Below are 57,501 nucleotides of genomic sequence, written 5' to 3' on the forward strand. Positions count from 1 at the left end.
CTATGGAGAAAGCAAAGCCTGTGCCAATAAATAAGCTATTGATTAATAAAGGAATACTAAGAGTTATTTAAAAAAAGTGTTCATTTTGACGACATGTCTATACTCACATGTCAAAAACCTGAACACGGTGGCGAGCAGTGAACCCACAGCCAATGGCTTTCAGCGTGCAAGACCTCGATTACCTCACCGCGCTTGGGCCAGCATCGTTGAGCGAAGGGCCGATCGCGGCTTTGGAGAATGCCTGGCTGGCGTGCCTGGGCGGGTGTACCGATCGACCAGTCGGGGTGCGCCAGGTGATTTGGGACTCTTGGAGGCGTAGCGTCAGCGCTGGGCTCGACCCTCAAGACGGGGAGTATCGCGTCGTTGCTCCGGCCGATCTGGCGGCAACGCTGGCCGCCAATCGAGTGTTGATCGCCGCAGCGGCAGAGGTCATGCGTGGTTTGTTGGCCTATAACCCCAGGGGCCATATCAATCTGACCGATACCGAAGGCACCACGCTGTATTTCTGTGGCCTCGATCTGACGCCCGTCGGCAGCCGTCTGCTGGAGTCAGTACAAGGCACTAATTGCACCGGCTTGGCATTGGCCGAAGACCGATTGGTCTATGTGTTGGCCGAGGAAAACTTCGGTAGCGACCTACGTCGGCGGCGCATGCATTGCGCTGCCGCACCGATCCGCGACGCTCAAGGCCGCACGCTGGCCATGCTCACTTTGACCGCTGAGCCCGGCTGGTTTCATTTCCACACGCTAGGTACTGTGCAGGCCGCTGCCGAAGCGGTGTCGCGGCAGATGGCATTGCAGGCGTTGCTGGAAGAACAGCAGACCGTACTTGAAGTGCTCAACGAGGGGTTGGTGGTGCTGGATGAGCACGGCTGCATCAAGGCCCTCAACCGCTATGCCCGGCAATTGTTTTGCGTAGGCCGCGACCTGTTGGGCGCTCCGTTCCAGCGTTTGGGCCAGAGCGAACTCACCGATGAGATTCTGCTGCACGGCGGGGAAGGTCTGCGGGATCTAGATTGCACGTTTGAGCTCCACGATCGCAGCCACCTGCCATGCCTGGTCTCGGTGTGTTCATTGGAGCAAGGCGGGCGCATTGTTTCGCTGCGCGAGAACCGCCGTATACGAGAAATCACCCGGCGAATCATCGGTACCCAGGCCAGCTACACCTTTGACACCATTCAGGGCAGCTCCCGGGCAATTCAGGATGCTATGCACCTGGGGCGGATCGCCAGTCGCAGTGATTCCACCACACTGATCCTGGGTGAGAGCGGTACCGGCAAAGAATTGTTCGCCCAGGCGATTCATAACGCCAGTGACCGTTGTAACGGGCCATTCGTAGCAGTCAATTGCGGGGCCATTCCGCGAGATCTGGTGCAGAGCGAATTGTTCGGCCATGTCGAAGGTGCGTTCACCGGATCGGCCCGTGGCGGTTCGGCCGGTAAGTTCGAGTTGGCCGATGGCGGTACGATCTTTCTCGACGAAATCGGTGACATGTCTTTTGACGCCCAGGTCAGCCTGTTGCGCGTCTTGCAAGAAGGCGAGGTGACGCGGGTGGGGGCAAAACAGTCCCGGCAAGTGAATGTCCGCATCATCGCGGCGACTCACCGCAACCTGAGCCAGGCGGTGGCTGATGGGGCGTTCCGTGAGGACCTTTACTATCGGCTCAACGTACTGAATTTAACGGTTCCGCCGCTCAGAATGCGCCGCGAAGATGTTCCGCTACTGGCGCAGCATTTCCTCGGGCGTTGCGCTCGCTCGCTGCGCAAGTCGGTGCAAGGCATTTCGCCGCAGGCACTGGATGTTCTCTGCGCTTACCACTGGCCCGGCAATGTTCGCGAGCTGGAAAACATCATTGAGCGCGCAACCAATCTGGCCGTGACTGAGCGGATAGAACTTGTGGATCTACCGCTCGAAATCGAGCAAAGGCTGCGACCCTCGACGCCAGGACGCCTGCCTGAACTCCAGGCAGCGCCGGACCTTGGTACGCAAGAAATGAACGCGATTATCACCGCACTGAAAGCGACCCACGGCAACATCCGCCTGGCCGCCAAGCAATTGCATGTGTCCCGTGGCGGGCTATATAACAAGATGAACCGGTTTGGATTGAGCGCCGACGCGTTTCGCTCGGGCCCTGAGCTTTGAGGGGATAAACATGCCGGGCAGCATAGAAAAAGCCCGGTGCCGAGCTTCTGCCGCATAAGTGGAATCCTATCGAAGCGCCTATTTTCCAAGTGTCTAATTTTTAGGAGAGAACCATAAAGGCTTTATCAATTGTACGGCCCAGTGGACGCCGAATCGCTTCTGGCGAGAAAACCCTCGAAGTCCGTCGTTGGCATCCAGACTTAGATCCTTGCGAGGATCTACTGATTGTGGAAAACGGGCGTTTTCTCCACAACGATGGGGACGAAGACGATAACGGTACTGCCGTTGCTATTGTGCGCGTGAAAGCCGTGCGCCCCTTCATCCTCGCTGACATGCAAGCGGCTTGTGCAAGCTATTTTGAGGATGGCTGGCTCGCATGGGAGTTGAATGACGTAAGGCCAGTCAAACACCCTGTGACCATCCGTGCGGCACGGGGTATCTACGAGGTAGATTTCCTACTCCCAAGTAAAAGCTGAACACTGAGCAAGATGTGTTGGGCAGATGGTTTATCGGGTGGTGGAGGAGGGTGATGGCCTGTCGATGAGGCTTTGAAAGGCTTGCTGATTGGGGTGAAATCCCCTGGAAGTCCCGGAAAAACTACCTGAAAGATGGAGCGGGTGGAGGGAACAGCACTTCGCGCCCAACCCATTGTAATTAAGGAAATTTATCCCGTATGGTCTACAGGATTAGACCGCATTATGTACCGAGGCCCTGTTCTCGACAAGCCAACTGTATCCACTCAGCGCCGCTGAGCTCCAAGAACAGCTATCAAGGCTACGACGGTATGGCTCTGTTGCCGAAGGTGTTGGCTATGGGCATGTCGTAGTTGACGATGATCTTATCAGCACCCCTTTCACGCGCTCTGACGCGTGTCAGTGCGCTTCGCCATGCCGTATGGTGCGCACCCGACCATGCCCAAGACGCCGCCTGCCGAACCCGACCGACCGCGGCCATTTCTTCATGCGACCAGTATGTGCCCCGTGCCACATCATCCCTCTTGCTTGTCACAAGGTTAACGGGCATGGAGTGTAGGAACAGTCTTGGCGGCGACAGGGCATTGGCACTCGGTGTGGCTGGTGCGAGACTGATAAAAGGCTCTGGCGGCCGAAAGTGCTTGAGCGGTTAGGTGCCAACGGTGCTTCGAGCCGACACGCGGGCTGATGCTGCATAAGAGGCGACCTTAGAAGTGCAAGTAAGACTGTGGGTAAGGCCATCTGCGGACTTCGCCAAGGCCTTTCTGACTCAGTTATTTGCTCAGCCAGCGCGATCGCTGGTGGGACAGCCGCATCAACGCACGCTTCCCCGGTAGCCATCGAGGAAGAAGTCCACACGGGCGCAGACCTGACTTCGGTCGGCGTTCGCCAAGCCACAGGGAACCTTCGCAAGCACGGCCGCCCGCACCGCCGGAGCCACAACCAGATCCCAGAGATGCCCGGCCGACACGATGGCTGGGTCTTCAGCGGCACGCTTTTTGCGAGACGTCCGGGCCTTGCCTTCACGGCCTCGTTCGAGAATGCCTCCGAGATAGCGCAGCGCCTGCCCGCGCGCGGCTTCGACGCTGGCCACCAGTTCCGGGAAGCGCACCGATTCAGCCACGATCACGCGCTCAAGCGCGATGACGTCGGTGGCGAGCACGACCTCCAGGACCCGCAGGCAGCCATCGAGGATGCGATCCTTGAGCGGGCTCGCATCCTCGGCCATATCCGGCAGGTGCCCCAGCGTCTGGTCCGAATACGTGCGCACGACGACCCGGAACAGCGTCTCCTTCGTGGGGAAGCGGGCGTAGAGGCTGCGCTTGGCCACGCCGGCCGATACGGCGATCTGCTCCATGCCGGTGTCGGCATAACCCTTATCTAGGAAGGCGCGGGTCGCGACCTGGACGATACGCGTGGTTATCTCCGCAGCGGACTCCGCGGTGGGGCGTCCACCTCTCCTCATACTGTCTTTCTCTTGTCTCAAATCGCTGTCTCTCTCGCTGTTCATATGCCTGAGCCGCAGGGTGGGCGACTTGCTCGGGTGCGCCAATAATGCAACACTTGCGTTGCATTATTGGCGCACCGTTCCCCGCAGCCAGCGGCGTCGCCCCGTGCTTGCCTCCGTTGGTTGCCGAAGCAGGAGAACCCCATGCCGCAACTTTACACGCCGCTGTCCTTCGACGTCTCCAAGCCGCATATCCGCTCGCCACAGGAGGAGTGGCGACCCCACGCCCGCATGAGCGAGAAGTCGTACGAGTGGTGGTACGTGACGCTCCATGCCTTCGATGCCTCGGGGCGGCGCTACTTTTTGTTCTTCGACATCGTGCACTATCCCGGCGACGGCTGGCACACGCGTTTCGGCGTGCCGTTCGAGGAGGGCAAGCGCTTCGCCCACCTGGTCGGCATGGTGAGCGATTACGAGCGGCAGGACTACCGGACCCTGCGCACGGAAGGACTCATCTCCGACCAGCAGATATGGGACGCGGATCGCCGCGCAGTCCTGACACGGCTCGGGGAAAGCTCGGCCGACTGGTCGTACACGGACCAGGGCATGCAATTGAGAGCAGAGGTCGGCGATACCCGCCTCGATCTGCGCTTCTCCGAAACCGACGAGGTGATCTGGCATCAGGACAAGCTCGGCGTGAAAGGCCTGATCCAGCAGGGTGCCGAGGACGACTTCAGCTTCTACTTCTCGATCATGCGCGCCGCCGCCCATGGCACGTTTTCGCTCAAGGATGCCGACGGCAGCTGGCGCACGTTGCAGATCGCCGGGCAGGCCTGGATCGATCGCCAGTGGGGGGACTTCTTCACTCTGACCTGGGAATGGTCGTCCTTCCGTTTCGACAACGGTGCGCGCTTCCATCTTTACAACTTCTACAACGGCCACCAGGAGGCGGTCTACGTGACCGCCGACGGCGAGGTCCGCTATCTCGATGGCGTGGTGGTGAAACAGAACGGCTACGCCAAGGCGCCCGATGTCGGCACGTGGGTGTCCTGGGGCTGGAGCTACGAGTTGCCGGTCGAGGTGGAAGGCTCGCGCCGGTTCCGGGTGGAGCCGCTGTCCTCCAGGGAGTTCCTGGAAATCCCGGAAATCCGGTATGCGCTCTACGAAGGCGGCGCTCGCCTGATCGACGAAACGAGCGGACGACAGGTCGGCGTATCCGTCAACGAGTCGGCCGACATCCGGATTATGCAGAACGCTCCCTACGCCAGCCGCCAGCGCTGAAAGCCCTCGCCCCTCGGGCGCGGCCATGCCGCTCCCGACCCCATTCCACCGACAGACGAAAGGATAATCACATGGCCGACAAGAACGGCAGGCTCCTGGACGACCAGGCCAGTTTCGACCGGCTCGGCATCGATCGCGACCACCCCCAGACATGGGAGGACGCGTTGCGGTTAAAGCAGCCGTTCAAGCCCGGCGAATGGGAATGGTGGTATGCCGACGCCCATTTCTCCGATGGCCTCTATTGCGTGGTCTCGTTCCATATCCAGGTGGATGCGGAGGGCAGGAACACGCCATTCATCAATCTCAACATCGCCCGCGATGGAACCAAGCTCGCCGACATCACGACGCCCTTCGACGACGGCCGCTTCGAGGTCTCCGACACCCAATGCGACGTCAGAATCGGCAAGTCGTTTTTCCGCGGCCTCGATGGCCTGGAGCGCTACCACATCCACGTCGATCCGGACGAAAACCAAGGTCACGGGTTGGACCTGGTGCTTGAGCGTACGGTGCGCCCCTACCGCCCGGGCACCGGCCGCTGGGAAAACGCCGACGGGCATTTCTCCTGGTTCAGTGCGGTGCCCGGTGCGCGCACCAAGGGCAGCCTGTTCGTCGCCGGGAAGGCCATCGAGGTCGAAGGCAATGGCTACCACGACCACAACTGGGGTGATGTCCCGATGGATCATTTGCTCAGCGACTGGCTGTGGGGACGGGCGGAAGTGGAGGGCGTCACCGTGGTGGCGTCCTCCGTCCGCTTCCGCACCGAGGCCGGTGGGCTGGAAACTCCCCTGCTGTACGTTGCGCGGGGCGAGCAGGTCCACGCGGACGTGATCAACGATCAATTGATCTGCCTGGAGGGCGTGAAAGTCCCGGTGCCGCAGACAGGCAAGAAGGTCAGTAGCGATTGCGTCTACATCGTCGATCTGGATGGACTCAAGGGAAACGTGCGCTTCGATGGCCAGCGCACGATCGTCGCGTCCTTCCCGTTCACCAATTCCTCGCCCGACTGGGAGACCTGGCATGCCAAGTTCGTCGCGAAGGTGAGCGTGGACCTCGCGACGGACGAGGAGCACCTGCAGGTGAGCGGGGTCGGCTCGTTGGAAAACATGGATTTTCTCGGACGCCGTCGCCAATTGCAGTAACTACGCTCGCGATGCAATGTGGAGCCTCCCGGCAACGCCGCGGAGGCTGGAGGCCCGGCAGGGTGAGAAAGCCGGATACCGTTGAGTTGATACGCCCAGGGTTTCCTAGACATCTCAAGGCCATGGAAAATGGCTGATTCGGAGGTGTCCATGAGCAGTAAGCGGTATACGGATGAGTTCAAGATCGAGGCGGTCCGGCAAGTGACTGATCGTGGGTTCAAGGTGGCAGAAGTCGCCGAGCGCCTGGGTGTCACCACGCACAGCCTCTACGCCTGGCTGCGCAAGTTCGGCAAGCCTGGCGTGGTGCAGCGCGCCGAGGTGGACCAGAGCGCCGAGGTTCGGCGGCTGAAGGCAGAGTTGCGTCGAGTGACCGAGGAGCGCGACATCCTAAAAAAGGCCGCCGCGTACTTTGCCAAGGGGTAAAGGCAAAGTACGCCTTCATGCAAGCCCACTGCGGGGAATTCAGGGTGTGTGCGATGTGCCGGGTGTTGCGGGTCAACCGGGCGGGTTATTACGCCTGGTTACGCTCGCCCGACAGTGCGCGCGCAAAGGAAGACCAACGCCTGCTGGGATTGATCAAGCACCACTGGCTGGCCAGCGGCAGTGTCTATGGGCATCGCAAGATTACGAAGGATCTGCGCGATCTGGGTGAGCGTTGCAGTCGCCATCGGATGCATCGGCTGATGCGCACCGAGGGACTGCGTGCCCAGGTGGGCTATGGTCGCAAACCGCGCTTCCATGGAGGAATGCAGTGCAAGGCGACGGCCAACCTGCTTGACCGACAGTTCGACGTGACTGAGCCGGACACGGCCTGGGCGAGCGATTTCACCTTCATCCGCACGCATGCAGGCTGGATGTACCTGGCTGTCGTGATCGATCTGTTTTCCAGGCAGGTCGTCGGCTGGGCGATGCGCGATCGGGCCGATACCGAGTTGGTCGTGCAGGCCTTGTTGTCTGCGGTGTGGCGGCGCAAACCCAACGCTGGTTGCTTGGTTCACTCGGACCAAGGGTCGGTCTACACCAGCGATGACTGGCGCAGTTTCCTGGCGTCCCATGGCTTGGTGTGCAGCATGAGTTAGCGTGGCAACTGCCACGACAACGCACCCGTGGAGAGCTTCTTCGGCCTGCTCAAACGCGAGCGGATCAGGCGGCGGATCTATCCCACCAAGGACGCCGCTCGCGCCGAGGTATTCGACTACATCGAGATGTTCTACAACCCCAACCGCCGCCACGGTTCAACTGGCGACCTGTCCCCTGTAGAGTTTGAACGGCGCTACGCGCAACGAGGGTCTTGAGTGTCTACGGAACCCTGGGCGTATCAATCTGCCCTGGGTCAATTTTCAATCGGCAGGGTGGGTCAGTTTTGAATCAGCGCCGACACATGGGCGTACTTCTATTAGAGACATGCCCATGCCCAGCACGCGGATAGTCAAAGGCGCGGTAGAACCTCTCGAATGTGATCCTCGAAGGCGCTCACCAGTGCGGATGGCTTTTTGCTGTCGAGCTTCACAGTGATTGATACGTCAGGAAGTTGAGGAAGCCCATACTCGGCAGGTAGGATTTGTAGGTCATTGGGAACAGCGGTCTGCGTAAGAACGGCAATGGCTTGGCCTGACCGCACCACGGCTGTTAGTCCAGACACGCTATGACTTGCGTAGGCAAGCCGATATGGGCGGCCTGCATTGGTGAGCACTGATATGGCTGCAATGTGATCTAGCGTATCGGGATCAGAGAGCGCAAGTTGCAGCGGTTCCATCTGGGCAGCGTCACCTCCTTTAGCTCCTACCCACACTAACGGCTCTAGCCTAATGACGGCCTCTTCGATGGTATTACCTGGCAGTGAGATCATCGCTATGTCCAGAGTATGGTTTTCCAATCGCTCCAGCAGACGAGGCGTGGGTGCGCAGTAAACCTCGACTAAAACTTGGGGATGTTGACTAGCAAAGTCGCGCAGCAATAGTGGCAAGAACACCACTGCGTAGTCGTCAGGACATCCGAAGCGGATTGTTCCCGAAAGGCCGGCGCCCGATAGCTCAGCCAAGGCCTCATCGTGAGCTCGCAGGATTTTTTGGGCATGTAGGAGTAAGCGCTCACCGTGGCCCGTTAAAAGAACACCTCGCCCGGTGCGCTTGAGCAAAGGCTGATTGACTATCTCCTCCAGTCGTTTCACCTGCATGCTGATGGCAGCCTGAGAGCGCCCGACTCGATCAGCTGCTCTATTCAGTGCTCGAGTTTCCGCAATCATCGTAAAGGTGCGAAGCAGATCCAGATCCAGATAGCGGGCCAAGATATAAGTCCTGTTGAAGATTCGTATAACATTTATTAGTTTTTATTGACTCAGTCAACTCCCTAGACTCATCCCATTACACGGTGTGCCGGGCATGGCGTCGGGCAGCCGCCATTTGGGGGAGTCTAAATGTCGAACAATCAAGATCCAGTTTTCTGGCAACACGCTCAGAATCATCTGATCCGGTATGGGGGAACGTTTGAGAAGCGCATTATCGAGCGGGCTCAGGGCAGCTTTGTGTACGATGCCGATCAGACTGCAATCCTGGATTTCACATCTGGGCAAATGAGTTCTTTGCTCGGCCATGGCCATCCCGAGATCAGCGCGGTTGTTGCTGAACACGCAAACAATCTGGATCACCTCTTCAGCGGCATGCTATCCAGGCCCGTTGTCGATCTAGCGCGCAAGCTTGCCGAGACATTGCCTTCTGGACTTGACCGTAGCCTCTTGCTGAGTACCGGCGGTGAAGCCAACGAGGCCGCCATCAAGATGGCAAAATTGGTCACTGGCAAGTATGAGGTCGTGAGTTTTGCACAGTCCTGGCATGGCATGACAGGTGGGGCCGCATCAGCTACCTATAGCGCTGGACGTAAGGGGTATGGGCCAGCAGCAGTAGGATCCTACGCCATTCCTGCTCCATATCCATACCGCCCGCGTTTTGAACACAACGGTCAATTTGACTGGCAAGCAGAGCTTGATTACGCGTTTGCCCTCATTGATCGTCAGTCGAGCGGAAGTCTGGCCGCGTTCATTGCGGAACCTATCCTGAGCTCAGGCGGTTTGATCGATTTGCCACTCGGGTATCTCGCCGCCCTCAAACAAAAGTGTCAAGAGCGCGGGATGCTGCTCATCCTGGACGAAGCGCAAACCGGTGTGGGCCGAACAGGAATGATGTATGCGTTCGAGCGCGATGGCGTCGTCCCGGACATCCTGACACTGTCTAAAACGCTAGGCGCAGGGCTTCCGCTTTCTGCTGTTGTGACATCGACGGCTATTGAAGAGCTCTGCTACGAGCGCGGTTTTCTTTTTTACACCACTCACGTCTCGGATCCGCTGCCCGCAGCAGTCGGGCTCAAAGTTCTGGAAGTTGTGGAGCGCGACGGTCTGGTCGAGCGCGCTCGCGTAGCCGGTGCTCGCTTGGAACACGGTCTGCGTGCTCTTCAGGAGCGGTTTGATTGCATCGGTGATGTTCGGGGCCGTGGACTTCTCTTGGGCATGGAGATCGTCAAGGATCGGGCAAGTAAAGAGCCTGCCTCCGAACTGGGTGCGGCGATAACCCGGGAGTGTATGAATTTGGGGCTAAGCATGAACATCGTGCAGTTGCCAGGTATGGGGGGGGTGTTCCGCATGGCGCCGCCACTGACCGTAAGCGACAGCGAGATTGACCTCGGTTTGGAGCTTATAGGTAAAGCAATTCAAAGCGCTGTTTAGAGTTAGAGTTTAAGCGCGTCACGCCCTCGAAAGCTCACCCCAAAGAACATAGCGATTCTTGCCACGCCTGGGCGGTTTCCAGGCGTGATCTAGATGGGTGAATTTCATGAATTTTGACCTATGAGCCTGCCATCACTTTCCTGCACATACGTGGAGCATTCATGAAGATGACGTCAATACCGCTTTCGAAAATGGTGGTGGCACTTATTGCAGTCAGCGCAGCAAGCCATACCTTTGCAGCCGATACCTTAAAAATCGGTATTGCGGGCCCGATTACGGGGCCGGTGGCTCAGTACGGTGAGATGGTCAGTTCAGGAGCCAAGATGGCCATCGAGCAGATCAATAGCTCAGGTGGCGTTCTAGGGAAACCCATTGAAGCGGTGTTATACGACGATGCGTGTGATCCAAAACAGGCGGTCGCAGTGGCTAACCGAGTGGTGAACGACGGGGTTAAATTTGTCATCGGTCACGTTTGCTCCAGTTCTACGCAACCCGCAAGCGATGTCTATGAAGACGAAAACATTGTCATGATTTCTGCAGCATCAACTGCGCCAGGCATCACCTCCCGCGGGTACCAAATGGTATTTCGTACCATTGGCACCGATAGCATGCAGGCGCCCGTTGCACTCAGCTTTATCGCTGACAAATTGAAGCCTAAAACCGTTGCAGTCGTTCACGACAAACAACAGTACGGGGAGGGGATTGCAACGGCGGTGATGAAAGGCCTGCAAGCCAAGGGTATGAAAGTTTCCCTGTTTGAAGGGATCAATGCAGGGGATAGAGACTATTCATCGTTGATAGCCAAGCTGAAGCAAGCCGATGTAGACTTCGTTTACTACGGGGGGTATCACCCAGAACTCGGACTGATTCTTCGTCAAGCGTCGGAGAAGGGGCTCAAGGCGCGCTTTATGGGGCCTGAGGGTGTTGGCAATTCGGAGATTTCGGCTAGTGCTGGTAGTGCCTCGGAAAACTTACTTGTAACCCTTCCCAAGTTGTTTGACGAAGATCCTGAGAATAAAACGTTGGCTGAGTCATTCAAGGCCAGGAATCAGGATCCCAGCGGTGCATACGTATTGCCCGGCTACTCCGCCGTACAGGTTATTTCCCAAGCGATCACGAAAACTGGCTCCACAGATCCTAAGGTGGTTGCTGCAGCAATGCATGCGGGGATGTTCAACACGCCTATTGGCAACATTGGCTTTGATTCCAAAGGTGACCTCACAAATTTCGAGTTCGTGATTTATCAGTGGCATTCAGACGGTACCAAAACCGCTGTTCGCTGATTGAATGCGATTTGCGAACTATCCCGGAAAGGGGTGGTTCGCACAGTGCCCGAGCCTAAGTGGCCTTGTTCGGGCAAATGCGAATTTTTGGAGACCCTGATGCTCGATCTCTTCCATACGTCTCAACAACTTGTGAACGGACTTTCCGTCGGCAGCACCTATGCCTTGATCGCCATCGGTTACACGATGGTCTACGGCATCATCGGCATGATCAACTTCGCCCACGGCGAGGTGTACATGATCGGTTCCTACGTCGCGTTCATCGCCCTCGCCGGCCTGACAATGATGGGGCTCGATAGCCTGCCATTGGTGATCACTGCAGCTTTTGTCGCCAGTATCGTGGTGACCAGCGCGTACGGTTACTCCATTGAACGCGTGGCCTATCGACCGTTGCGCGGCAGCAACCGCCTGATCCCGCTGATTTCTGCCATCGGGATGTCGATTTTCTTACAGAACTCGGTGCTGTTGTCCCAGGATTCCAAGGACAAATCGATTCCAAACCTGATTCCCGGCAACTTCGTGTTTGGCTCGGCCAGCACTCATGAAGTCGTCATTTCCTACATGCAGGTGCTGATCTTCGTCGTGACCCTGATCGCGATGCTCGGCCTGACCTGGTTCATCTCCCGCTCTCGCCTGGGCCGCGCCTGCCGCGCCTGTGCGGAAGACATCAAGATGGCCAACCTGCTCGGTATCAATACCAACAACATCATTGCCCTGACCTTCGTCATCGGTGCTGCGCTGGCGGCCGTCGCTGCAGTATTGCTGAGCATGCAATACGGCGTGATCAACCCCAACGCCGGCTTCCTGGTTGGCATCAAAGCCTTCACCGCCGCTGTACTGGGTGGTATCGGCAGTATCCCGGGCGCGATGCTCGGCGGTCTGGTGCTGGGCGTGGCTGAAGCCTTGGGCGCCGACGTCTTCGGCGACCAATACAAGGATGTGGTGGCGTTCGGTCTTCTCGTATTGGTGCTGTTGTTCCGGCCGACCGGCCTGCTGGGCCGCCCGGAGGTTGAAAAAGTATGACCAGGAATCTCAAATCGGCGTTTTTCAGCGCCTTGCTGGTGCTGGCCGTCGCCTACCCGGTTTTCGGCCTGAAGCTGGAAATCGTCGGCGTCAAACTGGCCGTCATTGGCGCCAGCACCACCACCGTCAGCGTGATCATCGCGGGCGCCATCGCGATGTTCCTGCGCGTGCTGTTCAATGAGCAGATCACTGCGGCATGGCGCTCCTCACCGAACATGCCACTGGTGCCAGCCAAGGCCAGCAACTTCCTGAGCCTGCCGTCCACTCAGCGCTGGATCATTCTCGGCCTGGTACTGGTCGCACTGGTCTGGCCGTTCTTCGGCTCTCGAGGTGCGGTGGATATCGCCACGCTGATCCTCATCTACGTGATGCTCGGCCTGGGCCTGAACATCGTGGTTGGCCTGGCCGGTCTGCTGGACCTGGGCTATGTCGGCTTCTATGCCGTCGGCGCCTACAGCTACGCCCTGCTCTCTCACTACTTCGGCCTGGGTTTCTGGATCTGCCTGCCGATTGCGGGAATGATGGCGGCGCTGTTCGGCTTCCTGCTGGGCTTCCCGGTATTGCGGCTGCGCGGCGACTATCTGGCCATCGTGACCCTGGGCTTCGGTGAAATCATTCGCTTGCTGCTGCGGAACATGACCGATATCACCGGCGGCCCGAACGGCATCAGCAACATCGAAAAACCGACCCTGTTCGGCCTGTCGTTCGAGCGTAAAGCAGCTGAAGGCATGCAGACCTTCCACGAGTATTTCGGGCTGCCATACAACTCCATCAACAAGGTGATCTTCCTGTATCTGGTTGCCCTGTTGCTGGCGCTGGCTGCGCTGTTCGTGATCAATCGCCTGCTGCGCATGCCCATTGGTCGTGCCTGGGAAGCATTGCGTGAAGACGAAATCGCCTGCCGTGCACTGGGCCTGAATCCGACCATCATCAAGCTGTCGGCCTTTACTCTGGGTGCAGCATTTGCCGGTTTCGCGGGCAGCTTCTTCGCCGCTCGCCAAGGGCTGATCACGCCGGAGTCGTTCACCTTCATCGAGTCGGCAATCATTCTGGCCATCGTCGTATTGGGTGGTATGGGCTCGCAACTGGGCGTCATCCTCGCAGCCATCGTGATGATCCTGCTGCCTGAGCTGATGCGTGAGTTCAGCGAGTATCGCATGTTGATGTTCGGCGCCATGATGGTGCTGATGATGATCTGGCGTCCTCAAGGTCTGCTGCCCATGCAACGTCCACACATGGAGCTGCGCAAATGAGCCGCCCAATCCTCGAAGTGAGTGGCCTGAGCATGCGCTTTGGCGGTCTGCTGGCGGTCAACGGCGTAGGCCTGACCGTCAATGAGAAACAAGTCGTGTCGATGATCGGCCCCAACGGTGCTGGCAAGACCACGGTGTTCAACTGCCTGACCGGTTTCTACAAGCCCACAGCGGGCACCATCCTGCTCGACGGCGAGCCGATTCAAGGCCTTGCAGGTCACCAGATCGCCCGTAAAGGCGTGGTGCGGACGTTCCAGAACGTGCGCCTGTTCAAGGAAATGACAGCCCTGGAAAACCTGTTGGTTGCTCAGCATCGTCACCTGAACACCAACTTCCTGTCGGGCCTGTTCCGTACTCCGGCGTTCCGTCGCAGTGAGCAAGAGGCCATGGAATATGCCGCGCACTGGCTGGAAGCGGTCAACCTCAAGGAGTTCGCCAACCGGACTGCGGGGACCTTGGCCTACGGTCAGCAACGCCGTCTGGAAATCGCCCGCTGCATGATGACCCGTCCGCGCATTCTGATGCTCGACGAGCCTGCTGCCGGTCTGAACCCGAAGGAAACCGAAGACCTCAAGGCCTTGATCGGCGTACTGCGTAACGATCACAACGCGACTGTTCTGTTGATCGAACACGACATGAAGCTGGTCATGAGCATTTCCGACCACATCGTAGTGATCAACCAAGGCACACCGTTGGCCGACGGTACACCGGAACAGATCCGCGACAATCCTGACGTGATCAAAGCCTACCTGGGGGAAGCGTAAATGCTGCAATTCGAAAACGTTTCCACCTTCTACGGCAAGATCCAGGCCTTGCACGGCGTCAACGTTGACGTGCGTCAGGGCGAGATCGTGACGCTGATCGGCGCCAACGGTGCGGGTAAATCCACACTACTGATGACCTTGTGCGGTTCGCCTCGGGCCCACAGCGGCAGCATCCGTTACATGGGTGAAGAACTGGTCGGTCTGGAATCCTCCGTGATCATGCGTAAAAGCATCGCCGTGGTTCCGGAAGGTCGTCGCGTGTTTGCCCGTCTGACCGTGGAAGAGAACCTCGCCATGGGCGGCTTCTTCACGGAAAAAGACGATTATCAGGAGCAGATGGACAAAGTGCTGCACCTGTTCCCGCGCCTGAAAGAACGCTTCAACCAGCGCGGCGGCACCATGTCCGGTGGCGAACAGCAAATGCTCGCGATCGGCCGTGCGCTGATGAGCAAGCCCAAGCTGCTGTTGCTGGACGAGCCGTCACTGGGTTTGGCGCCGATCATCATTCAGCAGATTTTCGAGATCGTCGAACAGCTGCGTCGCGACGGAGTGACCGTGTTCCTGGTCGAGCAAAACGCCAACCAGGCCTTGAAAATCGCCGACCGAGCCTACGTGCTGGAAAACGGCCGCGTGGTGATGCAAGGCACTGGCGAAGAGTTGCTGGTCGACCCGAAAGTGCGCGATGCGTATTTGGGTGGATGAGTAAGATTTAGTATTCAGCGGCCTGGCTTTGTGAATAGACAACGATGTGGGAGGTATATGTGGAATTGATTGACTGGGCCGACTTTGCGAAGGTGCAATTTTGCGTGGGCCGCGTAGTGTCAGCGGAAACATTCACAAAGGCTCGCAAGGCCGCTTATATCTTGCACGTTGATTTCGGGGAAGAGATTGGGATTAAGAAATCAAGCGCTCAAATCACGGTGCACTACCAACCGGAGGATCTGGTTGGCAAGCTTGTGCTGGCGGTCGTTAACTTTCCCGTGAAGCAAATAGGGCCGATCCAATCTGAATGCCTTGTCACGGGCTTTCATGATGAGCACGGTGCAGTGGCGCTGTGCGTACCAGACAAAGATGTGCCTCTGGGCACTCGTCTCCTTTGAAAAATTTCTAGAGAGGTCACGTTATGAAATGGGTCAAGGCAATCACTTTTGATTTTTGGGGAACCCTGGTCGATATCGACACCAGCGGTACAGCTGCTATGAGTCACGTGCTGCAAAAACTATCTATTACAGATCAGGATCCATTAGCGCTTTACTTGGCGTGGGACTACGCCACTGTGCGCCGCTACCGCTCGGACGTATGGCGTCCCTACGTCCAATGGAGCGCCTTGGGGCTTGCCGACACACTTCAGCCGTTAGGTGTCGAATTGAGCGAAAGCGAATGGGCGGATCTAGCCGATGTCTTTGTCACGATCATGACCTCTCAGGCAGCACCTCATCCTGAGTCTCAAGAGGTCATCGAGTTTCTGAAACAGAAGCTCCCGCTTATGCCGATTACCAACATGGACGAGCATTACTTCAGCCTGAATCCTTTCCGTTCGCAGTTCGATCAGTGGTTAACGGCGGAAGAGGCGGGCGCGTTCAAACCTTCGGCTCTGATCTTCAATAAGGCGATCAGTAAAATCGGATCAAAACCTGGCGAAATACTGCACGCGTCATTGGCTCAGTTTGCCGATTTAGAAGGCGCAATGCCAGTTGGTATGAAGGTCGCGTGGATCAATCGCGGCCAAGAGAAACTGGGCGCTTTTACACCAAAGCCGCTGTACGAGTTTCCTACCTTACGAGGTCTCAAGGCGCTGTTTGAGTAAATTTATCTTCTCGGTGCAGGTTGTCCTGCACTGCGTTCATTTGAATGAATAAAGAGGTAATCATGGTTTCCATCCCGACTAATCGTTTTGATACCCCTGAGATCAGGGGAGCCCGTGAGGACTTGGCCGCTGCATTTCGGTGGTCAGCCAAGCTGGGTATGCACGAAGGCACCTGTAATCACTTCAGTGTGCTGGTTCCTGGTTTGTCAGATCATTACCTAATCAATCCCTTCGGATTGCACTTCTCTGAGATTCGAGCGAGCGATTTGTTAATCCTCGACGGTTCGGGCTCCATCGTTGATGGTCAAGGAACAGTGGAAGCGAGTGCGTTCCATATCCACTCAAGCGTGCATCGCGCCAACGCTAACGCTGTCTGTGTTCTGCATACGCATATGCCCTATGCCTGCGCGATCTTGGGAACCAAAGACGGCCGCCTTGAGCTTTGTCATCAGAACGCAGCACGTTTTTATGGTCGTATCGCCTACGACTATGAAACTGGTGGTTTCCAAGGTTTGGCCCTCGATAATCAGGAGGGCTCAAGGATGGCCCGGGATCTGGGAGACAAGACCATTCTGATGATGGAGTGTCATGGCCCATTGGTGACCGGCGCATCAGTAGCGCAGGCGTTCGACAATCTCTATTACCTTGAGCGTGCAGCCCAAGTTCAAGTGTTGGCCATGTCTATGAATCGTCCTTTGGCGTTAATTTCGGATGAAATGGCACAGCTTGTCGGGGGCGAGTTCGTGAGCCAGGCAGAGGAGTACGCTGACGCTCATTTTGGTTCTATAAAAAGAATGCTTGATCGCGAGGATATGACTTGGCGGGACTGATGCAGGTACACGCCCATGCTACTGATGAACCAAATTGCCCGGTCGTTGAGCTTCTGAGCCATGGCCGCAGCTGGCGGCTGACGCGTGAACTGGGAATTCAAGTTTATTGATTGCTGAAATAAGAAATATTAGTTTTGCTATATTATAGAGAATTGTTAGGATGTATTCAGCATAATAAGCCGAGCATTGAAGGGTGAGAGCGCGGAATAATTTGGTGCCTCACCTTTGTGCTTGTTAAGTTGGAAAACTCCCTAGGAGATAATTGGATTCTTATTTTGATAAGCAGCACAGCTGTTTTGTAATTTTGTCTTTTCTGCGAAGGCCATCGAAGATGATCGCGTTTTGTTGTTATTTGATGAGGTATCTGCCGGCCAATCATGGAGTCATTACGATGCTTGATAACCTCATTGCAAATCCGGCTGCGCGCGCGTTAGACAAAAATCTAAACTAAAATCGGCTATTGCTGCCTTGATGTTCAGTCTTCCTATATTCACTGCGGCGCTACATGCCGCAACATTGCAATAGATTAACTCTCGAGGGTTTATCAATACTGCCAGCGAAGACGATTTTCGACCTTTTGTCTTCGTACAAGATGGCAAGCCGAAAGGCTTTGAACACGAAATGCTGGATGAGCTCGGCAAATATACCGCCTTCAAGGTTAATCGCGACATCATCCCTTGGACAGGCATGCTCGCCGCGCTTTCTGCAGGCAAATATGATGCTGCTGTCACAGGTACGATCATGACGGAAGACCGCCTTAAGGCTTACGATTTTGTAACCCCTATAGCATCTGCCACTCACTATTACGTCAAACGTGCCAATGACGACAGCATCAAATCTGTTTCTGATCTCAACGGAAAAACTGTTGGCGTCCAAGCTGGAAGCGCCCAGCTCGCTCGACTGCCGGAGCTCAAGGCGATGCTTGCTCAGACGGGTGGAGCGCTTGGAAAGGTTGAGTATCCGTCTACCCCCGAGATCTACGCAGACCTTTTTATATTAGTGAGAGCTCCGCAATATTTTGAGCAGTACGCTCAACGGCTTTTCGGTTAAGGAATTTTAATGAGCGCCTGGGAAGTTCTTTGGGGGCAGCGCCGCATTCTGCTAACTGGATTTCAAACCACTGTGGAGCTCTTTGTGGTTTGTTCGATATGCGCATTCTTGATGGGATGCGTTCTGCAGCTGGCTTTGTAAAAAGGAAAAGGGCCTCTCACAACGGCTGTACGCTTGGCGATGGATGCCATGCGAATTATGCCGTTTCTGGTGTTGGTCTACCTACTCTATTACGGGCTGCTAGTGGCTGGAGTCATATTAGATGCGCTTTTCGTGAGCTATGTAGCGCTCATTGCTTACCATGGCCTGTATTTCACCGAGATATTACGTGGCGCTCGCTCATTATTTCCACGAGGACAGGGTGAGTCTGCAAAGGCTCGTGGATATAAGACATCGGTGATGTACCGGAGGATTTTGCTTCCCCAACTGATTAGGTGCAGTGCGCCGATGCTGGGGAATCAACTGATAATTTTTCTGAAAGACACCGCCTTCCTCAGCATTATTACCGTGCAAGATCTAACGGGTGCCGCCACGGCGATCCACTCTGTGTACTTCATTCCAATACAGGCCTTTGTCGTCGCGATTGGGTCTTACTGATTGGTTAGCTTGGCCATTGAGGCGCTCGTTCGAAAGGTCGGTGATCTGGCACGGAATAGAGGTTTGGTTAAATGAGCGTAAACAAAATTGCAGTCGAAATTAGCCATCTGTCCAAAAGCTTTGACGGTGTAGAGGTATTAAGTGATGTGGATTTGCGCTTAGATACAGGAACTGCCCCGAGCGAAAAGCATGCTCACAATTAGCGCTCCCCAGCTCATCTCCCATACAAATATCTGTACAAAAAAACACAAATACTTGTACAAAAAAGTAGCAATGCGCATGTTTACAGCGCTCGCAGGATTCTATCGACCCAAAGATTACCTTGGGCTGTATCGCCGCCAAATAGTATTCAGCCTGGTAGCCAGATCTCTAATTTCAAGCGTTCGCCAGAAACCGGAGGTTACTGACCGTTCATCGGGATTGGGTGATGTTGTTTCGACATCATATCAATATAGTTGTACAAGACTTGTGAAAATATCAAATTTTGTACAAGATTTAATTGGCCAGGAAATAACGCCGCTACTCGTTGTCGGCGGACAAACGAATGCATGAGCAGGATGCGGGCCAAGGGCGAATACATACCCTTGCAGGTGTCCCTAAAATGCTCCTCTAATCACGCAGGTATATCATGCCATCGCAAACTCCCCGCCTCTCTACACGGACCTGTCTTTATGCCGGCTATGCCAGCCTGCTAGCGTTTATGTTGCTGATCGCCGCTATCTCTCTGCACACTCTGGCTAAAAGCAGTAAGGACTTTTTTCTCTACGTTAATGGAGTTGATGCTCGGGCCCGCCTAGCCAACACACTGAACGACGCCGCCGCCCAGCGCGCTATTGCCCTTCGTAACATCGCCTTAAACAGCAATGTCACCGCGAGATTACAGCAGCGGGGCGCGATTACAGCAAACGACCAAAAGGTGGCCAGCAGCCTCGCCGCGCTACGCAAGGCAATTGATAATGATGATGTGTCGCCCAAAGCACGAGACCTGTTCTCAACCATCGAGCAGGTCGAGAGCCGCTACAAACCGGTAGCGCACACCATTGCCGTACACCTATTTAAGGGTGAAGACGACGAGGCCCTGCGAATGGTCAGCGAGCAGTGCACACCATTATTGGCCGAGCTGACCCAGGCAATTGGCGAGTACCTGCGCTACACCAACCAGAAGGCTGACCTGCAGGTCAGCGAAAATGACGCAAACTATCTGTCACAACGCGACTTGCTGCTCGCCATTACTGCGTTGGCCGTCTTACTAGCAGTGGTCATGGGCTACGTCATCAGCCGCAACCTACTGCGCGCGCTGGGTGCCGAACCGAGTGAGCTCAACCAGCTCGCCCAACGGGTTGCGCAGGGCGATTTGTGCGCTAGCGAGCGCACGATTGAGCCACCACAAGCTAGCATAATGGCCGCCCTGCTGAGCATGCAGGAGAACTTGCGGGACATGACCAAAGGCATAAATCTGTCCTCACAGACCGTGGCCGAGTCCAGCCAGGAGCTTAGCCAATCGAGCCTGAGAAACGCCGAAAGCGTTGCCATGGCACAGTGCGAGGTCGAGCAGATCGTCACCGCCGTTCACCAAATGGCCGCCACCGTGCATGATGTCGCGCGCAATGCCGAATCCGCCGCTAGTGCCGCCAGCGAGGCCGATAGCGCGGCCCTGTACAGCCAGCAGAAGGCCAAAGATGCCGTCAACATGATCGACGAGCTGGCCGAGACAATCGAACAGTCCAACATGGCCATGGGCCGGCTGAAGAATGAAACCGGCAATATCGGCGGCGTGCTTGAAGTGATCAAGTCGGTGGCCGACCAGACCAACCTCCTAGCCCTCAATGCAGCTATCGAAGCTGCTCGTGCTGGCGAGGCCGGACGCGGCTTCGCGGTGGTAGCCGACGAGGTGCGCAGCCTGGCACAGCGTACCCAGAAGGCCACTTCAGAGATTGAGGGGCTGATCGCCAGTCTGCAGAAAATTGCCGACGAGACATCGCAGCATATGCAACGCTGCAAGAGCTCCAGTGCGCAATCGGTATCCGGCGTTTCCGAGGCCGGTGACGCGGTAAGCACGATCGTAACCATGATCGAGCGGATCAACAGCATGAACCACCAAATAGCCGCTGCCGCCGAGCAGCAGAGTACCGTTGCCGAGCAGATCAGCCGGGGCATCATTACCGTCAGCGAAAGCGCCGAGCAATCCGCTGCAGCCTTCCGCAGCGCTCAGCAGGAAAGCGAAGGACTGGCACGCACCAGCGTTACATTGCGAGAGAACATCTCGCGCTTTCAGCTCTAGGGTCTGGTGCCGTTTCATCGCGAGCCGCGTTGCTGCGAGAAGTGGCCCCCAATCAGCCGCAGGACGCAGGTATCTTTAGTCATTCTGGTAACCCGTGGTCACTAGACGTGGTGCATGCGCTGGGTGTGAGTAGCCCCTTCCGTCACGCGGAGTTACGTCGCCGATTGCACGGCGTCACACAACGCATGCTCACTCACACACTGCGTCAGTTGGAGCGCGACGGCGTGATCTCTCGACGCGATTTTGGCGAGAAGCTCTTGCGTGTGGAATATGCTCTGACCGAGCTGGGAATGGGATTATTGGTGCAGATGATTTCGCTATGGACGTGGGTGGTCGAGCAGTCAGAGGTGGTAATCAGGCCCACAAGCGCTATGACGAGCGTTAAGGCTGGGCTAATGCACTGCATCCTATGTTCGACATGACGTAGGTGGTTTCGCGGGACGTTTACGATGCATCAGCATCGCGTGAAGACAGGTGAGGGCTTTTGTCTACCGATGGCTGCCAGAAAAATGTTGCAGGGGAAGGAGTTTTTATATTTACAGTACGGCCTTCCGCTGACATCATTGCAATTATATTAGCCTTAAAGTCCATTATAAGCACGGAGAAAAAGCTTGATGATCGGGCGCTCGCGCTCTCTTTTCATGGCAAGCGTGCTTGGTGACACTGCGTCTTCCCACAAGGTACGCACAGATAACGGTGGTGATTTTTTGGTGGCAGTTCATAGTCCCAGCGAACCCAAGCATGACAAGCGCCAAACTGATCTGCGGTGGATGCGTACGCACCAGCGCGTGTTAGAGGCTGGCTTCGAACTAGTTGGGGAGGGGGGCGCTGAAGGCGTCAGTATTGATGCCATTGTGGCGCGGGCCGGCATCTCTAAACAAACTTTTTACAACCACTTCAGCGACCGCGACCAATTGACCGAAGCCCTCTATCTGGAATCGCGATGCGTAATGAGGCAGGCGATTACGGCAATTAATTTGGGTGTGAATGATCCTGCGCAGCGCCTGGCGCGTGGTGTTGCCGCCTACGCCAGAAAGGCGATTGACAACCCCGCCCTCGCACAATTTATCGCCCGTACAACCATCAGTCGCCGGATGCACGATCAGAGTAATCGGGGGCTGGAGTTGGATATCGCCGCCGGCGTTGCGCAGCGCTGCTTGCAAGTCGATAACCCCGCTACAGCGGCCATGTTCGTTATAGGGATCACCGCGACAATGATCGTGCAAATTACCTCCAGTCCTAACGTATCCAGCGCAGAAGTGCTGTGCCGTGAGGCGCTGACAATGTTGCTAAGGGCGCTGGGGCGCAACGGCGAAGACGGTTTTCTAATTGCCGCACGTGCGGCAGAGGATGTTGTTGCTGTGCGCGCTACTGACCCTTAATCCAAATTTGATGTGAAGACGACTATGATGGGGGCTCAAGTGTTTAACTCAGACTCTGCCGCAACACTATTTGCTGCATGTGTGATCACCTGCCTGGCCGGCTGCACCTCTCAGCCGAGTGACCTATCAGTCGCTGGTCATCAGCGCGACGTGGCAGTTTCCACCCCGCTCAGGCTCGATCATGTCACTGTGGTTGATACCCTGACCGGTGTTGCGACGCCTGATATGAGCATCCTCATGCAGAGGGGTCGTATCAGCGCGATTGAGCCGACTGCAGCTGTCACCGGGAACGCCTCGATTCACACCCTCAATGCGCGCGGCAAGTTTGTCGTCCCCGGCTATAACGATATGCATACGCATGCGCTGACCGCTCCGAACGCCACGGCTGTGCTGGCGCTGCTACTGGCAGACGGGGTGACCGGTGTGCGACAGATGGATGGTTCTCCAGAACTGCTCGCTGCCCGCGCAGCTCGCACGCTGCCGTTGAGCAATGACACGCCAGCATTATTGGTGGCACCCGGCAATCTGATCCTCCCTTTCGATGCCACCTCAGTCGATGGTGCCCGAGTCGAGGTCCGCCAGCAAAAGCAGCAAGGGGCCGACTTCATAAAAATCGCGTCAACCACACCGCCAGTCTTCTTAGCTGCTGTTGGAGAAGCTAGCCGGGTTGGATTACCTGCGGTGGGACACGTGCAAGGGGGGGTGAGCCCGGCCGACGCGGCGCGAGCTGGCATGCGTTCTATCGAGCATTTGGGGCCTGGCAGCGCTCTATGGATTGGTTGTTCGACTCAGGAGGCAACCCTGCTCGCCGAAGCCGCCGCAAATCCGCGGCCACCAGTTGCGCCGTTCAAAATTCCGGGATTCGTACAGAAGTTGTTGGCCGGGACAATCAGCAAAATGCTCGTTAACCCGGCGGCCTTCGAAACACCGGATAGCGCAGCCATTCTGCAGCGCACCTTCGATACCTACAGCGAGGCAAAATGTCAGAATCTAGCGGCGATCTTCGCGTCTCACCAGACTTGGCAGGTGCCTACCCTAGTGCGGTTACGTACTGAGTATCTGGCCGATCTTCCCGAGTATGCGCATGATCCGGCGCTACCGTATATGTCCCCGGCCGCGTTACGGGAGTGGCGGGCGGTCACTCAGCGGTACCAACACCTGCCAACTGCCATGCTGGCGACGTTTCATGACGCCTACCGGCGCTCCTTGTTGTTGACCAAACTATTTGCCGATTACGACGTGCCTATGATGACGGGGACTGACAACGGCGGCCAAGTCCCTGGTCAGTCGCTGCATCAGGAGTTCGACGAACTTGCCAAAGCAGGCCTTTCACCGCTGAAAATCCTGCAGATGACGACGCTTGATCCCGCGCGATTCCTGGGGCGCAGGGAGACCATGGGGAGCGTTGAGGTAGGTCATAATGCCGACTTGGTCCTGCTTGATGGCGATCCCGTTTCAAGTGTCCAGAACCTACACCGCATCGCCGGGGTTGTTCGCGCCGGACGCTACTATTCGCCAGCAGACCTTGATGCACTGAGGCTGCGGGTAAAAGCCGGTCAAGGATACCTGCCTTAAACTCATAGGTCTTGAACTTGTTGGTGCAACAGATTATGAAGACATACACACTTGGCGTAGTTTCAATACCGTGCTTAGGGGAAGTCTGAAGTAAGCAGCCGTTTTAACTGCCTCGCTGTCTGAGGTTCAAAAAACACCGATTTAACCGAAAATCAGACCTTTCCTTCTGTCAGCTCACTGTTTTTTGCGGAAGAGCACCTTTTCAGGGCTCATTGTCCACATCACAGGCGCACATCGCCTGCATTCAATAGTCGTTTTCGCATCATCCAAGGGTTCGATAAGTTAAACAGTGTGGTCTGCTGCGCGGTGTTTTTCACCAAGCCTCGGAAGCGGACTTTCGTAAAACTGGCGCTTGAACACCCGGAGTGGATGCTCAACCTTGGCCCGGACTTGAGCGTTGGCGTATTCGATTTTACTGCGCATGCAACCGATCAGGCTTTTTTTCGCATGCTTCTTATAGCTGCTGGGTCGCGCTGCGATCGACCAGATCATCTGGCGATGTTTTTGCTCCGCACGTTTCTCCACGCCGGTGTAACCGGCATCGCCAGAGACGTAAGTTTCCTTGCCATGCAGCAACTGATCGACCTGAGTCACGTCCGCCACATTCGCCGCCGTACCCACTACGCTATGCACCAAACCGGACTCAGCATCGACACCGATGTGCGATTTCATCCCGAGATAGTACTGATTTTTTTCTTTGCCTGGTGCATTTCGGGATCGCGTTTACCGTCCTTGTTCTTGGTCGAGCTGGGCGCATGAATGATCGTCGCATCGACCACAGTTCCTTGACGTAGTAGTAAACCTCGGTCGCCCAAATAGCCGTTGATGACCTGTAAAATCCTACCGGCCAGCTCATGTTTTTCCAACAGCTGGCGGAAGTTGAGGATCGTGGTTTCATCCGGAATCCGATCCAAATGCAGACCGGAAAACTGGCGCAGTATCGTGGTTTCGTAGAGGGACTCTACCATCGCCGGATCGCTGTAGCAGAACCAGTTTTGCATCAGATGAACCCGCAGCATGGCCATCAACTGATACGCCGGACGCCCGCCTTCACCCTTCGGATAATGCGGCTCGATCAACGCAATCAGGTCTTTCCAGGGCATGACCTGATCTATCTCAATCAGGAAACGCTCACGGCGGGTCTGCTCACGTTTACCTGCATACTCCGCATCAGCGAAAGACATTTGCTTCATCGGGGCTCAACGGTTCAGTCGTGGGACAGGCGTATTTCACCAGATTTGGAAGTCTTTTTCAGAGTTTCCTTAGGCATGACATCGACAGGGTGACTGCAGGTCGAGATCGATCACAAAACCCTGTGGATCACGTTTCTAGAAAGAAGGCCAGAGCGGGGCTTAATAGCCGTTTATTTCGGGTATACGAAAAGAGCTACGGCGACATATTTTCTCATAAATCAGTAGCATAAAATTTTTACATAATCGTTTCAGCTGTTCAAAAACCCGACATTCCACTTTGCTTGCTTTAAGTAATGAATTAATCGCCCCTGGTTTCCTAGACGCCTCCAAGCCTCATAATGAGGCCCGAATACGAGGTGCCATGAGTCGTCAGCGTTACCCCGAAGAATTCAAGATCGAAGCGGTCAAGCAAGTGACCGAGAAAGGCAAACCTGTCGCCGATGTTGCCCATCGCCTGGGCATGTCCGTTCACAGCCTCTACGCTTGGATCAAGCTCTACAGCAAACCACAAGAGCAGCGTGAGCAAGACGATGACCAGCAAGCCGAGCTGCGTCAGCTTCGCGCCGAACTCAAGCGTGTGACTGAAGAGCAAGACATCTTAAAAAGGCCGCCGCGTACTTTGCCAAAGAGTGCGGCTGAAGTACGCCTTCATCAAGAAACACTCAACTGATTACCCGGTACGGCGCCTTTGCCAAACTCTCAAGGTACATCCCAGCGGCTACTACGCTTGGCTGGGCGAGCCTCAATCTGCCCGAGCAAAAGAAGATCAACACCTGCTTGGCTTGATCAAACATGCTTGGCTGGAGAGCGGAGGTGTATACGGCTATCGCAAAATTCACGATGACCTACGTGAGCTGGGAGAGGCATGCGGGCGAAATCGGGTCGGGCGCTTGATGCAGGCGGAGGGGCTGCGTTCGCAAACGGGCTATCGGCGGCGTCTAGGGTTTTACGGCGGAAAACCAACAGTGGCCTCGCCCAACCACCTCGCGCGGCAGTTCAAGGTCAGTGAGCAGAACAAGGTCTGGGTGACAGATATCACTTACATCCGCACCTATGAAGGATGGCTCTACCTGGCAGTAGTGCTGGATCTGTTCTCACGCCAAGTAATTGGTTGGTCAACGAAGCCAAGGATGTGCAGCGACTTGGCTATCGATGCGATGTTGATGGCTGTGTGGCGACGCAAACCACAGCAGCAAGTAATGATCCACTCAGACCAAGGCAGTCAGTTCAGTAGTTCAGACTGGCACAGCTTCTTGAAGGCCAACAATGTAATCAGCAGCATGAGTCGGCGAGGAAACTGCCACGACAATGCCGTAGCCGAGAGCTTTTTGCAGCTTTTTGCAGCTTTTTGCAGCTTTTGAAGCGGGAGCGAATCCGACGAAAGATCTACACAACGCGTGAAGACGCCCGAAGTGATATTTTCGATTACATCGAAATATTCTATAACCCTAAACGCCGGCACAGCAGTGCTATGCAGCTGTCTCCAGTAGAGTATGAGAAACGTTATTTCCTGAGCTTGGAGAGTGTCTAGGAAACCAGGGGCGATTCACTATCTAGAAATAAACCAAATTTAATTCTGCGCCTGTCTCTAAAAAATTGCATTGACGCGACTTTAGTCATTTGGTTATAGCATTTTATACTTGGCGTCGGAGCTGGCGTCATAAGACCTTCAAAGGGGGAATACATGTCGAACTGGACTGATTTAACGATTTTGCACGGTAACGAGGAGGGGGCTCGTGCTGCATTCGAGCGTGCTTGTGAAATGGTTATTAGGGCGAAATATCCGCACCAGACAGTCAGAGGCATACGAGTAAACCAGGGAGATGCTGGGATCGACGTTTATGTTGGCAAACTCGGAGTATCCCCTATTGAAGTTTATCAGTGTAAGTATTCCACCGATGGCATTGGAGATTCTCAGAAAAACAAATCAGGAACTCATATGACCCTGCGACTAACTCCGCGCACTTTGATGAAAAAAACTGGTATCTTTGCTTGCCAATTGACTTGTCTGTTCAAGAAACCTTATGGTTTTCAGGATGGTCTCAAAAATGCGACACACCGGTTGATTTGTTGTCTCCGTCAGAAATGATGTTTTGGGCAGAGAGTACTGGTCTAGCGTCTTCGATATTTAAAAGAGATGACTCCCTTAAGCTGGATTGGATTGTCAGCGATTTGAAAAAACATAGCCGCGATCCCTGGATGGCTTTAGTTGAGCAGACTGAAACGGACTGCTACAAGATTCTTCTGACTCTACTTCGAAAGTATCACCAGTGCATTAGCGGCAGCCATCCTAATCTTAATGTTCTCTATTTACGGGCGGAAGCAGGAGATAGGCTTGATGCGTGCGAATATGTCAAAGCTGTATTATCCGGCCCTTCACCCGATAATCATTAGGTTTGGATATTTAACATGCTGAGCGACTTTACAATGGAGCCCATAGCTTTCCGCTTTATTCGTCGTTATGACGCTCTCTTCGCTAAGGCTAAGGACTTCAATCGCATGGAAGAGCTTTCCACGAGCGAGTTCTACACGGTCTGGGGAATGCTGCGCTCTCCTTTGCTTCAGAACTTTCGAGATCAGGCTTGTTGGAAAGTAAAATTCCAGTAGGTTAATTCCACACTGAGTCTTGCTATAGACCAAATGCTGTTTCTATGAATAGCCGCCATTGGGTTTCGCAGCTAAGCCCGATAGCGGCAGCACTAAGATGTAATATGCCACCGCTTTGTATAACTCAGTATTAATCGTATCTTATAGTTAATATCAATCAATAGCTAATGCATAACTAATATGCTTAATGGCTAGGCATCTTTTCTACAAGTTTGATTGGCCGACCCTTTGAGGCAACTACTTTCGTGCTCCAAGTGCCTATGGATTCAAGAGTGTTATTTCAACGCCGCGCGAAGATTTGGGTGTTTTAGAGGTCGCTACACTGCATTGCAGTAGTCTTTATAGATCTATCACTATGCTTCAGGAGTCTCACTGGGTGTAAGAAATTTGCAATACAACCACAAGGACTACGCTGAGACGTAATACCTAGACACTGTGCAGATCAGCTGATACTCAATAGGTCTTGATAGGGCCTCAACCAGAATAAAAGCTCACTATGGCACCCGTGATGGACGAATGGGGATTTTGATCAATCCTGCACCAAAATACTTCGCCATTCACTCCCATCGGATTAGATAGGATACGTCAGTAATTTATTCTAGACGCATATATCAAAATCGTCGCTGGTGCTGCGCTGTGGAGTAATGCTTACACGGTCCAAGACTCGCTTAGCATGTCTGCCCTGCGCCACCTTAGCGGAAGGCATCCTTGGATTTTGAATATAGCAATTGCGTTTAGGAGATGGAGCAATGCACGAAGGTGTACCCATTTCAAAGGTTTTCTATCGTCCGATTGAAGCAGCTATACGCTGGGCGGGCTTACTCAAGCATCAACGTGCCATTCTGACCCTGATCACATCGCCCAGGAGTCTCCCGCACACACTCGATTTCCCACGTTGGACAGAGCTCCGTCTTTATACCGAGCGTCTCTACGATGCCATTTTCCACTATGAACTACCTTACGGCATCAACGGCATTACGGTGGAGGACGAAGACCTATGGGACTCACCGGAGTTGACTATCCGACATGTCGACCTCAAGCAGTGGATGCGACATCACTACCCGGAACACAGACCTGCTTTTCTCTTCAGCCGAAGCGAACGTATAGCGCATCCAACCATCACGCTTGAAACTGGCCACGCCTTGTTGATCGAGCGTCAGGCGATAAAAGCAGAGCTGCAACATTACAAACGTCAGCTCCAAATTCTGCAGGAGCAATACGACGAGGTACTCAGCCATAGCGCACGGGAATGCATCTGCAGCCAATGCTCCATCACGGATAGGGCTGAGTCCACGTATCAGAATATTATCGGGGGCATGCTGGACGTGATGCTCTCTCGATCGCCAGCAGGCAAGCCGTACTCCAGCTTCAGAACCCAAGAGGCCATTGTTTCTGCTCTGGTTGCCCACCACGGCGGTTTGATGGGCATCACGGAGCGAACCCTGAACGGTAAGTTTGCTCAAGCACGTCGCAAGATCCGAAGTGCAGAGACACCGGGGGGCCGCACTTCGTTTGTGGCAGACGTAGCGAGCGTTTAGCAGTCCAACCATCAGCTTGCAAGCTTGTATGTGCAAGATCAAAAACTGCATTTGCAATGTCTTTTGCTAGCCATGTGTATTGAATAGGGGCACACCAACGAACGCCACTGAGCGCTAAGGAGTGTCCACGATGTTGCAAGTGCCTGCCCTGCCACAGGGGGAGCGCCGCATTCTGCGGCTCGACGAAGTTGAAGCGAAATCGGGATTCAAGCGTGCCCACATCTACGCATTGATGAAAAAGGGCGAATTCCCACAAGCCCTGCGATTGGGCGTTCGTGCGGTCGGCTGGGATTCCGTAGAAGTAGACCTCTGGATCAGCGAACGCCTAAATAACCGGGTGCAGCAACCCGCTCTCCCACGTAACGTCTAGGGAGAGCAACGATGCAGATCGTATCCATTATTTCCACGAAGGGTGGCGTCGGTAAGACGACTACCGCAGCGAACCTAGGTGGCTTGGCCGCTGACGCGGGAATCCGCGTACTGCTGCTCGATTTGGATGTCCAGCCCACTTTGTCGTCGTACTTCGAGCTGACGCACAGGGCTGCAGGTGGCATCTATGAGCTACTAGCGTTCAATGAACAGCGCACAGATCAACTGATATCTCGGACCGTGATCCAAGGGCTGGATCTTGTGCTGTCTAACGACGATCGAGGCGATCTAAATACTTTGCTCCTGCATGCCCCTGACGGGCGTCTGCGCTTACGCCACCTGCTACCTATCTTTGCGCCAGATTACGACCTCGTATTGATCGACACGCAGGGTGCTCGCAGTGTACTCCTTGAGATGGCCGTTCTTGCCTCGGACATGGCCCTATCCCCGGTTACACCAGAGATACTGGCCGCGCGTGAGCTGCGTCGCGGTACGTTACAGCTGCTGGAGGACATCGCTCCTTATCGTCACCTCGGTATAGAGCCTCCAACGCTACATCTATTTATCAACCGAGTGCATCCGGTCTCATCCAACGCTCGACTCATCCAACAAGCCCTGCGTGATGTATTCGATGCACATCCAGGCGTCTACGTGCTGAATACTGATGTTCCGGCGATCGAAGCCTACCCGCGCGCCTCAACGCGGGGCCTGCCGGTTCACCGGATTGAACACCGCCAGCCCTCTGGCCGAGTCGCCCCCGCAGCATTAGAGACGATGCAGTCACTGGCCGGAGAGTTGTTCCCGAACTGGCGTGAACGCTTTGCGTTGGTGAAGGGCAAGCCCACTGATTCCTCCGGAGCCCGCCATGGCGAACGTGCATGAACTGGCCCGCGGCAACAAGCGTCTGAGAACGCTGATCGAATTTGCTCTCGCCGAAGGATGGCACATCCAGCGAACACAAGGCGGGCACTTGAAGTTCACCAAAGTGGGCTGCGCCCCGATCTACACCAGCTCGACGGCAAGTGACCATCGCGCCAGCCTCAATGCGCGAGCTCAGCTCCGGCGAGCTGAACGTGAGGCGGAAGACGCTGTGGCGATTTCGGTGGAGAGGAAACGTCATGGCTGAGATCACGCCTCAAGACATGGCCGGAAAGTTACTCGCCGCCGGATTCCAGCGTAACGGGGAGTCCGCCTCGGCCCTTAGCGACCCAATTGCCGACACGCCGATGGTCGTGACATTGGACCAGTTGCGTCCTTATGAGCACGACCCGCGCGTCAAGCGTAACCCTGCTTATGAAGAGATCAAGGCGTCTATTCGTGAGCGTGGTCTTGATGCGCCTCCCTCTATCACACGACGGCCGGGTGAGGAGCACTTCATTATCCGCAGCGGCGGTAACACCCGTCTCGCCATCCTGCGTGACTTGTGGTCGGAGACGAAGCAGGAACGCTTCTATCGTATTTCCTGCTTGTTCCGTCCTTGGCCTGAGCGCGGTGAGATTGTGGCGCTGACCGGTCACCTCGCTGAGAACGAGCTGCGCGGCGGTCTGACCTTCATCGAACGCGCCCTCGGAGTCGAGAAAGTACGAGAACTCTATGAGAAGGAGAAGGGAAGTGCGTTGAGCCAGTCTGAACTTGCCCGGCGTCTGTCAGCGGACGGATACCCCATCCAGCAGTCACATATCAGCCGAATGCAGGATGCTGTTCAACATCTCTTGCCCGCCATCCCTACCTTGCTCTATGGCGGGCTGGGCCGACACCAGGTCGAGCGCATTGCCGTGTTGCGTAAGGCATGCGACCGGATTTGGCAACGGTATTCAGCCGACCGAACTCTGACTGTGGACTTCAGGGAGTTCTTCCAGGAAGTTCTGGCACAGTTTGATGCACAACCTGACGCCTTCAACATACAGCGCGTTCAAGACGAGCTGGTGGGCCAGATGGCAGATCTGTTAGGCGTTGACTATGACACGCTTACTCTGGATCTCAACGATAGCGAAAGCCGCCAACGTGCTTTGGCTACCGAGCCAGCCGCCAGTTCGATTTCCGTCCCCCACCCTGCCTTGTCTTCGGCTCCCCAGTCCAATTTCACGTCCGTCACAACACCGGAAGGCAACGTCGAGAGCCTCAGTACCACACCATCGCCATCGCGAGAGAACTCAGCGCCCGCAAAAAAAATTATACCGGCCGATCTCACCCCGGCTACAAGCAAGCTACCGTCGGTCTCTGATGCGTCGGCTGATCAGGAGGTTGGCGATCTCGTGCAAGAGCACATCGTATCCCCTGCACAGACGACCGAACGGTTGCAGTCGATCCAACGCCTGATTGCAAACGAACTCGGGGATACGTTGCCACCCGACTTCGAAGGCAACGTTCTTCAGGCAATTCCTGTACAGGCGGGTGGGCTCTATCCCATTACTGACGTCTGGTACATCGAGCCCGGTCTCGACATCCCCGACCGGCTACGGGTGCACATCGCGCAATTTGCTAACGAAATTGCGGAGGCGGCGTCGCTTGCTGGTTGCGTCGTTCCCTGCAACGACGGCATTGGGTTCAAGTGCAAACCTGAGCAGGAAGGGACATCCGACATCGGCGGCGATGTGGTAATGCTTTTGGCCGCGCTCAGCGGCCAAGGTTCGATTGTCGATATGGACCGATTTGGCGGTGTCTTGCCCAGGCTGTTGCATGGTGCAGGTGATCCTGCCAAACGCCTGAGTGACACGGCGCTGGTCAAGCTTTTCCGGCTTCTACGGTTGGCTCGACGTCTCGTCGACCTTGAAATCAACGGCACCGGCCACGGATCTTGAGCGAGGTAGTCTATCCATGTCGTCACCGCATCCGCTCAATCAAGCAGTCATCGCGCAGGCTTTACATGATCTACGCAATGGTCAACTGCGTCGTTGCAAAGCCATGGGGTTTGGGGAAGATGAGCTAGATGCTCTTAAGCATCCAGCTCAGGTCAGCGTGCTGCTCAATGCATCCGTATCATGGTGTTCTGTGACCATCAATCGAGATGTTCTGCGTCGGCTGCTGATGCAAGCGCAGGATGTTGAGAAAGAGATTGCGACAGTCGATCGCATGCTGCGACTTGGAGCCAGCACAGAGATGGTCAGCCGATTCTATGGTTTGACTCACCAGGAAGTAGCGCTGCGACGTGAAATTTTGGGTATGCCAAAACGCAAGGGACGCCACCCGGTACTGGATGAGTCTCAAGATACGGAGCTGTGGCGTAGATGGAAAGTTCTCGCCGCTCAGCAGAACCCATCTACCAACGATGAGGCATCGCTTCTGCGCATCGCAATGGATCTGTCCGAGAGCATGGCGCTGCCACTGTCTGTGGTTTGGTCCACGATCAAGTCCTGGATCGACCAGGGACTGGTTTAGGCCATGGCATTGGACGATCCAAGCCGGGGCCGCGGTCCAATAGCGTTGTCGGATCTCTTCGATAAAGCGCTAAATCATCTCGCTGCAACGCCCACCCAAAAGACCATCTCACCCCCATCTTCTGCTCCAAGCGATGGCTTTTTGTATAGCGGAAACCGACACGAGAGCGTTCCCCGTGCACTTTTCCTTGATCGACGATTGACACCGTTGGAGCGCAACGCGTGGCAGGTGTTCCGGTTATTGCTCAACGATGACGGCCTTACCGCATTCCCCACCTATGACCAGCTACGCCCCTGGTTGGGCTCCATGCCCGGCAGTGCCCAAGCCTCGCACGAAACTGTTGCACGGGCGCTCACCTTGCTCCGTCTGAGCCGGTGGCTGAGTCTTGTCCGCAGAAGACGCGATCCGAAAAGCGGACGCATTTTGGGCAATCTCTACGTGCTGCACGATGAGCCACTGACACCGTTTGAGGCGATGCAATTGGACCCGGACTACCTGGGGTTGGTTAGCCAGGCGCTAGGCCATGCTGCCAAGGCCGTGCAAGTAGTGGGCATACAAACTCTGAAAGAGATCGCTGAGGACCCGCTGCTTACTGGACGAACGTTGCCCACACGTCTGCAGGTGATGACGACTCGTCTGACCCAGGCGGGCCTCCACCCTGACAGTTATCCACAAGCAGACACATTCAACGAATCCGAAGAAGGTGAGCCGGCCCTTCTTCGGAATCTCGATCCGCATTCTTCGGAATCCGAAGCAGGGCTGGAACCCACGCCAGATGGTGCTCTTCGGAATCCGAATGAGGGCCGTACAGTACGTAAAGAAAGTAATAAAAAAATACGTACTACTACGGAGCCCCAGGTGTTGAACGGGTTGCAACTGCCCAAACGTTTCACTCTTCTCAAGGAAGAGCAGCAAACAGGGGCGGCGGTGGCCTTGCAGCAGGTTGACCCGTCATTGAGGCAAGCTGTGCTAGACGAATGGGAGGCACGTTGCAGGGCCAGTTCCATCCGGAATCCCGCTGGCTATCTGTTCGGCATAATTCAGCGAGCTATTCGCGGAGAGTTCAATGCTTGGGCTGGCCAAAACCAACCGAAGGCGACGCAGCCGGTAACTGCGCTGACGGAACCACCTAAAGTCGCGGCACCTGAAGTAGCCCAAGAACATATCGCACGATTACGAGAGATGTTGCGCAGCAGTTGACCTTGCTGGGGGAGACGCTGAGATGTCCCTTGGACTTCAGTGAAGCTATCCCCAGGGGATAGCTTCGGGCATGCAGCCCTTCTACGTTTGCTCTTCTTCGTCCTCATCTTGCTGCCAATAGAGGTAGTTGAACAATGCGTCGAGCTCAGAGAGGTTGGTCAACCCAAGATGCTGTTGAACGTCCTGAGCATGCTGGCAGTACATTGCGTACAGCTGACCATTCACATTCCCCTTGCTCGGATGAAGCGGGTACCCAGTGATACCTGCTGCCGCAAGACCCGAAACGGCGTTCTGATTCATCACTGCGTAGCGCTTGTTGTCCAGCGTATGCAGCACCTCGGTCAGCAGGTTGATACCTGCACCTGTTATGCCCTTGAAGTGGTGATGGAGCACTTCGAATGCTGTCTCAGGCGAGGGTCTGCTCCGGCTGACGATATCGGCCAATGCGGCTATGAATCTTGCAGATTGCTCAGCAATTCGCGTGTTCTGCCTGTGCAGGCCTCCGGAGTGGAACTGAACAATGAGCTGGTTGTACTTAGGTAAAAAAGTGCCTGCTGATGGGCGATGCAGAGTAGCCATATCCTTGATCTGCTGTTTCGCCCTGATCAGATTTCCTCTTCTCGCTGTTTGCTGCGCTGCGAAACCATTGTTTGATTTATTACGCTTCATCTCGTCCAACTGGTACGCCAGGACGCTAAGGTCCTGGGTGCCTTCACGACTGATCCTTTCAGCACGCTTCTGCGCCATCTTGCGCCATGCTTCCTGGATGGTGAACTCCAGGGCGTAGTCGTCAATTCTCTTCTTGGTCGCCGCGACGATAGACTCTTCGCTGATCAATTCGTCGAAGTGCGCTGCAACCTTTTTCGCTAGCGAACCATCTGGGTCACTGACTAGTACCGAAGCTTCATAGTTGTCAGCAAGACCGCCAGACGTGAGGTTGGCTGATCCCAAGAGCACTGTTGATCTGACGGAATCACTGAATGCATATATCTTTGGATGGAACGTCTCCTTGGTATCACTCAAATACAACGCCAACTGGTGCTCCTTCCTCAGCGACATGAGCTTGCGCAGCATTGCTGGCTCGGTCAGATGAAAGCTCAGCCCGACTGCAAACCTTGCCGTCATCCCCCGCTCTAGTGCCTTCGTCAGCGGCTTTAGCAGGGACTTAAAGGCAGACGATTTAGCGAATGCGACCATGCAATCCAGGTGCTCCGCGCGTTCGAGCAAATCCAGCAACGCATCTACGTGTGCCACCTGCATACCGTTGACTACCAGCTCAACACTGCTTTTCATCCATTTCCCCCTGCAAATACCCGTAGAAGCGACAGCCTACCTCAGGCAGCTCAAGATCAGCGCAGCTTGAATGGCGCATGTAGCTATCCCCTGGGGATAGCTACATGCAGTGGCGCGCGCGAACTGGGAGGGCGGTAAGTTCCGTTTGTTGACTGACGCCCCTCATCAACGCGGGAAAGCTGATGGCTCGTTATCTACAGCGAGTCTTCACTATGGCTACTGAATCACTGCAGCTGAATCTCGGCACCCTACGCAGCGCGATGTCGCTAACGCTGCACACGCATCACGCTTCGCGCATCTGGCATGGTCGCGCAGCTTCAGAAGGACGGGCGGCTATCGTCGGCTTGAACGGCTACGTATCTGTCATGAACAAGATGAAGCGCGGTGCTGAACAGGACGATCCCTACTCGGACTGGTGGATGTTACGCATTGAAGAGAAGCTGGAGCAGACCAAAGCCACCTTACAAAACCTGCGCGAACAGGTTGACCAGTCTTTAGCTGGCGTACCTACGGCGCTCAGTCTTGGCGAAAACCTCAACGTCCAACCCGTCAAACTGCCCTTGTTCGTCAACGCCCAGTTGGGGTTCGCGGCGGTTTACCTGCTGGCTGACTACGACGACATTGCTCGCAAGCTCATCTTGGCGCATCACACCGCGCTGATCGACCGCAGCACATTGGAACGCTGGCTCAACGAAGGCGCTCACGCGTTGCGCAGTCTTTTCTCACTGGCTCAACAATACCGTTTCAGCGGCACCACGCGCGACGATTTCGCTGCCAAGAATGCGGCGGCTCGCACTGCGTTGGAGAAGTACGGAGAGCTGCCGCAGGACGTGTTGGAAGGCGTACGACGCTCGCGTTTCGCTCCCCCGATCATTCGCCGTGGCCTGCAATCGCGTGCAACATCAAGTACCTCTGCGACCGTCACCGAAGTGACCGACGATGCGCCGGTGTCGCCAGAGTCGGTCGTGGCCGACGAGGATGAGCCAGAATGATCGACCAGCATCTGTATCAACTTACGCGCTTTCATCCCTTGGAACAGGCTGACTTCATCCGGCTGGAACAGGCTCCCTATCTAAAAGGCCTTTTAAAGCCTTTTAAAGGTAAAGGGGCTCTCGATGTGTGGGCCAGCCAATGCTTGGCGCAAAGGGATCAGTTGATCGTCCTGGCACAACGACGGGTGCTGCAACAGGCAGCCGGACATCCCTTCCATCTGTTGCCGGTGGAACTGGCCCAGCAGAAGACTGGCGCAGGCACGACCTTTCTGCGCTGGCGCAGGCCAGACCGCTCCGCGATGGGGGTTGCTCTATGGCAAGACCTGGTTCTCAGTGATGCCACGCCGGCAAGCCTGCTAGCCGATTTGTATGCCATCGAACAGCAACGCCTCGTACTGAACATGCAGATCAGCCTGATGCACACCTTAGGTCGTCAGGCTCTGGAGTGCGCCAACAAGATGAGCCAGGCCGAGTTCACCTTCCTGCACCGAGTCGCGAGCGCTCAAGGAACTGCACGTTCGGGGATGCCGCCCCAAGCCTGACTTATCCATTTATTACCTGCCCCAACGCTGTGCCAAGCGGTTTTTTTCACCACCACGGAGATAGCACCATGAGTACCCATTTCTCTGGCGAAGGCAATATCGGATCGATCCCAGAGTTTCGCGAGTTTCCAAATGGCAACGATGAGCCGAACCGGCTGCTACGGCTGAACATTTATTTCGATAACCCGGTACCTAAGAAGGACGGCACGTTCGAGGACCGTGGCGGCTTCTGGGCTCCGGTAGAGCTCTGGCACCGCGATGCCGAGCACTGGAAGGATTTGTATCAGAAGGGCATGCGGGTTCTGGTAGAGGGCCGGACCGTTAAAGACGAATGGGAGGATGCAGACGAAAACGAACGCACCACCTTCAAGATCGAAGCTCGGCGTGTCGGCATTCTTCCCTTCCGTTTAGCCTCGGTGACGCTCAGCCAGAAACCGGCCAATGGCGATTCGGAACCCGCCACACCCTGAACCGGCATTTGGGCGCCACCTTTGCTGTGAGTCGCCCTAAATGCTCTAGCAGTGCCCCAGCAATTGCTAGCGGCTGAGAGGCGTTGATCCGAATCCTGCTTCAGTGAACCTAGGAGGCCCCATGCGCCTACCGTTTGAACTCGACCCACAGATCATCCATCACATCATCTACAGCCAGGCAGGCTCGATCGGCAAAGCCATCATCGAGTTGCTGATGAATTCAGTGGATGCCAAAGCCAGTAACGTTCAACTGTCGATTTCACGTACGGGCTTCTCATGCCATGACGACGGTCAGGGCTTTGCAAGCTGCGAAGATGTCATTCGCTACTTTGGCCGGTTTGGAACGCCGCACGAGGAGGGCGATGCAACCTATGGCTGCTTCCGCCTTGGACGCGGCCAGATCATGGCGCACGCGTCCACAACCTGGCGCTCCAATGTTTGGCAGATGACCGTCAATACACGGGTCATGGGTTACCACTACGATCTAGACGAGGTACAGGCTCATTCACCCGGCTGTGCGATCCAGGGCAACTGGTATGAAGCCCTGAGCGAGGTCGAGCTGATGTCGACCCTTCAGGAAATACGGGATTTAGTGCGTTACACCCCGGTATGCGTTGAACTCAATGGGAATCGCATCACCCGCGACCCTCACGGCGAACGCTGGGATGCTGAAGACGAGTTCGCCTGGTACCGGGTCAAAGCCGACGGCGCCGTCGCCATCTACAACCAGGGCGTACTGGTGCGCCACGACTCGGGACATGTATGGGGCGCAGGTGGTCTCATCGTGTCTAAGAAAGCCATTGGATTGAATGTTTCCCGCACAGAAATCCTGCGCAAGACTTGCCCGGTATGGAAGGCTATTGCCAAGCAGTTTGGTCAGATGGCTGATCAGATTGCCTCTCGCCTCGGCAATCATCGCAAGACAGAGGCGCGCCGTGAGAAGTCTGCTCGGGCACTCCTTTCCGGTGACGCTGGCATTGTGCAAACCTATTCCAAGGAAGAAGTCGTGACGCTTCTACCTGGCAAGCGGCACATTTCAATGGAGGATTTCTTGCGCAAATGCCGCTACAGCCATGGCAAGCGTCATGGCGGCAGGTTTGCAGTTGTTGAAAGCGGTTTCGACGTGCCAAAGGGGGAAGCTATCGCTCGTGAAGGAATTGCCGTGATAGTGCATCCCGTTACCCTTGATCGTTTCGGGTGCTATAGCGCCCAAGAGTTTGCTGACTGTATCGCTCGTATCCATGACAATCTTAGGCAGGACATTGAACTGAACGGCGCTCAGTACTGGGGAATAAACGCTCTCTATATTCCGCAATTGCTGGCATTTTCGACATTGCGAGAAGCGTTCGTGGAGCGGACGCGCATCCTTACGGAGAAAGATGCGCTTGATCGTGAGACACGTCGTGCATGGACTGCGTTGCGCTGCTGCATGCACCACTATGTCGCCCTGTGCACTGGGGGGCGGCCGGTTTACGGCGGCCAGGTCCGTGAGGGCAAATCACTTCACATTCTGCTTGGTCAATCCAACGTTGCCGAGGCATGGACCGACGGCAATAGCTACATCGCCGTCGATGTCACCATCGTGAAGCGGCTCAAATCATCCCCCGTCAGAACAGCAGCGTACATTTTTTCACTGATTGAGCACGAGATTGCTCATGAGGGCGATAGCCTGGATTCTGGTCATGATGAAGCGTTCTACCAACGCTTTCACGATCTTGTGCTGCTGCACAGCGAACAACGGCAGCGCTACATGCATATGTGGCTCATGAAGTACACAGGAAGCATGGAGGCAGAGGGGAAGCGCGCGCAGGGTGAAGCATGGCGTGAACGCTATCTTGTGAACCGTGCGAGCGACAGCCGGTTGAAGCGCGGCCTGTCGCCGACCATCGAAGATGTCAGCGACGACCCTGTGGTCGTCGGAGCAATCCCGGATGAGAGTATGGCTTTCATTGACTATCAGAATGCTTTGATGGCCGATGCAGTCGTCACGGTCGAACCGCCGAACTGGACTGAAATTCTGATACGCGCCGCGCATGATCAGAAACATATCAGCCTGGAAGTGAGCGCCAATGCAAAGCAACGGGTCACTACTCGGCGTCATCGGATTGATCAGGACGCTAGCTGCTGAGCTAAAAAACATCGATATGGCATTCAAAACCGCGTGAGGCAAGTCTGCGGGGAACGCGACTCAACAAGCTGGTCATACTGCATTTCTGCTTCTTAGCTGCCCGTTTAAATCCGTCCCGACATGCTGTTGCAAATGAACTTTAGCAACGACATTCGGGTAGAGCGGCATGCGGGTATTTCTTTGCGAGAAGCCCTCTCAGGGTAAAGATATTGGACGAATCCTAGGCGCGACACAGCGTGGCAATGGGTGCTTCACTGGCTCGGGTGTCACAGTCACTTGGTGCATCGGGCATCTCGTAGAAGCCGCTCCACTCGAAGCCTACGGTGAGCAGTTCAAACATTGGTCCCTAGAGCAGCTACCTATTGCTCCTGAGCGATGGCGTGTTGAGGTCAAACCCAAGACCGCTTCGCAATTCAAAGTCGTCAAGCAACTGCTTGGCAAGGCAACCGAACTAGTCATCGCAACCGATGCCGACCGTGAAGGCGAATTGATCGCCCGCGAAATCATTGAGCTGTGCGGTTATCGCGGGAAGATCCAGCGCCTCTGGCTGTCCGCCTTAAATGACGCATCTATCCGCAAGGCGCTGGGTGCGCTCAAGCCTTCAAGCGAGACGCTTCCAATGTACTTCTCAGCCTTGGCACGCTCGCGTGCAGATTGGCTGATTGGCATGAACCTCAGCCGCCTGTTCACCGTGTTAGGTAGGCAGGCTGGCTATGAAGGCGTGCTTTCCGTCGGACGTGTGCAGACTCCCACATTGCGGCTGGTCGTTGATCGAGACCGGGAAATTGCTCGCTTTGTTTCTGTTCCATACTGGACAGTTGAAGTCGGACTATCCAGTGAGGCCCAGCAATTTTTCGCAATTTGGCTTCCTCCGCAGTCCGTTACGGACGATGCTGGCCGATGCCTACAAGAGAGCATTGCCCGCCAGGCAACTGAACGAATTGGTGCCGCCGGCGCAGTTCAGGTCCAGGCGGTTGAAACCGAGCGAGTCCGAGAAGGCCCACCTTTACCGTTCGATCTGAGCACTTTGCAGGAAGTGTGCTCGAAGCAATTTGGTCTGGATGTGCAGGAAACGCTCGATATTGCACAGTCGCTTTATGAAACACATAAAGCCACGACCTATCCACGCTCAGATTCCGGCTATCTTCCCGAGAACATGTTCACCGAGATATCCACGGTCCTGGACAGTTTGCTCAAATCTGATCCCACTCTTAAGTCCGTAGTTGATCAACTTGATCGCACGCAAAGGTCTCGTGCATGGAATGACGGCAAGGTTACTGCGCATCACGGCATCATTCCGACACTTGAGCCGACCGACTTGTCGGCCATGAGCGAGAGAGAGCTGGCAGTCTATGGGCTGATACGTGCCCACTACCTCGCGCAGTTTTTGCCACACCACGAATTCGACCGCACGACGGCCATGCTGTCATGCGCAGACCTGATTCTTCGAGCCGTAGGCAAACAAATCGTTGTTAGAGGCTGGCATCTGGTTCTAGCTGAGCCGAAAGCAGATCCTGAAGAGGCGGGAGAAGATATCTCTTCCCGCAGCCAAATCCTGCCTCCACTGCGTGCAGGGCTAAGTTGTCAGGTCACAGGAGCTGAGTGCAAAGCTCTCAAGACGCTGCCGCCACGGCCATACACCCAGGGAGAGTTGGTCAAAGCGATGAAGGGAGTTGCGAAGCTGGTCTCGGATCCGCGTCTGAAACAAAAGCTCAAAGACACTGTTGGCATTGGCACCGAAGCCACACGCGCAAGTATCGTCAATGGATTGCTAAAGCGCAGTTACCTAGTGAAGCGGGGTAGATCCGTTCGCGCGTCTGAAGCCGCATTCACGTTGATTGACGCAGTACCAGCTGCCATCGCTGATCCTGGCACGACAGCAATCTGGGAGCAGGCGCTCGACATGATCGAGACCGGCCAACTGACGCTGGACACTTTCATCGAGAAGCAGTCGGCCTGGGTCGCTCAGCTGGTGCAGCAGTACCGAGGAACTACATTGTCTATTCGGGTCCCCCAAGGTCCGGCTTGCCCTCTGTGCGGTGCTACGACGCGCCAGCGCACTTGGAAGACTGGTGTCTTCTGGTCATGTAGCCGGTATCCGGAGTGCAAGGGTACGGTGTCAATCGAGTCACCCGGTGCAAAACGTGGCTCCCCACGTAAGCGGCGCAGCGCGCCCAAGGCGCACTGACGCCACAAACATCCTGCCACGGCCGCGCTTTCCAGCGGTTGCCAGGCGTGGTCCCGCATCTAGTGGGGCAACCCCAACATGCCTCCACCTTCTGCAACGGCATGCGTCCAGCGGTTTCCGCCGCTGGAGGAGCGAAGGTATTTTCCTGTCCGGCCACTTTCGGTGGCCTCTTGATCGGTGACTTCAGTTTCTGACCCGAAGGGTCTCCTGGCCTCTTGCGTGCGAGCTACCAGGAGACCCTTCGGGGACGACGGTGTTCTATGCCGGTGCCCGCCGGTGAAACAACGGGCGCCTTTTGTGCGCGGATGTGTGCCAGACGATACCGACTCCCGCCACGAAACGGGTCGGGTGCGATAGCTGATGCAGCGGCGGCTTTGACGACAGCCAGTCCATGCGAAAGCCCACAGGTGGTTTCTCTGTCTCGCGCTGGAGGTCTATACCTCCAGCACCTTGTTCATTTCCTTAATTGCTTCAGCATCTTTTAGCTAATAACAATAGGCCGTCAGTTGGGCGAATGCCGATCACACTATGATTTCCACTTATAAATTACATACGCCACATAGCGCTTGTCGGAGTTAACTAGCCCAAAGCCTATAGCCAATCGATCCTACGCATGGCGCTGAACCAGCTATAGATAATTGAAGGGGAGTTATGGATGTCCCCCTTTCTTACATATGGAGGTGTCACATGTTCGAAGAACTTGATGTGAATGACTACTGCCTAAAACTGAGCAGAAGCCAAAGTCTTAGCTCTAGGCTTGTAGGCTGGACGGGGCGATGGTCTCTGTTCGGAGGCTTTATGCTCTGTTGCCAATGCCTAAGCACGCAAACAGCTTTGGAAGCGGGGCAACCGTTTAGGCATCTTGAAAATTGCTCTGCCAAAGATCTTGGAGGCAATCCATGGCAGGAATTGAATAGCCTGATGACAGATATCACAGTGCCTCCATCGAATCCTGAGGATCTATTCCCGTCAGCTCACATGTAGCCCTTGAAATCCTGCCATTATCTGAAGGCTGTAAAAACTGTCGGCCCATACCTTAAACGAAACTTGCAATCACCGCGGATACTTCGAAAGTGATAGGCCGGACGACTCACAGCACCATGATTCTTAATTCAGCCCGGCTCCGGCCGGGCTATTTCTTTGCGCGCGATTGGAAAATACGGTTTATCCCTGGATTCCATTCTTGCGCGACCACAGAGAAGTCATGGCAGAAGCTTGCCTATGTATGTCGCTGACGTTGATCAGCATCATGCCAGCAACCTGGGTCAAGTCGGTTGCGCCGCGGTTCCACCGTGTTGATCCACCCAGTCCGCTTCGCATCACCTGCGGACGAGCGTCCTGCGACGTCGATGCTTTTCTTCTACCTCTGGGGGTCTCCCACACGCCAATAGCACGTGGCTGATTTCTATCGTTATCAGGAAAACACCATGACGAACTCCAGCATCGAGGACGAACCCTACGGCCAACTGGCCTTAATACACCTCGGAAAGCTGCTTCAACTTCAAGTCTTAAAGAGTGCTGCGGGCTACTACCTCGGCACCGTAGATGTAGACGGTGATCCTGTATCTCGCGAATCCGTCGAATATTTCCCCACCAGCGATGCTGCCGCAGCGGCTCTGATATCAGGGCAGTGGCGTCAGCTTTCGTATCTTTGATCCCAACCTTAAAGGAGTCATGTCATGAACCTTCCTCAAGAGGCACTCGACTATTTCTCACAGGAACTTGCGCATTCAACCCAATCTCCAAGGTCCTTCTTCCAAACCTGGAAATGTGGTGTCGAGATTGCTGGTGCTGCATGGTTCGGCGATGGCACTCGTGATGGACTTACCCGAGCGGCCAGCAAGTGGGACCTTCAGCCCAACGTTCTGATGATCGGCAAAGCGCTCGGTGTTTTAAGTTCAGGCGAGCGCATGTTCCTCGCTGCCATGGTCAGTTTCTACAATGCCCGCAAGGGAGCCGCGATGCTCAAACGATGTGGCTTTGAAGGGCTTGCCGATCTTGGTGGACTCGACCTCCAACGACGCAAAGTGCTTGCAGCCCTGATTGTGCAGTATGACGGCTGGTGATCTGCAGCTATCGCTTTAACTAATTTCACACCATCTCACGAGGGACACTCATCCCTCTGGAGAGTGTTCCTTGCAGTCTTTTCAAGGAGCGCATCATGTCAAAAAATCCAATTGTCGCTGTTATCGTCGATGACGATCAGGTCAAGGACATCATCATTGAAGGCTGGCCAGAGAATGTCGCTATCCCGCGGTTTACCATCGCTAACGTTGACACAAGCCACGTGCCTAAGGACGACCTATTCCAGCTGCGAGTAGGTGACTCAGTGTTCGAAGCCAGCGGATATGAGCTTGACCCCAAGCTATACCAACCTGGCCTCAAGGTCGTATCCCCGGCAGTAGTCCTCGATGCCTTACACGACGTGGGTATCGAAGCAGTTGTTACGCAGGCTCGCATCATCGCTCGGAAGTACGCGATTGAACTCAACGACTTGAGTGCTGCGCGCATTGCAGTAAAGGCCTCAGCTATTCAACTGTGCATCACACTGGACGAGCCTGATCTAACGGCAGCTGTGAATCAGTTGGCACAGCAATCTTTGTAGTCATTTAAACCCGGATGTGCATCCGCACTTTCAATTAACTATCGCCTGAATCGAACAAGATTCAGGCGTCACTGCGGATGCTATTGTCCGCGAGGACATGGCTCCGTTTTTCCACCGGAGAAGTCTTATGTCCCAGTTATCCAATCCTTTCATTCGTGGCTATCAGAATTTGAGTATCGGCCGCACGCTAGCCATTTCGACAGATGATGACCAAGCGCTGATCTATCGCACTCTGCATGAGTCTCAGATCCAACTGCATGATCAATCTGTCGTATGCCATCGGTGCATCTTCAACGACGACCATGCACTAGTGATCGATGGTCAGGATATCCCAAACGAGATCGCCTCAGGTCATTCGAGCAGTGGCATCGTCCGCGCGGTGATCTATGCCGTCATGTGCGAGGAGGGCGGCCAGCCGATCCATATCGGTGACACGTATTCGTGGGCCGACGCTTGTGCCGTCATCCAGCGCCTTAAGTTTGAAACGGGGCATTACAGCCGGGCATGGGAAATCAGTAAAAGCCATCTTACTGAGAAAGCAAATCAGTACCTCGAAGAATTAGCCGATTCGCCGACTCCGCTAGGTCTGTTATTTGAGGTTTTTCGAATCCCCGATGGTCACTGCATCGGTGTGAAATTGGTATCCACGCCGTGGACAGACCGCAACCTGGAGCTCATCGATGGCCGCAGCTCTGTAGAGCTTCTTCAGGAGCAGCAGTCAGCAGGTGTACCGGAACTGTTACTGGAAGTTCTGCACTTGGCTAGCCGCGCGGATACCCGGTTCTTGGTCTTTGACCCCGACGCACCACTGCTTGCCGGATTACCCGTCATTGTGGATTGAGATATCTCTAAGCGCCTCCTTCAGGGGCTCTTTCTTCATCTTTCTCACGTATCAATCGGGCTTTCACCAGTATCCCTTTGTGCGCGACGTTACACAGTCGACGCGCCAAGCTGAGCGCCGTGTTCCGCTGACGAGTTCAGCAACATGCCCAGGTAGCCTAGACCTTCAAGGCTACGGTGTGCCCGCCACACTGGTTACATATGTCTCGGCGTGACACTGCGCCTTTTATCAACCTGCAAGGGGTCTCCCTCCCTTGCGGGCGGGAGCCCCTTGAATTTCTTCAAGGAATCTCCCATGGACAAACAAGCCATTCGTGCCCAGATGCCAGACCTGGTTCGCGATCATGTGCCTTCTAACGCACGCGTTATCAACTACAACATCTTCGATGGTGAGCCCAAGGTCTCCACACTGGGCTTCCACATCGATCCGAGGCCCTTTGAGGGAAAAGTAATTGCGACTACCGACGAAGCTATCGTCGTCAAGACCGGGCGCTCGGCGTTCGCTGTGCTTGACCGAACGCTTGTCACCGAGGTGCCTGAGAAAGGGGCCAAGGTGCAGATTACTCCCTATGCCAGGCGTCGTTTTGATGGTCTGCGAGCGGACACACCCGAAGAGCGTAGCGAGCGAACTGCCGAAGGGCATTCGTATACGGTGCAGACTTTCGTGCTGGGTGACGCGCCAGCCAAGCTGCCGGTGCCTGAACCTCGTTGCTTTGAACTGAAAGAACTTATCAATCAACTTGAGCAGTTACCCGCACCTGACGGCTTCCGGCGCATCACTCACCTGCTGGTTGATGCAGGCGCCAGAGACTTTAGATGGGTCGATCCGTTGCCGGCTGACATCATCAAGACACCTCCAGCCATCGGCTTCACGGTTGCCTCTGCGAAATTCTCGGGCCAAGTCATCGTGTCGTATGACCGGGGGGCTGACCAGTACGTGGTTGAACTGCAGCGCGACGGTAAATCCATCCACCGTGTTGAGGAAGTTTTCTTCGACGATCTTGGAAGCGTATTGGAAAAATTGATCGACGATGGCAGTTGGCGTCGTATCCACGTGCAGTGCCTACACGGACGCAAATCTGTTCACCAGTGATTCGTTTTAACTTCCAGCTTTACGGCATGGAGAATCTCATCCATTTCACAGGAGATCATTCATATGTCTCTTAGATTCAATGGCGACGAGCTGCGTCTAGTTTTCGCCGAAGCGGTAGCTAACAAGTGCCGCGTCATTCTGGTGAAAGACCACGGTGTGTACTGGTTGGCTGAGCATGGTGAAAGACGGCCCGGTGGTCGTCAAAAATTGATTGCTTACGCGATTGGCTGCAACCCTGATATTGATCCCTTCGACAGCTGGTGGAACCTGGCTCGCACCGAGCTCGGGGGCGACGACTTCGCAGAACACTTCGACCCGAACGGTGATGTATTTGAACGCATTTTGACCAGTAACGACGATATGGAGCTTTCGGCAACATCAACCCACCTTTCCCTTCAGAACGTGCCACGTCTCATAGGCACTCCTTGATCACCTATCTTCCAGCCCCCGCATGCGGGGGCTTTTCGTATCAAAAAACCGGTCGCTCGCCGATACCGATTGGCGATGGCGCTTTAGCAAAGCAAGCACGACCCTGCGTGCATGCCTGCTGACGTTGTCAGCGACATGCCACGCAACCTCGGTCTTCAAGGTTGCGGCGCAGCGTTTGCTGTGTGACCGAGCCAGTTCGCTTCGCATCCGTTCGCGAACAGCTATCGGTTTGCCGGTAGTGGATGCATCGCCTTATCAACCCATCGCGGGGTTACGCACCTCTTCCCGCGCTTTGGGGGCTGGTGTGTCTCCGCTTTTCCTATGGAGATTCACCATGAACACCACATCCAACGAAAAGTCCTACTTCGACCTCCACACTTCCGGCATCGGCTACTTGCAGCGTGTCCGCGAGGTTCCCGTCAGGGGCGGGCGTCGAGCTCAACCATTTCTAGCATGCACAGTTGCCGCGATGTTCGGATCTGCTAAAGATCCGAGCTATCGGTACTTCGATGTAAAGGTCTCAGGTAGCGAAGCCAAGAAGCTGGTCCAGCGCTATATCGGCATTGAAGATCAACGTCAGCGTCCGCTGATTCGGTTTCGGATCGGTGACCTTTGGGGCGATGCTTTTATCCGTCCCAAAGGACAGCGTAAAGGAGAAGCAGCAGCCACCCTTAAGGGCCGCTTGCTCAAAGCCGAACTTGTCGATCGTGCCGAACTGGCGCTGATCGAAAAGCACGAACTGATCACGCGCGGCATTGGATATCTCAATCGCCCGAAGGAGGTCACTCCCAAGGATCGCGACCCGTTTCTGTCCTGCTCCATTGCTGCACTAGCTGGCCCCGTCGATGAACCGGAGTACCGTTACATCGATGCGATTGTCACAACTCAGGACGCCCAGCATTTGGTGCGGCGTTGCGTGCAGGCCATTGAGTCCGAGCGCAAAGTGCTGATCGCTTTCCGTCTCAACGACATGAAGGCCGATTCGTACATCCGCACTAAGGGCGAACATGCAGGCGAAGCAGCAGCGAGCCTTCAATCGACGTTAGTCCACATCGGTTTGATCAAGATCGATGGTCAGCGGGTTTACCCCCCCGCCTCAGTGGGCAACGAGTTGCCGCCTGCAGTTGACGCACACGTTTCCGAGGCCGATGAAAGCTCCGAGAACGTTACCACTACCGAGACAGCTGAGCGCGAGCCTGAGGTCGAAGTAGAGGACAGCGAGCCAGCGATGGCTGCTTCGTTCTGATCCGACAAAGCCCGTTCCAAGGGGCTGATCATTCCCTCCCTCTAGCATGCACCTCCCTTACGGGGAGGCGCATGTCTTCGTCTTTTCAATCGCATGCAACCACAAGCCCACCGAGCAGCCTGGTTGTTACATCATTCAGGAGCATCCCCATGCCTCTAGCAAACCGTTTCTCAGGTCGTTCCCCTGTGCTGCGCGCAGATCGTCCGCTGTCTGACGAGCAAATACGTGCCGTGGCACCCTCAATTTTTGCCGACTCGCCTCACGGAAGTCGGTCTGACCGATACGCCTACATCCCAACCGCAACCGTCCTTACCAAGTTGCGCAACGAAGGTTTCGAACCTTTCATGGTCTGCCAAACTCGCGTCCGCAATGAGGACCGGCGCGAGTACACGAAGCATCTCATTCGCATGCGTCATGCCAGCCAGATCAATGGTTCGGAAGCTAACGAAATCATTCTGCTCAACAGTCACGATGGAACGAGCAGCTACCAGATGCTCGCTGGCATGTTCCGCTTCGTGTGTCACAACGGTTTGGTCTGCGGTGACACCACTGCAGACATACGCGTGCCCCATAAGGGCGATGTAGCCGGCCAAGTGATCGAAGGAGCGTTCGAAGTCCTGCGAGGATTCGAGCGAGTGCAGGCGTCGAGAGATGCCATGCAAGCCATCACGCTGGAGGCGGGCGAAGAAGAACTCCTCGCTCGATCCGCGTTGGCACTCAGATACGACGATCCGAGCAAGCCTGCGCCTATTACGGAAAAACAGCTGCTTGCGCCACGGCGTTTCGATGATCGCCGTTCAGACCTGTGGTCGGTTTTTAACCGCGTTCAGGAAAACATTGTGAGAGGCGGCCTATCGGCACGTGCAGCCAACGGCCGTCGACAGCGTACTCGAGAAGTGCAAGGCATCGACCAAAACATCCGCCTCAACAGGGCGCTGTGGATCCTGGCTGACGGTATGCGTCAGTTGAAGGCCTAGTGCCGCGCGGTCCTCGCCCTTAATGGGCGCGGTCCGCTTTTTTTCATCATCAGCTTCATCACAAGGAGCACCGTAATGGCGGCTAAATCAACCCTTCAATTCGCTTCACCGATAATTGTCTCTGGACAGCTCACGCTGCGCACCATCCGCGGACGTAACGGCCCGTTCAATGTAGGACGTCTCGTCACACCTCACGGTGATTTTGCGGTCAAGGATGCAGAGCTTGAGCAATACGCCGAAGGCAAGTATGACGGCGAATTCCACATACGCTTCATTTATCCCAAAGCCTATCCCACAGCTGGTGGAATGCGTTTCGAGATCCGGGCCAATCTGGACGGAATGACCCTTTCAGGGATCGACCGATTGAGCCGAGATGATGCTCACAGCTTCGCTTCTCAGGAGGTGGATCCACTTGATGAGGAACTGGGGACGCAACCCGTGGAGAAAACGCGCGCAGCGCTCAGTTCGGAATCTGCCGCAGTGCGGGCATCGACTGATCCTCTGATGGATACCACGCCTTTTGGTGTGGAAGCGCCATTGGTAACGGTGGCCGACTCTGGTAGCCCTGACAGCGATGACGTTGCGTTGTTCGGCACGCTATGGCCGTTGGGAGAATCCGTGAAGCTGGATTCAACCATTGACCGGCGAACGCTGCGCGCACAGATCGCTCGTCTAGGCGACTTGGGCTATGCGCTTGATTTTAAGTTGCAGGAATGGAAACGCCAGTTGCATCAGCAGGTGGCGTAATCACAGCGCCGCATGCACGGTGCTTCATCCCCCGCTGGAGTTCCTTCCCGGCCGGGGAGGACTCTGGCCTTCTTCTTGAGGTCTCTATCATGTCGATATTTGCTTGCAATACAGACTTACAGCTCTCCGGTGATGCTGACGCTGCGCTTGATGAAAATATGTGGCGCGCCGTCTGTGAGACCGTTGCCGCACAGGCCAACAATGGTTGCGGCTTGTCTTACGAATACTACGTCGACCGCTTCAGCTCGACGATTGATAGTCTAGTTGTCCGATTGCCCGAAACACAGCGTGCGCATGCTTTGCAAATTGCAACACACGAATGGAGCTACGCAACACCTGCCGAGAGGCAGGAGGCTCAGAACTGGAATGCCGAGAATGGCTGCTGCACGCACGGCATCGAGCTGGGTTATTGCCCAGCGGGTTGCGGTTCGTATTAGGAGTGCACGATGAAGACCTCGCTGCAATCCCTATCACCCGAACTGCTAGGCCTGGTTGAGGGTCAGCTTTCCAACGATGAAGACTCGTCTGACGATGAGTTAGTGCAGTACTTAATCCAATCTGGCCTGACAGAGGTACAGGCGCGAGACGCGATCAGCTTTCGGCCTCGCTATCGGATCAACATGTATCTCGCTGGCCACACGCCGATCCGCAATGTAGGGGTCGTGTTGCGGTTCAATCCGCACAAGGGCGAATTCGAAGCCGATTAGCGGCTCTTTCTTCCATCCCACGGGGCAGCTTTGCCCCCGCGGGCGTTGCTGCCCCTCGCTATCTACGAGGACACCAGCATGTCTAACGGTGCTTTCACACACCCTCTCTATCGCATCGACGAGTGCAGCGACCTTATGGCCGACGCCTGTGTCTGCGGCGATCAAGGTAATCTAGTTTTCCTCTCAATATGGGCTCGTGATACTGCGGTCCAGCAGTTGTTGGCTCGGTTGACCCTGGGTCGCGACGAGGATGGTCTGGATCAGCTTCATCTCATCAACCAACAAGGGGGCAATGTCCCCGTATTCGTCGGGTCAATCGATCGTTTTGAAAAGCGACTAACCCGCGCATATCGCCGCACGCTGTTTGGTTCCATGGTCAATCTTTGGCTGTTCGACCGGCGTTGCATTCGACCTGATAAGAGCAACGCCAGGGCGGTTGCACTGCTGCCGCGCCACGCAACTGATCCGACCTTACGACTGTGGCACCTCGTCAAAGATACCTGTCCGCTACCGTTGCTTGATCACTGGCAAGAGCCGGTACTGGCGCTGCTACGCGAGCGCTTCATGCTCAAGAACATGCCTGTAGCTCTCGGTCCACTGCAAGGTTTTCAGTTGGCGCTCGATGTCCCGACGCTTACTGAGGCATTGAGTCAGTTGATTCGTAGCGGTGTCCTCACTGCCCATCCGCAGTCGGCTGACCCGAAGTTGCTGATTGATGTGATGGCCTGATCTACCTGTCACGCAGTTGCGCGCACCACGCGCGCTTCTGCCTTTCGTTTCCCTAGCGAATTAGGAGACTGCTATGGCATTCATGTTCCCGCGGCTTGCCCGCAATTTCGCCAAGAACGGGTACTACCCGACCGACGAAGCCACGCTCGAACGGGCGCTTTCCGCACTGGCGCCCAGCGATGGGCCAATGTGCATCATCGATCCCTGTGCCGGCGAAGGCGTTGCCATCGCAGAAGCTGCACACGTACTCGGGCACGAGCGGACCACCTCTTTCGCGGTTGAGTACGACCAGGAGCGTGCAAACCACGCTCACTCACTGGTCGACCACTGCCTCCATGGCGATGTTATGGACACAGTGATTGCGCGGCAGAGCTTCGGCCTGCTGTGGCTTAACCCTCCTTACGGCGATCTAGCTAGAGATGCCAATGGCAACATTGGCTACGAGGGCAAGGGCCGTGCCCGTCTCGAAAAGCTTTTCTACCAGAGGACGCTGCAGTTCCTGCAATACGACGGCATCCTCATTTTTATGGTGCCGTCATACGTGCTCGACCCCGAACTGGTCGGGTGGCTGACACGTCACTTCGCTGATCTGAGCATCTACCGTGCGGTCGATACACAGTTCAAACAAGTGGTGGTATTCGGACGACGTGTTCGCCAGCGTGAGTTGGTGGGAGACGACACTAAGGACATTCGTGGGCGACTGCTTCAGATCGGGCAAGGTGAGCTCGACCTGGATGAAATACCAGCCCAGTGGACGCTACCTCCCTATGTCGTTCCTGTAACCACGTCTGAGCCAGAGCATTTCTACCGGCTAAGCATGGAGCCGACGCAATTTGCGGAGGAGGTTTCTCGTCTCCAAGGCTTGTGGCCCGCATTCGAAACGCACCTTGGTGCGGCTCAGCAATCGATGCGTGCCCCGGTACGTGCGTTGTCCCACTGGCACTTGGCACTCGCCCTAGCGGCCGGCGCCATATCTGGTGTCGTGCAATCCAAGAATGGCCGAGTCCTGGCTGTGAAAGGAGATACCTACAAGCAGAAGGCCACCGCCGTGGAATACCGCGAGCGCGACGATGGCTCAGTTGCAGAGACGCGAATCCTCACAGACAAATTCGTACCTGTAATCCGCGCTTGGGACCTGTCTCCCAACTCTGACTCGTTCGGCCGAATTATCACCATCCACTGACCCGCTTCGGCTGTTTCGTTTCATAGATGGAGCACCACCACGTTGTTGCTCGCTCAGTAGAACTTCTTTTCCAGCGGCCTTGCGTCGCCTTTCAACCTTCAACCCCTTGGGGCGTTCACCGCCCTCGGGGGTGGTGCGTGCCCCCAATTTTTATGGAGCATCACCATGACTACTCAACTCCATGCGGCTCCTGCCGCAGAAAAGGCGCTGATCAACGGCAATGCACCTGATTTGCTTGATCAGATTGATCCCGTATCGTCGGAGCTCTCACTCAGTCTGCAGGACTTCGTTACAGAGTTTGGCGACGAGCTTTTGACCTCTCTCAATCAGGCTAATCCGCCTGTTTACAGCGGTTCACCACGCACTAATCGTCAGCTCGTCCTGCTGGGCCTAAAGCGCAAACTTTTTCCAGCGCAGGCAGAGGTCGTCCATGCGGCTGCAGAGCTGCTTGCTAACCACGGCGAGCGTGCGGCAATCGTCAACGGTGAAATGGGCACGGGTAAAACCACTGTCGGCATCGCGCTGGCAGCGGTTCTCCACGCGGAGGGCTATCGCCGTACCTTGGTTCTCAGCCCGCCGCACTTGGTTTACAAGTGGCGCCGAGAGATTCTGGAAACTGTTGCCGGCGCAAAGGTCTGGGTGCTTAACGGCCCGGACACGTTGCTCAAACTCATCAAGCTCCGCGAGCAACTGGGCGTCCCGGCCGACGGTCAGGAGTTCTTCATCATCGGCAGAGTGCGTATGCGCATGGGCTTTCACTGGAGGCCTGCTTTCGCACGCAAGCGCACTCGATTCGGGGTTGTGGGCGCATGTCCGCATTGCGGAAGCGTCGTCAACAACATGGATGGAGAGCCGCTTGACGCTCTGGAGCTTGAAGCAGAAGAAGCACGCCGCAGATGCAGCGTTTGCGATACCGCATTGTGGACGTTGGTTCGTCCGCGAACTCTGTCCAGCAGCGATCAGTCATCGGCTGTGCTAAGAGCCTTGAAGCGTATTCCAACAATTGGTGAAGCCACTGCGCAGAAACTGATGAAGATGTTCGGGGATAGCTTCTTGGCCTCGATGCTTGGCGACAACCTCCACAACTTCATCAACTTGATGGATGACAAGGGGGAGCTGGTTTTTTCTGATAGGCAGGCCCAACGGATGGAGCGTGCGATGTCCAGCATGGAGTTCGGGTTTGGCGAAGGTGGCTACCAGGCTTCCGAATACGTCAAACGCTATCTCCCGCAGGGCACCTTCGATTTGCTCATCGCAGACGAGGCTCACGAATACAAGACTGGCGGGTCGGCGCAGGGCCAGGCGATGGGCGTTATTGCGGCCAAGGTTCGGAAGACCTTGCTACTCACCGGCACCCTGATGGGGGGCTATGCCGATGATCTGTTTCATCTGCTATTCCGGGCTTTGCCCGGACGCATGATCGAAGACGGCTACCGTCCAAGCAGCAGCGGCAGCATGAATGCCGCCGCCATGGCGTTCATGAGGGATCACGGCGTCCTGAAGGATATCTACTCCGAGAGCGATGGGCCGGCCCACAAGACCGCCAAGGGCTCAAAGATTACTGTCCGAACGGTAAAGGCCCCGGGTTTCGGCCCGAAGGGGGTGCTGCGCTGCGTCCTGCCCTACACGATCTTCTTGAAGTTGCGTGACATCGGAGGCGTCCTGCCACCGTATGAAGAAGAGCTCCGGGAGGTCGCGATGAGTGAGACGCAGGCAACCGTCTACCGGGAAATGGCTGCTCGTCTCACTGCTGAGCTCAAGGAGGCCCTGCGCAAGCGGGATACCACCTTGTTGGGTGTAGTGCTCAACGTACTACTGGCATGGTCCGACTGCTGCTTCCGTGCCGAAACTGTGCGTCATCCTAGGACACGCCAGGTCTTGGCGTTCACCCCAGCCCAGTTCAATGAGCTGGAAATCATGCCTAAAGAGCGTGAGCTCATTGATATTTGTCGCGAGGAGAAGGAGGCGGGTCGTAAGACCCTGGTCTATTCGGTCTATACCGGCAAGCGCGACACCACGTCGCGTTTGAAGGGGTTGCTGGAGCAGGAGGGTTTCAAGGTCGCCGTACTGCGCGCAAGCGTTGACGCAAGCCGCCGCGAGGACTGGATTGCCGAGCAGCTTGACCGAGGGATTGATGTACTCATCACCAACCCTGAGCTCGTCAAAACAGGGCTGGATCTGCTGGAGTTCCCCACGATTGTCTTCATGCAATCAGGGTGGAACATCTACACGCTTCAGCAAGCCGCACGTCGCTCATGGCGTATAGGCCAGAAGTTGCGTGTGAGGGTGATCTACCTGGGGTACATGGCCACGTCGCAGATGACGTGCCTTGCTCTGATGGCCAAAAAGATCCTGGTGTCTCAAAGCACGTCGGGCGACGTCCCGGAATCGGGGCTTGACGTGCTCAATCAGGATGGCGACTCAATTGAGGTCGCTTTGGCAAGGCAGCTTGTTGCTGCTTGATGTCCAGAATCAGCCGGCACCCTTCGGGGCGCCGGCTTTTTTTTCTAATGCATACTTCTGCTACCGATGGTTTGACAATCAGCACGCCAGAACATGGATGAGCGCTAATTCGCATTCTTTACTGACCGGGGTTGCTGTCTGCAGGGATGGTGTCGGCTTACTGCAACAGGAAGCCGGTTCATGCAAAACATCTGCTGCTCCTCACTCCTGGCTGGCTGTGGTCTGGTAGTCGCTGCCATTTTTACTGGTGGTTGCGCCACTACGTCTTCAGAAGTTCAGCCACCCCCTACTGAGGAGGTAATCGCTCCCCGCGACCAGGCCGATCCGGAGTTGATTCCAGTGATCCGCTATGGGCGCTACACCCTGGTTGAACTGTCTCCTGGCTCAGCACAGCGTGACCTACTGCTGCAGGTCATTGATGTGCGTATGCCAGACGAAGCGAGAGCTAGTGTTGGCGATGGCCTACGCCACGTTCTCAATCGCAGTGGCTACCAAATGTGTGAAACGGGATCAGCCGCCCTTGAACTCTACCCGCTGCCAATGCCCGCCGCCCATCTGCAACTGGGCCCTATGACCCTGCGCGATGCGCTACTCACTCTGGCAGGCCCTGCTTGGGATGTTGAGGTCAATGACAGCACACGGCAGGTGTGCTTTGTCCGTCCTGGAACTCATGTTGACCTTCAATCTCAGGATCTTCAGAGCTCCGAGCCGGCTCAGGTGTTTCCGCAAGATGGAGCCCAGCAATGACTAGACCCAAGATCATCTTCGGCGCAAAACATTCACGAGCCTACTCAATCATCCAGATATTGCTGTGGGTGTGGCTTGTCGGGCTTATGGCCTTAGTGATGATCGCGTTGATCGCTGTGCAGTCGCAACGCGAAAAGACCCTCAATCGTTTGCACGCGCTGGAGGTAGGTCAGGCGCAAATCGCTGACGCAAATCGGGCGCTACAGGCCCGGCCGGAATCGGCCACCGCATCAGCGCTAAAAGATGTGCGTGAGGCTGCGGAACATCGAATTGATGAGCTTGAGCAAGCACTCGCCACTCGCGCGACTTCGGATTATTTGATTGCACTTCGTATGGAGATGGATCAAATCAAGGCGAATCAGGCTGCGATTCAAAGCAGTGTAGAAAGTAAATCACGTGCAACGCAAACCAAGGTGGTTAAGCCGATTGAGACCCCCATGCCGTTTCGGGTGATCGGATCGGAGCTGCGTGCCGGGCAGCGCACGGTTTCAGTTGCTCCCGCTATTGGTGAACTCTCAGCCTCTCAGATCCAGGTAGTGCTGCCCGGTGAAGCAGTAGGGCAATGGCGGCTGGAAGAAATTGATCGGAACACCGCCGTGTTCCGCGCAGGCGAGCAAACCCGCCGTCTGGCGATCCCCTGAGGGAAGCGTGCCATGAGGTCACTATTTCCGTTTTTTGCGCTCTTCCTGGCAACACTTCAATCACCTGCATGGGCACAGCAGGTGACAACCAAACAGTCCCAGGTGTCAACTAGTCAAATCGATCACAGTCATGACGAGAAGCTTGCGCGCGACTGGGGGCTTCGGCAGGAAGAGTGGACACGATACCGGGAGCTGATGGCTGGCCCATTGGGCATCTATTCACCCAATCTGGATCCACTATCCGCTCTGGGGACGGAAGCACGCTCCGATGAGGAACGGCGGCACTATGCTGAGCTCCAGGTGCAGGCAGAGGCACGCCGTGTCGACAAGTTGCTGGCCTACCAACGCGCCTATGACGAGGCGTGGCAGCGGCTGCATCCGAATCTGCAACGTGTCAATTTACCAGATGCTGGGCCCAGCAACGCCGCTACCGCGAGTAGAGAGAGCGGCCGAACCGCAGTTTTTGTGCGCGACAATTGCTTGCCTTGCGATCAGGTCATCCATCGCCTTCAAGCCACGGGTGCAGCTTTTGACATTTATATGGTGGGTAGCCGGTCTGACGATGCTCGCATCCGCGAGTGGGCGCGGCGCATCAAGATCGATGCATCCCTAGTCAGCGCTCGCACGATTACCCTCAACCACGATGCCGGTCGCTGGCTGTCTCTGGGACTACCAGGTGAGCTGCCTGCTGTCGTACGCCAAGTCAACGGTCAATGGCAACGCCAACCTTAGGACTGGCATTGCCGGGCGCAACGTTCCTGCTGACTGTCGGCATCCTCTGTATGCCGGCCCATGCTCAGGAGATCCCCCCGCCTGCTTATCAGCTGGCGGCACAGAGCGCCGGTATTCCCTCAACGGTGCTGTACGCAGTTGCACTCCAGGAAAGCGGTATCCGTCGAGGGGGGCGCATCATTCCCTGGCCTTGGTCAGTCAATGTTGCAGGCGAGTCACTGCGCTTCTCCAGCCGTGCTGAAGCTTGTTTCGGGTTGCAGCAGGCGTTGCGCAAGGTGCCTTCGACGCGCGTCGATGCTGGTTTGGGACAGATCAATCTAGGCTATCAGAAGCATCGCTACAGCCACCCATGCGACTTGCTCGACCCTTATGGCAACTTGGCGATCGCAGCGCAAATCCTGCGCGAGCAACACATACCGG

Annotated in this window: 52 protein-coding genes and 5 pseudogenes (1 of these 57 cut by a window edge); 53 read left to right on the forward strand and 4 right to left on the reverse strand. The window is 55.7% G+C overall.

The window, feature by feature from the left end:
* Positions 1-152: 152 nt before the first annotated feature.
* A complete protein-coding gene (locus tag QCL65_RS06130; RefSeq protein ID WP_407316695.1) occupies positions 153-2,141 on the forward strand; it encodes a sigma-54 interaction domain-containing protein in 1,989 nt (662 codons plus the stop codon).
* 128 nt (positions 2,142-2,269) lie between these two features.
* Complete coding sequence (locus QCL65_RS06135; protein WP_407316697.1) at positions 2,270-2,617, forward strand: ASCH domain-containing protein; 348 nt, start codon at positions 2,270-2,272, stop codon at positions 2,615-2,617.
* Positions 2,618-3,428: 811 nt separating this feature from the next.
* On the opposite strand, the gene QCL65_RS06140 is transcribed toward QCL65_RS06135, so the two are convergent.
* Positions 3,429-3,971: a TetR/AcrR family transcriptional regulator gene (locus tag QCL65_RS06140; RefSeq protein WP_407315402.1), complete on the reverse strand. Its 543-nt coding sequence runs from the start codon at positions 3,969-3,971 to the stop codon at positions 3,429-3,431.
* Between the two features lie 294 nt (positions 3,972-4,265).
* Between QCL65_RS06140 and QCL65_RS06145 the strand changes: the two genes are divergently transcribed.
* The 3 genes and pseudogenes from QCL65_RS06145 to QCL65_RS06155 all read left to right on the forward strand — a co-directional run bounded on the left by QCL65_RS06145 (position 4,266) and on the right by QCL65_RS06155 (position 7,776).
* Positions 4,266-5,342: a lipocalin-like domain-containing protein gene (locus QCL65_RS06145; RefSeq protein WP_104533840.1), complete on the forward strand. Its 1,077-nt coding sequence runs from the start codon at positions 4,266-4,268 to the stop codon at positions 5,340-5,342.
* Between the two features lie 71 nt (positions 5,343-5,413).
* A complete protein-coding gene (locus QCL65_RS06150; RefSeq protein ID WP_172453188.1) occupies positions 5,414-6,481 on the forward strand; it encodes a lipocalin-like domain-containing protein in 1,068 nt (355 codons plus the stop codon).
* Positions 6,482-6,631: 150 nt separating this feature from the next.
* Positions 6,632-7,776: pseudogene (locus QCL65_RS06155) on the forward strand (IS3 family transposase).
* A 134-nt stretch (positions 7,777-7,910) separates the two neighbouring features.
* Here QCL65_RS06155 and QCL65_RS06160 read toward each other — a convergent pair.
* Complete coding sequence (locus tag QCL65_RS06160) at positions 7,911-8,768, reverse strand: LysR family transcriptional regulator (RefSeq protein ID WP_407315404.1); 858 nt, start codon at positions 8,766-8,768, stop codon at positions 7,911-7,913.
* A 129-nt stretch (positions 8,769-8,897) separates the two neighbouring features.
* Here QCL65_RS06160 and QCL65_RS06165 point away from each other — a divergent pair, with 129 nt between their 5' ends.
* The 15 genes and pseudogenes from QCL65_RS06165 (at position 8,898) to QCL65_RS06235 (ending at position 24,044) form a co-directional block, all read left to right on the forward strand.
* On the forward strand, positions 8,898-10,199 hold the full coding sequence (locus QCL65_RS06165) for an aspartate aminotransferase family protein (protein WP_407315405.1): 1,302 nt from the start codon (positions 8,898-8,900) through the stop codon (positions 10,197-10,199).
* A 161-nt stretch (positions 10,200-10,360) separates the two neighbouring features.
* Positions 10,361-11,482 (forward strand): branched-chain amino acid ABC transporter substrate-binding protein, encoded by a 1,122-nt coding sequence (locus QCL65_RS06170; protein WP_003413169.1) that lies wholly within the window; start codon positions 10,361-10,363, stop codon positions 11,480-11,482.
* A gap of 99 nt (positions 11,483-11,581) precedes the next feature.
* The gene (gene livH / locus QCL65_RS06175; RefSeq protein WP_407315406.1) at positions 11,582-12,505 is read left to right on the forward strand and encodes a high-affinity branched-chain amino acid ABC transporter permease LivH; all 924 of its coding nucleotides are present in this window, start codon (positions 11,582-11,584) and stop codon (positions 12,503-12,505) included.
* On the forward strand, positions 12,502-13,758 hold the full coding sequence (locus QCL65_RS06180; protein WP_095101214.1) for a high-affinity branched-chain amino acid ABC transporter permease LivM: 1,257 nt from the start codon (positions 12,502-12,504) through the stop codon (positions 13,756-13,758). The genes livH and QCL65_RS06180 overlap by 4 nt, the downstream gene beginning before the upstream one ends.
* On the forward strand, positions 13,755-14,522 hold the full coding sequence (gene livG, locus QCL65_RS06185) for a high-affinity branched-chain amino acid ABC transporter ATP-binding protein LivG (protein ID WP_003413166.1): 768 nt from the start codon (positions 13,755-13,757) through the stop codon (positions 14,520-14,522). Before QCL65_RS06180 ends, livG begins: the two co-directional genes overlap by 4 nt.
* On the forward strand, positions 14,523-15,224 hold the full coding sequence (locus tag QCL65_RS06190; RefSeq protein ID WP_003413161.1) for an ABC transporter ATP-binding protein: 702 nt from the start codon (positions 14,523-14,525) through the stop codon (positions 15,222-15,224). It abuts the gene before it with no gap.
* Between the two features lie 65 nt (positions 15,225-15,289).
* Positions 15,290-15,622, forward strand: coding sequence for a tRNA-binding protein (locus tag QCL65_RS06195; RefSeq protein ID WP_407316699.1), 333 nt, complete (start codon positions 15,290-15,292; stop codon positions 15,620-15,622).
* 23 nt (positions 15,623-15,645) lie between these two features.
* Positions 15,646-16,329: an HAD family hydrolase gene (locus QCL65_RS06200; RefSeq protein WP_032699515.1), complete on the forward strand. Its 684-nt coding sequence runs from the start codon at positions 15,646-15,648 to the stop codon at positions 16,327-16,329.
* Between the two features lie 62 nt (positions 16,330-16,391).
* Positions 16,392-17,159, forward strand: a complete 768-nt coding sequence (locus QCL65_RS06205) for an aldolase (RefSeq protein WP_032699513.1) — start codon at positions 16,392-16,394, stop codon at positions 17,157-17,159.
* 543 nt (positions 17,160-17,702) lie between these two features.
* Entirely contained in the window at positions 17,703-18,209 is a 507-nt protein-coding gene (locus QCL65_RS06210; RefSeq protein WP_238558451.1) for a transporter substrate-binding domain-containing protein, read from the forward strand.
* A 162-nt stretch (positions 18,210-18,371) separates the two neighbouring features.
* Positions 18,372-18,806: pseudogene (locus QCL65_RS06215) on the forward strand (ABC transporter permease subunit); the annotation flags it as partial.
* 628 nt (positions 18,807-19,434) lie between these two features.
* Positions 19,435-21,087, forward strand: a complete 1,653-nt coding sequence (locus tag QCL65_RS06220; protein ID WP_407315407.1) for a methyl-accepting chemotaxis protein — start codon at positions 19,435-19,437, stop codon at positions 21,085-21,087.
* A gap of 29 nt (positions 21,088-21,116) precedes the next feature.
* A pseudogene (locus QCL65_RS06225) lies at positions 21,117-21,472 on the forward strand (winged helix-turn-helix transcriptional regulator).
* A 229-nt stretch (positions 21,473-21,701) separates the two neighbouring features.
* On the forward strand, positions 21,702-22,469 hold the full coding sequence (locus tag QCL65_RS06230; protein WP_407316701.1) for a TetR/AcrR family transcriptional regulator: 768 nt from the start codon (positions 21,702-21,704) through the stop codon (positions 22,467-22,469).
* A 39-nt stretch (positions 22,470-22,508) separates the two neighbouring features.
* A complete protein-coding gene (locus QCL65_RS06235) occupies positions 22,509-24,044 on the forward strand; it encodes an amidohydrolase family protein (RefSeq protein ID WP_407315408.1) in 1,536 nt (511 codons plus the stop codon).
* 221 nt (positions 24,045-24,265) lie between these two features.
* Here the strand turns inward: QCL65_RS06235 and QCL65_RS06240 are convergent.
* Positions 24,266-25,237, reverse strand: a pseudogene (locus tag QCL65_RS06240) (IS5 family transposase).
* Positions 25,238-25,598: 361 nt separating this feature from the next.
* On the opposite strand from QCL65_RS06240, the pseudogene QCL65_RS06245 reads away from it, so the two are divergent.
* From QCL65_RS06245 to QCL65_RS06290, 10 genes and pseudogenes are all read left to right on the forward strand, one after another.
* Positions 25,599-26,768 (forward strand): annotated as a pseudogene (locus tag QCL65_RS06245) (IS3 family transposase).
* A 153-nt stretch (positions 26,769-26,921) separates the two neighbouring features.
* Positions 26,922-27,326: a hypothetical protein gene (locus QCL65_RS06250; RefSeq protein WP_407315409.1), complete on the forward strand. Its 405-nt coding sequence runs from the start codon at positions 26,922-26,924 to the stop codon at positions 27,324-27,326.
* Between the two features lie 320 nt (positions 27,327-27,646).
* Entirely contained in the window at positions 27,647-27,844 is a 198-nt protein-coding gene (locus tag QCL65_RS06255; RefSeq protein ID WP_032699506.1) for a hypothetical protein, read from the forward strand.
* A 749-nt stretch (positions 27,845-28,593) separates the two neighbouring features.
* The gene (locus QCL65_RS06260; RefSeq protein ID WP_407315410.1) at positions 28,594-29,382 is read left to right on the forward strand and encodes a protein kinase; all 789 of its coding nucleotides are present in this window, start codon (positions 28,594-28,596) and stop codon (positions 29,380-29,382) included.
* Between the two features lie 130 nt (positions 29,383-29,512).
* The gene (locus QCL65_RS06265) at positions 29,513-29,752 is read left to right on the forward strand and encodes an AlpA family transcriptional regulator (protein WP_032699504.1); all 240 of its coding nucleotides are present in this window, start codon (positions 29,513-29,515) and stop codon (positions 29,750-29,752) included.
* 11 nt (positions 29,753-29,763) lie between these two features.
* A complete protein-coding gene (locus QCL65_RS06270) occupies positions 29,764-30,633 on the forward strand; it encodes a ParA family protein (protein ID WP_407315411.1) in 870 nt (289 codons plus the stop codon).
* On the forward strand, positions 30,617-30,877 hold the full coding sequence (locus QCL65_RS06275) for a hypothetical protein (RefSeq protein ID WP_039585026.1): 261 nt from the start codon (positions 30,617-30,619) through the stop codon (positions 30,875-30,877). The genes QCL65_RS06270 and QCL65_RS06275 overlap by 17 nt, the downstream gene beginning before the upstream one ends.
* Complete coding sequence (locus QCL65_RS06280) at positions 30,870-32,552, forward strand: ParB family protein (protein WP_407315412.1); 1,683 nt, start codon at positions 30,870-30,872, stop codon at positions 32,550-32,552. The genes QCL65_RS06275 and QCL65_RS06280 overlap by 8 nt, the downstream gene beginning before the upstream one ends.
* Before the next feature lie 16 nt (positions 32,553-32,568).
* Positions 32,569-33,129, forward strand: a complete 561-nt coding sequence (locus tag QCL65_RS06285; protein WP_127446532.1) for a DUF2857 domain-containing protein — start codon at positions 32,569-32,571, stop codon at positions 33,127-33,129.
* A 3-nt stretch (positions 33,130-33,132) separates the two neighbouring features.
* Positions 33,133-34,329, forward strand: a complete 1,197-nt coding sequence (locus QCL65_RS06290) for an STY4528 family pathogenicity island replication protein (protein ID WP_407315413.1) — start codon at positions 33,133-33,135, stop codon at positions 34,327-34,329.
* Between the two features lie 81 nt (positions 34,330-34,410).
* On the opposite strand, the gene QCL65_RS06295 is transcribed toward QCL65_RS06290, so the two are convergent.
* Positions 34,411-35,622: a phospholipase D-like domain-containing protein gene (locus tag QCL65_RS06295; RefSeq protein ID WP_407315414.1), complete on the reverse strand. Its 1,212-nt coding sequence runs from the start codon at positions 35,620-35,622 to the stop codon at positions 34,411-34,413.
* 212 nt (positions 35,623-35,834) lie between these two features.
* Here QCL65_RS06295 and QCL65_RS06300 point away from each other — a divergent pair, with 212 nt between their 5' ends.
* The 23 genes from QCL65_RS06300 to QCL65_RS06410 form a co-directional block, all read left to right on the forward strand.
* Complete coding sequence (locus tag QCL65_RS06300) at positions 35,835-36,614, forward strand: PFL_4669 family integrating conjugative element protein (protein ID WP_031423954.1); 780 nt, start codon at positions 35,835-35,837, stop codon at positions 36,612-36,614.
* Positions 36,611-37,156 carry a DUF3158 family protein gene (locus tag QCL65_RS06305; RefSeq protein ID WP_407315415.1) on the forward strand — a complete coding sequence of 182 codons (546 nt, stop codon included), beginning with the start codon at positions 36,611-36,613 and terminating at the stop codon, positions 37,154-37,156. The genes QCL65_RS06300 and QCL65_RS06305 overlap by 4 nt, the downstream gene beginning before the upstream one ends.
* A gap of 68 nt (positions 37,157-37,224) precedes the next feature.
* Positions 37,225-37,626 carry a single-stranded DNA-binding protein gene (locus tag QCL65_RS06310; RefSeq protein ID WP_031423957.1) on the forward strand — a complete coding sequence of 134 codons (402 nt, stop codon included), beginning with the start codon at positions 37,225-37,227 and terminating at the stop codon, positions 37,624-37,626.
* A gap of 121 nt (positions 37,627-37,747) precedes the next feature.
* Complete coding sequence (locus QCL65_RS06315) at positions 37,748-39,754, forward strand: ATP-binding protein (RefSeq protein WP_407315416.1); 2,007 nt, start codon at positions 37,748-37,750, stop codon at positions 39,752-39,754.
* Between the two features lie 166 nt (positions 39,755-39,920).
* Positions 39,921-41,942, forward strand: coding sequence for a DNA topoisomerase III (locus tag QCL65_RS06320; RefSeq protein WP_407315417.1), 2,022 nt, complete (start codon positions 39,921-39,923; stop codon positions 41,940-41,942).
* Positions 41,943-43,369: 1,427 nt separating this feature from the next.
* Positions 43,370-43,597, forward strand: coding sequence for a hypothetical protein (locus QCL65_RS06325; RefSeq protein ID WP_407315418.1), 228 nt, complete (start codon positions 43,370-43,372; stop codon positions 43,595-43,597).
* 24 nt (positions 43,598-43,621) lie between these two features.
* Positions 43,622-44,008 carry a hypothetical protein gene (locus tag QCL65_RS06330; RefSeq protein WP_407315419.1) on the forward strand — a complete coding sequence of 129 codons (387 nt, stop codon included), beginning with the start codon at positions 43,622-43,624 and terminating at the stop codon, positions 44,006-44,008.
* 95 nt (positions 44,009-44,103) lie between these two features.
* Positions 44,104-44,547 carry a hypothetical protein gene (locus tag QCL65_RS06335; protein WP_407315420.1) on the forward strand — a complete coding sequence of 148 codons (444 nt, stop codon included), beginning with the start codon at positions 44,104-44,106 and terminating at the stop codon, positions 44,545-44,547.
* A gap of 127 nt (positions 44,548-44,674) precedes the next feature.
* Positions 44,675-45,388, forward strand: coding sequence for an ABC transporter substrate-binding protein (locus tag QCL65_RS06340; protein WP_407315421.1), 714 nt, complete (start codon positions 44,675-44,677; stop codon positions 45,386-45,388).
* A 294-nt stretch (positions 45,389-45,682) separates the two neighbouring features.
* A complete protein-coding gene (locus tag QCL65_RS06345) occupies positions 45,683-46,480 on the forward strand; it encodes a GTPase (RefSeq protein WP_407315422.1) in 798 nt (265 codons plus the stop codon).
* A gap of 63 nt (positions 46,481-46,543) precedes the next feature.
* Positions 46,544-46,909, forward strand: a complete 366-nt coding sequence (locus tag QCL65_RS06350) for a DUF3085 domain-containing protein (RefSeq protein ID WP_407316703.1) — start codon at positions 46,544-46,546, stop codon at positions 46,907-46,909.
* Between the two features lie 334 nt (positions 46,910-47,243).
* Complete coding sequence (locus QCL65_RS06355) at positions 47,244-48,155, forward strand: DUF3577 domain-containing protein (RefSeq protein ID WP_407315423.1); 912 nt, start codon at positions 47,244-47,246, stop codon at positions 48,153-48,155.
* Positions 48,156-48,304: 149 nt separating this feature from the next.
* Positions 48,305-49,132 (forward strand): DUF932 domain-containing protein, encoded by an 828-nt coding sequence (locus QCL65_RS06360; RefSeq protein WP_032699488.1) that lies wholly within the window; start codon positions 48,305-48,307, stop codon positions 49,130-49,132.
* Positions 49,133-49,207: 75 nt separating this feature from the next.
* Positions 49,208-49,879: a DUF3275 family protein gene (locus QCL65_RS06365; protein ID WP_407315424.1), complete on the forward strand. Its 672-nt coding sequence runs from the start codon at positions 49,208-49,210 to the stop codon at positions 49,877-49,879.
* 89 nt (positions 49,880-49,968) lie between these two features.
* Positions 49,969-50,316, forward strand: coding sequence for a hypothetical protein (locus tag QCL65_RS06370; RefSeq protein ID WP_081027840.1), 348 nt, complete (start codon positions 49,969-49,971; stop codon positions 50,314-50,316).
* Positions 50,317-50,325: 9 nt separating this feature from the next.
* A complete protein-coding gene (locus QCL65_RS06375; protein WP_039574854.1) occupies positions 50,326-50,586 on the forward strand; it encodes a hypothetical protein in 261 nt (86 codons plus the stop codon).
* 78 nt (positions 50,587-50,664) lie between these two features.
* Positions 50,665-51,315, forward strand: a complete 651-nt coding sequence (locus tag QCL65_RS06380; RefSeq protein ID WP_407315425.1) for a hypothetical protein — start codon at positions 50,665-50,667, stop codon at positions 51,313-51,315.
* 73 nt (positions 51,316-51,388) lie between these two features.
* Complete coding sequence (locus QCL65_RS06385; RefSeq protein WP_407315426.1) at positions 51,389-52,498, forward strand: DUF6094 domain-containing protein; 1,110 nt, start codon at positions 51,389-51,391, stop codon at positions 52,496-52,498.
* Positions 52,499-52,663: 165 nt separating this feature from the next.
* Entirely contained in the window at positions 52,664-54,961 is a 2,298-nt protein-coding gene (locus QCL65_RS06390) for a DEAD/DEAH box helicase family protein (RefSeq protein ID WP_407315427.1), read from the forward strand.
* Between the two features lie 180 nt (positions 54,962-55,141).
* On the forward strand, positions 55,142-55,708 hold the full coding sequence (locus QCL65_RS06395) for a PilL N-terminal domain-containing protein (RefSeq protein ID WP_081027841.1): 567 nt from the start codon (positions 55,142-55,144) through the stop codon (positions 55,706-55,708).
* Complete coding sequence (locus QCL65_RS06400) at positions 55,705-56,349, forward strand: hypothetical protein (protein ID WP_407315428.1); 645 nt, start codon at positions 55,705-55,707, stop codon at positions 56,347-56,349. The genes QCL65_RS06395 and QCL65_RS06400 overlap by 4 nt, the downstream gene beginning before the upstream one ends.
* Before the next feature lie 12 nt (positions 56,350-56,361).
* Entirely contained in the window at positions 56,362-57,081 is a 720-nt protein-coding gene (locus QCL65_RS06405; RefSeq protein WP_407315429.1) for a TIGR03759 family integrating conjugative element protein, read from the forward strand.
* Positions 57,063-57,501: the 5' portion of a transglycosylase SLT domain-containing protein gene (locus tag QCL65_RS06410; protein ID WP_099770638.1), read on the forward strand. 152 nt of this gene lie beyond the right edge of the window; the window shows 439 of its 591 coding nt (coding positions 1-439); its start codon is at positions 57,063-57,065; the stop codon falls past the right edge of the window. The genes QCL65_RS06405 and QCL65_RS06410 overlap by 19 nt, the downstream gene beginning before the upstream one ends.

Source organism: Pseudomonas sp. nanlin1 (assembly GCF_045571515.1).
In the GTDB taxonomy this organism is placed as follows: Bacteria; Pseudomonadota; Gammaproteobacteria; order Pseudomonadales; family Pseudomonadaceae; genus Aquipseudomonas.

What these genes read in the sequence shown, in the direction of transcription:
- QCL65_RS06130 (WP_407316695.1), top strand. Translation starts at nt 153, where the DNA reads ATGGCTTTCAGCGTGCAAGACCTCGATTACCTCACCGCGCTTGGGCCA.
- QCL65_RS06140 (WP_407315402.1), bottom strand. Translation starts at nt 3,971, where the DNA reads ATGGAGCAGATCGCCGTATCGGCCGGCGTGGCCAAGCGCAGCCTCTAC.
- QCL65_RS06145 (WP_104533840.1), top strand. Translation starts at nt 4,266, where the DNA reads ATGCCGCAACTTTACACGCCGCTGTCCTTCGACGTCTCCAAGCCGCAT.
- QCL65_RS06150 (WP_172453188.1), top strand. Translation starts at nt 5,414, where the DNA reads ATGGCCGACAAGAACGGCAGGCTCCTGGACGACCAGGCCAGTTTCGAC.
- QCL65_RS06165 (WP_407315405.1), top strand. Translation starts at nt 8,898, where the DNA reads ATGTCGAACAATCAAGATCCAGTTTTCTGGCAACACGCTCAGAATCAT.
- QCL65_RS06170 (WP_003413169.1), top strand. Translation starts at nt 10,361, where the DNA reads ATGAAGATGACGTCAATACCGCTTTCGAAAATGGTGGTGGCACTTATT.
- livH (WP_407315406.1), top strand. Translation starts at nt 11,582, where the DNA reads ATGCTCGATCTCTTCCATACGTCTCAACAACTTGTGAACGGACTTTCC.
- QCL65_RS06180 (WP_095101214.1), top strand. Translation starts at nt 12,502, where the DNA reads ATGACCAGGAATCTCAAATCGGCGTTTTTCAGCGCCTTGCTGGTGCTG.
- livG (WP_003413166.1), top strand. Translation starts at nt 13,755, where the DNA reads ATGAGCCGCCCAATCCTCGAAGTGAGTGGCCTGAGCATGCGCTTTGGC.
- QCL65_RS06190 (WP_003413161.1), top strand. Translation starts at nt 14,523, where the DNA reads ATGCTGCAATTCGAAAACGTTTCCACCTTCTACGGCAAGATCCAGGCC.
- QCL65_RS06200 (WP_032699515.1), top strand. Translation starts at nt 15,646, where the DNA reads ATGAAATGGGTCAAGGCAATCACTTTTGATTTTTGGGGAACCCTGGTC.
- QCL65_RS06205 (WP_032699513.1), top strand. Translation starts at nt 16,392, where the DNA reads ATGGTTTCCATCCCGACTAATCGTTTTGATACCCCTGAGATCAGGGGA.
- QCL65_RS06220 (WP_407315407.1), top strand. Translation starts at nt 19,435, where the DNA reads ATGCCATCGCAAACTCCCCGCCTCTCTACACGGACCTGTCTTTATGCC.
- QCL65_RS06230 (WP_407316701.1), top strand. Translation starts at nt 21,702, where the DNA reads ATGATCGGGCGCTCGCGCTCTCTTTTCATGGCAAGCGTGCTTGGTGAC.
- QCL65_RS06250 (WP_407315409.1), top strand. Translation starts at nt 26,922, where the DNA reads ATGTCGAACTGGACTGATTTAACGATTTTGCACGGTAACGAGGAGGGG.
- QCL65_RS06255 (WP_032699506.1), top strand. Translation starts at nt 27,647, where the DNA reads ATGCTGAGCGACTTTACAATGGAGCCCATAGCTTTCCGCTTTATTCGT.
- QCL65_RS06260 (WP_407315410.1), top strand. Translation starts at nt 28,594, where the DNA reads ATGCACGAAGGTGTACCCATTTCAAAGGTTTTCTATCGTCCGATTGAA.
- QCL65_RS06265 (WP_032699504.1), top strand. Translation starts at nt 29,513, where the DNA reads ATGTTGCAAGTGCCTGCCCTGCCACAGGGGGAGCGCCGCATTCTGCGG.
- QCL65_RS06270 (WP_407315411.1), top strand. Translation starts at nt 29,764, where the DNA reads ATGCAGATCGTATCCATTATTTCCACGAAGGGTGGCGTCGGTAAGACG.
- QCL65_RS06275 (WP_039585026.1), top strand. Translation starts at nt 30,617, where the DNA reads ATGGCGAACGTGCATGAACTGGCCCGCGGCAACAAGCGTCTGAGAACG.
- QCL65_RS06280 (WP_407315412.1), top strand. Translation starts at nt 30,870, where the DNA reads ATGGCTGAGATCACGCCTCAAGACATGGCCGGAAAGTTACTCGCCGCC.
- QCL65_RS06285 (WP_127446532.1), top strand. Translation starts at nt 32,569, where the DNA reads ATGTCGTCACCGCATCCGCTCAATCAAGCAGTCATCGCGCAGGCTTTA.
- QCL65_RS06290 (WP_407315413.1), top strand. Translation starts at nt 33,133, where the DNA reads ATGGCATTGGACGATCCAAGCCGGGGCCGCGGTCCAATAGCGTTGTCG.
- QCL65_RS06295 (WP_407315414.1), bottom strand. Translation starts at nt 35,622, where the DNA reads ATGAAAAGCAGTGTTGAGCTGGTAGTCAACGGTATGCAGGTGGCACAC.
- QCL65_RS06300 (WP_031423954.1), top strand. Translation starts at nt 35,835, where the DNA reads ATGGCTACTGAATCACTGCAGCTGAATCTCGGCACCCTACGCAGCGCG.
- QCL65_RS06305 (WP_407315415.1), top strand. Translation starts at nt 36,611, where the DNA reads ATGATCGACCAGCATCTGTATCAACTTACGCGCTTTCATCCCTTGGAA.
- QCL65_RS06310 (WP_031423957.1), top strand. Translation starts at nt 37,225, where the DNA reads ATGAGTACCCATTTCTCTGGCGAAGGCAATATCGGATCGATCCCAGAG.
- QCL65_RS06315 (WP_407315416.1), top strand. Translation starts at nt 37,748, where the DNA reads ATGCGCCTACCGTTTGAACTCGACCCACAGATCATCCATCACATCATC.
- QCL65_RS06320 (WP_407315417.1), top strand. Translation starts at nt 39,921, where the DNA reads ATGCGGGTATTTCTTTGCGAGAAGCCCTCTCAGGGTAAAGATATTGGA.
- QCL65_RS06325 (WP_407315418.1), top strand. Translation starts at nt 43,370, where the DNA reads ATGACGAACTCCAGCATCGAGGACGAACCCTACGGCCAACTGGCCTTA.
- QCL65_RS06330 (WP_407315419.1), top strand. Translation starts at nt 43,622, where the DNA reads ATGAACCTTCCTCAAGAGGCACTCGACTATTTCTCACAGGAACTTGCG.
- QCL65_RS06335 (WP_407315420.1), top strand. Translation starts at nt 44,104, where the DNA reads ATGTCAAAAAATCCAATTGTCGCTGTTATCGTCGATGACGATCAGGTC.
- QCL65_RS06340 (WP_407315421.1), top strand. Translation starts at nt 44,675, where the DNA reads ATGTCCCAGTTATCCAATCCTTTCATTCGTGGCTATCAGAATTTGAGT.
- QCL65_RS06345 (WP_407315422.1), top strand. Translation starts at nt 45,683, where the DNA reads ATGGACAAACAAGCCATTCGTGCCCAGATGCCAGACCTGGTTCGCGAT.
- QCL65_RS06350 (WP_407316703.1), top strand. Translation starts at nt 46,544, where the DNA reads ATGTCTCTTAGATTCAATGGCGACGAGCTGCGTCTAGTTTTCGCCGAA.
- QCL65_RS06355 (WP_407315423.1), top strand. Translation starts at nt 47,244, where the DNA reads ATGAACACCACATCCAACGAAAAGTCCTACTTCGACCTCCACACTTCC.
- QCL65_RS06360 (WP_032699488.1), top strand. Translation starts at nt 48,305, where the DNA reads ATGCCTCTAGCAAACCGTTTCTCAGGTCGTTCCCCTGTGCTGCGCGCA.
- QCL65_RS06365 (WP_407315424.1), top strand. Translation starts at nt 49,208, where the DNA reads ATGGCGGCTAAATCAACCCTTCAATTCGCTTCACCGATAATTGTCTCT.
- QCL65_RS06370 (WP_081027840.1), top strand. Translation starts at nt 49,969, where the DNA reads ATGTCGATATTTGCTTGCAATACAGACTTACAGCTCTCCGGTGATGCT.
- QCL65_RS06375 (WP_039574854.1), top strand. Translation starts at nt 50,326, where the DNA reads ATGAAGACCTCGCTGCAATCCCTATCACCCGAACTGCTAGGCCTGGTT.
- QCL65_RS06380 (WP_407315425.1), top strand. Translation starts at nt 50,665, where the DNA reads ATGTCTAACGGTGCTTTCACACACCCTCTCTATCGCATCGACGAGTGC.
- QCL65_RS06385 (WP_407315426.1), top strand. Translation starts at nt 51,389, where the DNA reads ATGGCATTCATGTTCCCGCGGCTTGCCCGCAATTTCGCCAAGAACGGG.
- QCL65_RS06390 (WP_407315427.1), top strand. Translation starts at nt 52,664, where the DNA reads ATGACTACTCAACTCCATGCGGCTCCTGCCGCAGAAAAGGCGCTGATC.
- QCL65_RS06395 (WP_081027841.1), top strand. Translation starts at nt 55,142, where the DNA reads ATGCAAAACATCTGCTGCTCCTCACTCCTGGCTGGCTGTGGTCTGGTA.
- QCL65_RS06400 (WP_407315428.1), top strand. Translation starts at nt 55,705, where the DNA reads ATGACTAGACCCAAGATCATCTTCGGCGCAAAACATTCACGAGCCTAC.
- QCL65_RS06405 (WP_407315429.1), top strand. Translation starts at nt 56,362, where the DNA reads ATGAGGTCACTATTTCCGTTTTTTGCGCTCTTCCTGGCAACACTTCAA.